The organism is Paenibacillus alginolyticus DSM 5050 = NBRC 15375 (assembly GCF_000422905.1).
Taxonomy (GTDB): domain Bacteria; phylum Bacillota; class Bacilli; order Paenibacillales; family NBRC-103111; genus Paenibacillus_E; species Paenibacillus_E alginolyticus.
On the sequence record NZ_AUGY01000041.1, the window covers coordinates 1 to 56,913 of the forward strand.

A 56,913-nucleotide genomic window follows, 5' to 3' on the forward strand; every position below is an offset into this window, starting at 1 on the left:
CAAGTACACGTTTCCAGCACGGGGTAGTGAAGCCCATGAGAAACTGTATGATCAACGAACAGCTGTTGAACGTGTATTTGCCTATCTCAAAGGACAGTTCCAACTTGATAATGTTCGTCATCGTGGAGGTAAAAAAGCCAAAATGCATATGGAGCTAGCCTGCTTACTTTATACATCCTGTAAACTTTCAGTTGATCGAATTAACCAAGCAATGAATACCCCTCAGCTTTCTGCTTAATTTTTTTGAAAAGTACCGATTCAAATTGGAGAAGCAGATTCTCAAATAAATTACATTGTGAAACGTACTCGCAAAGACTCTTATTTGGACTCATTTAGCCAGTTTTGCAGAAATAGAAGCTCATAGAGACTCTTATTCGATGCAAAGCCATGGAGCTTTATTTTGGAGGATGAGCAATCCAGCTGTTTATGCACCAATAGAAGTTTAGCTTAGGAAGGAGGTGCCCAGCATGTTAGCCAAAAGAATTATTCCTTGCCTAGACGTCAAGGATGGCAGGGTGGTCAAGGGCGTTAATTTCGTTAATTTGCGTGATGCAGGCGATCCGGTGGAGCTGGCAGCGATTTACGATAAAGAGGGCGCGGATGAGCTGGTGTTCCTCGATATTTCGGCTTCGGTGGAAGGAAGGGCGACGATGGTGGAGGTTGTCCGTCAAACGGCAGGAGAGATTACGATCCCTTTCACCGTTGGCGGCGGCATCTCTAGTGTGGACGACATGAAACGCCTGCTTCGCGCCGGAGCGGATAAGATCGGTATCAACACAGCCGCGGTTCGAAATCCTCAGCTTGTTTCTGATGGAGCACGGAAGTTCGGTTCCCAGTGTATTGTCGTTGCCATTGATGCGAAGTTCAATAGCGAGTGGGGCGAGTGGGAAGTGTTCACGCATGGCGGTCGCAACGCTACCGGTATCAAGACGTTGGAGTGGGCGAAGCGTATGGAAGAGCTTGGTGCAGGAGAAATTTTGCTTACCAGCATGGATGCAGACGGGACGAAGGACGGTTTCGATTTGAAGCTAACACGTGCCGTATCCGGGCTGCTCACGATTCCCGTGATTGCTTCCGGTGGAGCGGGCAAAGCGGAGCATTTCTATGATGTATTTACCGAAGGCAAAGCTGATGCGGGATTGGCGGCAACCATTTTCCACTATAAAGAGTTAACGATTCAAGGGGTCAAAGACGACCTTAAAGGTAAAGGGGTTGAAATCCGATGACATTTTCAATAGATCAGATTACTTATGATTCACAGGGTCTTGTACCTGCCATCGTGCAGGACGCAGTCAGCAAAGAAGTGCTCATGCTTGCTTATATGAATAGCGAGTCATTGCAGCGTACAATTCAAACGGGTGATACTTGGTTCTGGAGCCGTTCCCGCGGGGAGTTGTGGAATAAGGGGGCAACTTCCGGTCATACACAAAAGGTAAAATCACTGCGTTACGACTGCGATGCAGACACGCTTCTAGTTCTCGTGGAACAAGTGGGACCTGCTTGCCATAACGGCACGTATACTTGTTTCACAGAAAGTATCCCTGTGGATGGGGCCGCTCAAGAAGCCGCGCCTGCCGCAGAGGGCAATCGTTTCGCGATCCTTGGCGAGTTGGAAGCTGTTATTGCTTCGCGTGACGCTGAGCGTCCTGAGGGCGCTTATACAACGTATCTTTTCGAAAAAGGTGTCGATAAGATTCTCAAAAAAGTCGGCGAAGAAACAGCCGAAGTGATTATCGCAGCCAAAAACAAAGATAACGATGAGCTTCGCTATGAAGCGAGTGATCTTATTTTTCACTTAATGGTCCTTTTGCGTAATAACAAATTGCCTTTGGATGATATTATGAAAGAGCTGGCTAATCGGCACGTCAAAAAATAAATAAAACGACCTGGAGTGAATTCACGATGTTGATTGATTATCATACACATCATGTGCGCTGCGGTCACGCCTCTGGGGAACTGGAGGACTACGTCAAACGCGGCATCGAGATCGGGCTCACACAGTTGGGGCTTTCGGATCATATGCCGCTTTTGCATGTGGACCCTGCGACTTATTGGCCGGAAATGGCCATGCCGATGGAAGAACTGCCTCGCTATGTCGAGGAGTGCCTGCATCTTAAAGAAAAGTACAAAGATCAGATTGATATCCGTGTTGGGCTAGAGGGCGATTATATCGAAGGCTATGAGACACAGATTGCCGCAATCATCAAAGCGTATCCATGGGACTATGTCATCGGTTCTGTTCATTTCCTTGGCGAGTGGGATATTTCTGATTTTAGGCAGCTCGCAGGTTGGGATGGCAAGGATATTTATGAAGTTTATACCCAATACTACGAGGCAGTGAAGAAAGCAGTCCGAACCGGACTGTATGACTATATCGGTCATATCGATATGATTAAACGATTTGGTTACGTCCCGGATCGTGATACGTGGGAGCTGGAGAAAGCGGTACTGGACACTGTGAAAGAATGTGATCTTGCGATCGAGCTGAATGCTTCGGGCTTGCGCCATCCGTGTAAAGAGATGTTCCCGAACCGCCGAATGCTGGAATATTGTCATAAGGTGGGAATTCCATTGACGCTAGGTTCGGATGCGCACCAGCCGGATCGGTTGTCCCAGTATCTGGACGAAGCCAGGGAACTCTTGAAATCCGTTGGATTTAACGAAATAGCCACATTTTCTGCCCGAAAACGACATCTTGTGACTTTTTAAATTCGACATGTTTCATGTATAATGGAGAGGAACTGTATAATCTATTTAATGAACCTTCGGAGGTAACCATTAACCATGCATAGCGACAATGTTAAAATCTTTTCCGGATCTTCGAATCCGAAGCTTGCGGAACGTATTTGTAAAGAGCTCGGCCAGCCGCTTGGACAAATTAAGCTTTCCCGTTTTAAAAGCGGAGAAATTTACTGTCTTTACGAAGAAACGATTCGTAACTGTGACGTATTCCTGGTACAAACTTTTTCCCATCCGATTAATGAGCACATGATGGAACTTCTGGTCATGATGGATGCGGCGAAAAGAGCTTCTGCAAGAACGATCAACCTTGTCATCCCTTACTATGGTTACTCTCGTCAAGAACGTAAAGCTGCTCCGCGTGAGCCGATTTCTGCAAAATTAGTAGCTGACTTGTTCAGTGCAGCAGGTGCAACTCGTGTTGTAACGATTGACCTTCATGCACCTGCGATTCAAGGCTTCTTCAATATTCCGGTGGATCATCTGACAGCTCTTGATCTTATCAGTGATTGCATCAAGAAAAAGAATTTACCTAACCCGATCATCGTATCTCCAGATGCGGGACGTGCGACAACCGCTGAAAAAATGGCGAACATTCTCGATGCACCATTCGCGATGATGATTAAGAAACGCCCAGAACACAATGAGTCTGTGATTACCCACGTCATTGGTGATGTTGTAGGACGTACACCGATCATTATCGAGGATCTTATCGATACCGGTACGACAATTGTTAACGTTGTTGAGAGTTTGAAAGAAAGAGGAGCGCATGATGTATACATTTGTGCGACACATCCTGTGTTCTCCGGACCTGCCCTGCAACGTTTAGATCACCCTAGCATTAAGGAAGTCATCATTACGGACTCCATCGCGATTCCGGAAGGACATTCCGATAAATTCAATGTGCTTTCCGTAGCTCCGCTGTTGTCTGATGCGATTCGCATTATTAATGACGGTGGATCCCTATCCTCCCTCTTCAAATACGGCGGCGTATAAGGAAGCTTAAAAAATCGCCTTTGAAAACGAAGGTTACTCAGGAAGTAGATTCGGCGTCGAATCTTGAACAAAGTCTGGGAACTGCGGTACTCACGTAGGCTTACCTACGCTCCGTTCCTCGTTCCTCAGACTTTGTCCAACCTTCTCGGTTTTGAAAACCGATTTTTTAAGCCACTATTGAACAAGGGTCTAGAGCGAAGTTTAAGACCAGAACTATAGACCAGATCTTACCTTCGGATTATGTTTTTGGCTTCCAAGCGATCTATGGTATAATTTGAGTGTAATCAAATTGCCGGAGGTGTCTTGCTATGGAAAAGATTAAGCGTGTATCCGAAGCACCAAAGCCTAAAGTTATCTCAATTAACATGGATGCCGCATTCTTTTTCGAGAGAGCGGTTCAATCGTTGGATCGGTTTCATTATGATAAGGCATTGAAATATTTCCGGCGAGCTGCAGAGTATGAGCAGGATAACCCTGTGAATCACTGCAATCTCGCAGGAGTTCTCTCCGAAATGGGCAATTATGACGAGTCGAACCAAATTCTGCAGCATGTCCTTGATACGATCGATCCCGAGATGACGGAATGTCACTTTTATATGGCAAACAACTATGCCAACATGGAAAATTTCGAGCAAGCTGAACAAGCGTTGGTTCGATATTTGGAGACTGACCCCACAGGTCAATTCATGGATGAGTCTGAAGAAATGATGGAAATGCTGAGCTACGAACTCGAACGTCCCGCCCCTCTCACTAGCATCAAGAGTCGAGAAGGGCTCTTCGAGCATGATAAAGCCCGTGCGCTTCTCGAAGAGGGCAAGTTCGCTGAAGCTGTGAGGCAGCTAGAGAAATTGGTGAAGAATCAGCCTGATTTCACAGCTGCCCGCAACAATCTGGCCCTTGCTTATTACTATATGGGTCAGTTTGAGAAGGCGATGGAAACGATTCGTGCGGTGCTCGACATCGATGCCGGAAATTTGCATGCGCTATGTAACATGGCCATTTTCCATCAGCATTTCGGTAACAAGGAGGAGTTAGCTGAGCTAACCTCTCTATTGTGCAAGACGTTTCCTTTTCAACAGGATCATGTGTTCAAGCTTGCTACAACCATGGGTATCCTTTCTGAGCATGAGAAGGCATACCACTTGTTTAAGCGCCTGCTTAAAGCAGGAGACGGTACGGCAGACCCTTGTCTCTATCATTATGCAGCGGTAGCAGCCAGCCATATCGGTCGATTCGGCGAAGCTTACCGTTATTGGAAGCAAGCTGAGAAGCTTGATCCCGGTGCTGAAATCTCCAAGTTTTACTTGGAGCAGCTGCGCTCACGCGAGAAGGCTGAAGGGCCGCTTACCTGGAGCTATCACTACCATCTGCCCTTCGAAGAGCAGTTTAGGGTGTTGGAGAAGTCCACGCAAGGAATCCCGGACCAACTGAAGAAAGATCCGCTAGTTCGATCCTCCTTCTTTTGGGCTTTGCGCCATGGTGATATCGAGACGAAGCTGCAGGTGATCCAAGCGTTCGGATTAATTGCTGATAATGAAGTAAGAGATGCTTTGCAGGATTTCATCCTGGATCGTCAAGAAGATGACTATTTGAAGAGAGTCGCGATTTTCGTGCTTCGGAGCATGGGGATCCGAGAGTCACTACCTGCCTATCTGGAAAACCAAGAGATAACGGTAGAAGCCTCTCCTTACTCGCCGCATCTGCCGATTTGGGATGCCAAATGGCAAAGTGTAATGGAAACGGCGCTGTCGCATATGCACAAGCGCTATGATATGGTTCAGCAGTATGATTTGGAAATCCTATGGGTTGAATTTCTAACGAAGATCTACCCGGCTGTGCCTAAGATTCATAAATCCGAGGGCTGGGCAGCGGCGTTAGAGTATTTGATCGCCAAAATGCATCGCCGAGCTATTTCCTATCAGGAAGTATCCACACGCTACGGCGTTACAGTCTCAACCGTAAGCCGCAACGTCAAGCTGATAGATGACACGTGTGGTTTACGTGAGAAAATGGAAGCTATTTTCAACAAATTTACCAGTATTTGATAGCCAGTCTTTTGCCTTGTCGAAAGACCTGGCTTTCATACATAAATAAAGCGGCGGTTTCGACTGCCCGCATTGAAGCAAAATAAAGCGGAGCATACGAAGGCTGTCTTGCTGAAGCAAAACGCAGGCGATGCTTACGTAGATAGCTTTCCTGAGGAAAGCACCTAGGAGGGAAACCATATGTACAAATCAGTCGTTGTAGGAACAGGACCATCCGGTCTAACAGCAGCCATTTATTTAGCGCGTGCCAACCTTAGCCCACTCGTAATTGAGGGGCCAGAGCCAGGCGGACAGCTCACCACAACTACCGAAGTAGAGAACTTCCCCGGCTTCCCTGAAGGGATTATGGGTCCTGAACTAATGGAGAATATGCGTAAGCAAGCAGAACGTTTCGGTGCCGAATTCAAAACCGGTTGGGTGAACTCTGTTGAGCTGACGAATCGTCCATTTAAACTGCAAGTTGAAGGTCTTGGCGAGATCGAGACAGAAACACTGATTATTTCCACGGGTGCTTCTGCCAGATTGCTAGGAATTACGAATGAGAGAGAAAACATTGGACGTGGCGTAAGTACTTGTGCAACGTGTGACGGATTCTTTTTCCGCGGTAAAAAGATTGTTGTCGTTGGTGGCGGTGACTCCGCTATGGAAGAGGCAAATTTCCTTACTCGCTTTGCTTCGGAAGTCCGCTTAGTCCACCGTCGCGATGAGCTTCGCGCTTCGAAAATCATGCAGGATCGCGCTCGCGGAAACGAAAAAGTGAAATGGGCACTTAATAATACGCCACTTGAAGTTATAGCTGGTGAAAAAGGTGTTACAGGCCTGAAGGTCAAAAATAACGAAACCGGTGAAGATGAAATCATCGAAACGGACGGTATCTTTGTAGCTATCGGCCATACACCGAATACAAAGTTCTTAGGCGGACAAATCGATACGGATGAGCACGGCTATATTATTGTTAAGCCGGGCACGACCGAGACGAATATCCCTGGCGTATTTGCTTGTGGTGACGTGCAAGACACGAAATATCGCCAAGCGATTACAGCGGCAGGAAGTGGATGCGCAGCTGCTCTGGAAGCTGAAAAGTTCCTAGAAGGCAACATCGTACACGATTGGAGCCAGTCGCTGTAAGTGGTCTGGAGTCATTACAGCAAACGTGGAGGGCTAATCTCTCCACGTTTTCTCGTTTCATTGGGAACTGTTGAATCTTGACCAGTTTACAGGCTTGACTTATAGTTGGAACAGGAGCATACGTAAACCCCACAAAGTGACGCATAGCCTTCGAAGCTTATTCAAACTACTTTGCGGGGACCCCGGAAATATCCGAAAATTATTATGACTATTCATGAGGTGACCTTGCAATGTCAGATCAGATTTATATCGGTGTAGATTTAGGCGGTACGAATATCAAAGTGGGTATCTGCGACGAGCAGGGAAAACTGCTGCAAACGTTTGAAGGCCCTACAGGCGCGGAGAATGGTGCTGATTTTGTAATTGAGCGAATTGCCCAGTACGTACGCCAAATTGTCGAAGAGTCTCCGTTTGAATGGGAGCAAGTGGCTGGTATTGGCGCAGGTTTAGCCGGATTCATGGATATTCCGGAAGGCTTCGTTAAATTCTCTCCAAATTTGCAATGGCATAATGTCCCTGCGAAGAAAATGCTGGAAGGATTTCTTGGTAAAACGGTTAAGATTGACAATGATGCCAATGTAGCTGCTTTAGGCGAAGCTTGGGCAGGCAGCGGAGCGGGAATTCCGAATGTGGTTTGCTATACGCTTGGAACAGGTGTTGGCGGCGGGATTATTATTAACGGGAAAATTTATCAAGGTTCTGCGGGTATGGCTGGAGAGCTTGGTCATATGTCCGTTGTGCCAGACATTGAAGCAATTCAGTGTGGATGTGGACAAATGGGTTGTCTAGAAACAGTTTCGTCGGCGACAGGCATCGTTCGTATGGCCAATGAAGCGGTTGAGCGCGGCGAGAAAACGTCATTAGCTCTTCACGAGAAGATTGAAGCGAAGCATGTCTTCGATGCGGCCAAGAGCGGAGATGAAGTGTCCCTGCGCATCGTGAACCGGGCTGCCTATTATATTGGACGTTCCATGGCTGCGATGGCCGTTATTATTAACCCGAAACGATTCATTATCGGTGGCGGTGTTTCGAAAGCAGGGGAAATTTTATTCCAACCGATTCGTGAAACCTTTAAGAAATACACGCCAGAGACAGCTTCAGAAGGTGTTGAGATCGTTGCTGCAACGCTGGGTAACGATGCAGGCATCGTAGGTGCTGCTGGTTTGAATTTAAGATAGACGTAATACGCACTGTTCGTATGGTTAGCGGATCTGAGCTGGCCTGCGAGAAGCACTCCAAAGGAAGGTGTCATTCATGGAAGAAAACCACCCTTTAGCGAAACTGGTCATAATTACAGGAATGTCAGGTGCAGGTAAGACGATTGCCGTACAGAGTCTTGAGGATCTAGGATTCTTCTGCGTCGATAATTTACCTCCTGTGTTGATTCCTAAATTTGCTGAGTTGATCGAGCAGTCGATGGGGAAAATCGGCAAAGTGGCACTGGTGATTGATTTGCGAGGGCGTGAATTTTTCACTGCACTTCAGGAGTCGCTTCGTTATATCCAAGAGAATTACACGCTTAGTTATGAAATTCTATTCCTAGATGCTACCGATGCGACGCTAGTACAGCGTTATAAGGAAAGTCGCCGCCGTCACCCGCTAGCTCCCGATGGAGCGCCGCTTGAAGGTATTGGACTTGAGCGTAAACTGCTGGAAGAGCTGAAAGGCTTAGCCACACAGGTTATTGATACAAGTACGCTTAAGCCGGTGCAGCTCAAAGAAAGAATTATTTCCCGTTTCACCAATTTGGAAACAAACCGCATATCTATAAATGTAATCTCCTTCGGATTTAAGTATGGTGTCCCAATTGATGCTGATTTAATCTTCGATGTTCGCTTCTTACCGAATCCACATTATGTGGAACAGCTTCGTCCACAGACTGGTCAAGATCCCGATGTATATGACTACGTTATGAAGTGGACTGAGACGCAAGAGTTTCTGAATAAGCTGCTCGATATGCTCCATTTCTTAATGCCTCAGTATAAGAAAGAGGGCAAGAGTCAGGTTGTTGTAGGAATTGGCTGCACTGGAGGTAAACACCGATCCGTCGCCATCACGGAATATCTCGGTAAAGTGATGGGGAACAGCGAAACCGAAACCGTGCGTTTGAGTCATCGAGACGCCGAGCGGGACCGTGTATAAGCAGTCCTACGATTAAGAGGGTGAAAGAAGTATGGAACATGTTGAATTGCAACGCAAGCCCAGAATAGTCGTTATTGGCGGTGGAACAGGTCTTTCGGTTATGCTTAGAGGATTGAAGGAGAAACCGGTTGATATTACAGCCATTGTGACGGTAGCGGATGATGGAGGAAGCTCTGGTATTCTCCGGAATGAATTGCAGATGCCGCCTCCAGGTGACATTCGCAGCGTGTTAACGGCCCTTGCTGATGTCGAGCCCTTGCTGTCGCTTATTTTGCAATATAGATTTCAAGTGGGTACAGGTTTAGCTGGGCACAGTCTGGGAAATCTAATACTAGCAGCTCTTACGGATATTACAGGTGACTTTGTCACTGCGGTTCAAGAGATGAATCGGGTATTTGCTGTCCGAGGTCGGGTCCTTCCCGCATCGAATCAAGCCATCGTATTGAAAGCGATCATGGAAGATGGTACCTTAGTCGTAGGCGAGTCCAAGATTCCAAAAGCGGATGGACGCATCAAACGTGTATTCATCGAGCCGGCTAACGTGACACCTCTAGCTGAAGCTGTTCAAGCTATACGCGAAGCGGATGCCATTTTATGCGGCCCAGGCAGTTTATACACCAGCTTGCTGCCAAATCTACTTGTCCCTGGGATCGCGGAAGAGATTGTGAAATCGAATGCTGTAAAGTTGTTTATCTGCAATGTGATGACACAGCCAGGCGAAACCGACGACTACTCGGTCAGCGATCATCTGGATGCCATTTATGATCACCTGGGTCAACATTTGTTTGACTATGTGATTGTGAACAATGGGGAAATCCCTCCGCAAGTCCAGGCGAAATATGCGGAAAAGGGTTCGAAAGCGGTACATTTGGACCTAGAAGAAGTCACGAAGAGAGGGTATCGGATTATTGCTGATCGACTCGTGCTATTTCGTACCTACCTTCGTCATGATGCAGAGAAATTGAGTGACCATATTTATCAGCTCGTCGAAAGCTGGATGTTAAGGAAGAAGTGAGTCCCTTGTCCTTTGCGGCAACAACCAAAAAAGAATTAACATTAATTACAGATGCGGAAGCATGTTGTGAAAAAGCGGAACTGTCAGCATTGATTCGAATGAATGGATCTGTACAGTTAACCAGCCAACGCGTTGTACTTGATATTTCCACCGAAAATGCAGCTATTGCAAGGCGGATCTACACGCTCATCAAAAAAACGTACAAATTGCACACCGAGCTTCTCGTGCGTAAGAAAATGCGTTTGAAGAAGAATAACGTGTACATTGTTAGAGTTCCTGGTCAAGTTCAGGAGCTGCTCAGTGATCTGAAAATTGTTTCCGAAGGGTTCATTTTCACCACGGGAATTAACAAAGAGATCATTCGAGGCAATTGCTGCAAAAGGGCATATCTTCGTGGGGCATTCATGGCTGGAGGCTCGGTGAATAATCCCGAGGGTTCTTCTTATCATCTCGAGATTGCCTCGATTTACGAGGAGCATTGCAAGGCGTTGTCGCAGCTTGCGAATAAATTCGATTTGAATGCCCGCTGCATCGAACGCAAAAAAGGTTTCGTCTTGTATATCAAAGAAGGAGAGAAGATTATCGAGTTTCTAAGTATCATTGGGGCACATCAGGCGCTGCTGCGCTTTGAGGATGTCCGGATCATGAAGGATATGCGCAACTCGGTGAATCGCATTGTCAATTGTGAAACAGCGAACCTTAACAAGACGATTGGTGCAGCAGTTAGACAGATCGAAAATATCCGACTCCTGCAAAGAGAGGTCGGACTGGATAGCTTGCCTGAGAAGCTTAGAGAGGTTGCCGAAATTAGACTTCAGCATCCTGATCTAAATCTCAAGGAAGTTGGCGACATGCTTAAGGGAAGCGTGAGCAAATCCGGCGTCAATCATCGTCTGCGAAAAATCGACGAATTGGCTGAAAAACAGCGGAATTCGTAGATAAGAAGCCCCTGTACAGCGCATCTATAAGTTTTTCTCATTTTTTCTAGTGTACTTCAGGGAAAAATGCTATAATGTTAAAACATAGGGTATTAGCACTGTTATCAATAGTAATTCATATAAGCTCCATATTAGGGGGAATTAGTTCCATGTCCAGACGTCCAGTCGTTGTGAAGTTGAGAACAGGACTTCATGCCAGACCTGCGGCATTGTTTGTTCAAGAGGCGAATAAATTTTCATCTGAGATCTTTGTTGAGAAAGATGAAAAGAAAGTGAATGCGAAAAGCATCATGGGAATTATGAGTCTTGCGATCAGTACAGGGACCGAAGTCTTCATAAGTGCAGAAGGTTCGGATGCCGAGCAGGCTGTAAACGCTTTAGTCACATTAGTCAGCAAGGAAGAATTGGAAAACCAATAATCCTTCAAAAGCTTCCTTTCGAGGAGGCTTTTTTGCGAGTGAAGCGGTCATACAGATCAGGTTCAATAAGTGTCAAATTTGTTAACAACTAGGGGAATTAGCAACCTTTTTCTCTTGGCGACGTCTAATGAACGTGGTCAATGAAGGAAAGGGCTATTTGCCATTTCTGCCAAACTGCATTCAAATGTTAAAGGAGCCAGAGAAGAGAATGAAATTGAATTCGCTAAAAAAAGAGGTTACCCTCCTGCTTGCGTTCATCGTATTTCTTGCTAGTACGATAACAGCACCGGCAGCTTATGCGGTATCGGCAAGCTCGTCCTTCATTTTACTTTATATCGATAAGTCAGAAGCATTCGTTAATGATCAGCAAATCCATTTGGAGTCTCCATCTACCATTATAGACGGCAGCACGTTCGTCCCAGCCAAGTTTCTTGGGGATACAATGGGCTTCAAGGTGGAGTGGAATGATACATCGCGCACCATTCAGATGACCCCTCCGGGTTACAACATTGTTCTCGATTCTGATCATAAGACCGTGACGACCAATGGGGTAGATACGCCTTTTAACACAGTTGCTGCGATTGTAAATGGAAAGCTTCTAGTGAAGCTAACTTGGTTAGCAGATTATATGGGAGCGAAGTATAAATATAACAACGAACTTCGCCGAGTAGAAATCGTGCATTTTAAGTCGCCTGAGGGCATCTACATTGACCAGGATAGCAACTCTAGACCTGTAGCTAAGTTTACAACAGCAAAGCCTACATATCGTCTTGGAGAGCCTGTGAAGTATCTCGATCTTAGCTATGATCCCGATGCGGAAGGTATTGCGTCCTATGATTGGGCAGGCAATCAGGAAGCCTTTTTCAAGCCAGGTAAATATCCGGTTACTTTGACGGTTAAAGATGGCCACGGACATGTAAGTAAATTGTTCAAAAGCTTTGTAACGGTCGTAAATGAACCTTATTTGACTGAAGTGGAATACCCGATTTATATGAAGCCGGTTGGCGGTTTTATTAAGTCGGACTGGGGCACCATTTGGGCGCACTTCAATGAAATGGCTCCATTGCCTAAAAAAGTAACGGAAGTTCCAGGACGTACGCTGCTTGTGAGCGACAGTCCGGAGGAATTTACAGAGAGTGGTATTCTTTACCGCGATAACATCAATGGCAAGGCTCGTCTGTATGCCGATCATATCAACGGTACGAAGCAAAAGATGACCATGGCCATATTCGCAACGAATAACTCGGATAAACCGGTTAAGATCAAGACAACGAATAAAGGAGAGGTATATCCTTCCGTTTATGCGAATTTGATCGGTAGCGAAGCGTCCGTAGACTTCCTTCTAAACAATGTGTACACGGACGAACTAACGGTGCCTCCTCATGAGACTTACGTGTATGCGAAGCTTCCGGACTTCTATCCGGGGCAGGGTGTGAACTTATTTTACGATGTGGAAACAGACGGCGAGATGCAAATCTCATTCGGTGTGACAGATCGCATGCTGACGCCGACGATAGCGCAGGAGCTTCCGTTATTGGGCTTTACAGGACACGTACGTGGGACGTTCCCGGTATCGGAGATAAAATGGGATGTAGACGCCACAAGCTTCACGAAAACGTCGGTACTTACGATTGGGGATAACAAGACCGATACGTTCGTTAAAGGGTATGACGTGATGCGTAAGCAAAATGTGGAGAACGGTGGCAATTATGGCGTGGTCTATAAAATCCATGCGGATAAACCGCGCAAGATGGCTGTAATGATTATGGCCAAAGGCGGCGTTTTCAAAGGGCCGTTCAAAATAAACGGTGAGATCATTCCGGTTCCTTATTCCGGTGTCATTACGGCATTTGACGGAATGGAAGTACTGGCACGTACAACGGGTACGGAAGATGCGCTGGATATCGAGTTTACGCCTCCGGCGGGTTCGGCATTCCCGATTGACCTGATCTTCTATCCGTTGGATGAGAAGAAGTAAAAAAGGATAAGAGCCTTTGGAGACCCAAGTGATGCATTCAGCATAACACTGGGGTCTCAGGAGGCTCTTTTTTGTGTGAGCTTGCAGCTGCTGTGAAGAGGTGGGAAATAAGCTCGGAAATCGAGCTTATTCGCATGTGAGGTGAGCGGAGAGGATGTTTTTCATCGTTAAGTGGAGGGGGTAAAGGGGAATGGAGAACTTTAACGATGAAAAACATTCTTAAGTTAGCAAGATCAGGGCTATTTCATTCAGAAGTCGGACTTATTACTGGAGGTAGGCTGAGCTAGGCTGAGAAGTCGATTTTGGAGCTTACGGCGGCAGCGAGAAGCGATGTGTGGGGGATAAGTGCGAAAATCGAGAGCTTATTGCTGGGTGCAGACTAAGTTAGGCTCAAAAACCGAGCCTAAAGTAACCCCAACTCACGATGAAGCTGGGTTGTGTGGGCTCTGAAAGCTGAGAAGTGAGCTTACAGCAACGATAGGAAGTGAAGTGTGTGATAGCCAATAAAAAAACCAGCCGCACGGCTGCTCCTAGGAGCAGTCACTGCAGGCTGGTTCTTATGTTACAAATTAGACGCGCTCGATGACTTTATCGATGAGTCCGTATTCGGCCGCTTCCGCAGCGCTCATGAAATTGTCGCGGTCTGTATCCTTTTCGATGCGCTCGAAAGTTTGGCCTGTGCGCTCGGCTAGGATTTTGTTCAGGTTGTCTCTCATTTTCAAAATACGCTTAGCGCGGATTTCGATGTCTGAAGCTTGACCTTCAGCGCCACCCAGTGGTTGGTGAATCATGACTTCACTGTTAGGCAAAGCGTAACGTTTGCCTTTGGCGCCTGCTGTGAGCAGGAATGCGCCCATAGAAGCAGCCATACCAACGCAGATCGTGGATACGTCTGGCTTAATGAACTGCATCGTGTCAAAGATGGCCATACCGGCTGTAATGGAACCGCCAGGGCTGTTGATGTAAAGCGAGATATCTTTATCAGGATCTTGTGCGGCCAAGAAAAGTAGCTGAGCAATGATGGAGTTAGCCACAACATCGTTGACACCCGTGCCTAAGAAAATAATGCGGTCCTTCAGTAAGCGAGAGTAGATGTCATACCCTCTTTCACCGCGCGCGTCCTGTTCGACGACCATAGGAATAAAACTCATGAGAATGACCTCCTTGGGGTGGGTACATGGTTTAAAAGATTGATGCGTGGAGTCAATCTCATCTTGGAATAATGAAATTGATCTCTTGTGTACATACTGTTTACAGTATCTACAAGTATGATAACGAAAAAACCTTCGAAGGTCAAGAAAGGTCAAACTAAGATCAAAAAAAATCAGCAAGGATGCTGATTTTGGTCATTCTAGTATCGATCTGTTGTTGATCTAGTGTTGATTTGAAGCTGATTCTGCTGCAATTCTTAGGAACGCGCCCGAAAGGAATCGAACCTTTATCTCAGGCTTCGGAGGCCTACGTCATATCCATTGGACCACGGGCGCATAAAAAGTTAAAAAAGTGAAGCAAGGGTTATTATATGTCAGCCGCCCAGAAAAAGCAAGACAGTAAGCCCTTTCAGCCTTTTTGGTGAAAAATGTTTGAACAAATGTTGAATCTGGAAAGAGAATTGGTTATAATGAAAAAGTAAGCTATCAGAAAGTATTCACCTGAACAATCTTCAGCGAATTCATCTTTCTGATTTGGGAATTGAGTAAGGAACTTTTTTTTCGCCCGGGTGGGACGCAAAATGTATACCCGGGACATAAAACGTCCATCGACGGATCAGGAGCGTTATAAGTCGTCATATGAGAGAAATTCTTGACATTCAGAAACAGCTCTTGCCGGATCTCATGGACATCATGAAGAAGCGGTACTCGATTCTACATCATATCTTAGTCTCCGGTGTGGTCGGACGCAGAACGTTAGCTTCTTCGCTCGATATGACTGAACGCGTGCTGCGCGGGGAAGTTGATTTCCTTAAGGAGCTTGGACTTCTCGAATCGGATGCAACAGGGATGAAGATAAGTGAATCGGGGCGTCAATTGCTTGAAGACATGCAGCCCATCATTAAGATGGCTTTTGGATTAACAGACTTGGAGGAAAGCATTGCTAAGTCATACGGCATCTCGCAAGTGATTGTCGTCCCAGGGGACTCTGACACTTCGGTATTTACGAAGAAGGAGCTAGGACGTGCAGGTGCAGCAGCACTCCGCAAGTACGTGTCCAAGGATGATATCATCGCTGTAACCGGCGGATCTACGATGGCGCAGATTGCCAATAATCTGGCGATATCCTCATCGATGAAAGGCAGCTGGTTCGTACCTGCTCGCGGTGGACTTGGTGAAAGTGTGGATATGCAGGCGAACACCATTGCTTCTATTATGGCCAAGAAAACAGGCGGTAAATACCGATTGCTGCATGTACCGGATCATCTCGGGGAGGAAGCGTACCAATCGTTGATCCAAGATCCGCAAATTCAAGAAGTTGTTGACGCTGTTCGCAGTTGTCGCATCGTTGTACACGGTATCGGGGATGCTATGGTCATGGCGCGCAGACGTAAGGTCGACGCCGAGACGACACGCAGTTTGGAAGCCGAAGGTGCTCTCGCAGAGGCGTTAGGGTACTATTTTGACCGCCAAGGAAATGTGGTTCACAAGATGCCGACCGTAGGACTTCGTCTGGAGGATCTTCAGCGCATTGAAGTCGTCATTGGTGTAGCCGGCGGGAAGAGCAAAGGGGAAGCGATCGCTTCCGTGCTTCGTCATGGACAGGAAGATGTTCTTGTAACCGATGAGGCAGCAGCTTTGGAAATTATGAAGCATGTATAACGAAGACGAAAGACATCATAACGTATGCCTTCATCAGCTGCGTTTTGAAATATAATTATTTATCTAATCTTAGGAGGAATTGGCTATGACAACAAAAGTAGGTATTAACGGTTTCGGACGTATTGGTCGTAACGTGTTTCGCGCAGCTTTGAACAATTCAGAAGTACAGATCGTAGCAGTTAACGATCTGACAGACGTAAAAACATTGGCTCATTTGCTCAAATATGACACAACTCACGGTAAACTAGACGCTACAGTTGAAGCTGGTGAAGGCGAATTGATCGTTAACGGTCGTTCCATCAAAGTTTTTGCTGAGCGTGACCCTGGGAACCTGCCTTGGGCATCTGTAGGCGCAGAAATCGTTATCGAATCTACTGGTATTTTCACAGCTAAAGAAAAAGCAGCCCTTCACTTGAAAGGCGGAGCTAAGAAAGTTATCATTTCCGCTCCAGCTTCCGACGAAGATATCACAATCGTACTTGGTGTTAACGAAGATAAATACGATCCAGCAGCTCATACAATTATCTCCAACGCTTCTTGTACTACAAACTGTCTGGCTCCTTTCGCGAAAGTTATCAACGATAGCTTTGGTATCGTAAAAGGTATGATGACTACTGTTCACTCTTACACAAATGACCAATCCGTGCTTGACGTTCCGCATAAAGACCTTCGTCGTGCTCGCGCAGCAGCTGAGAACATCATTCCTTCCAGCACTGGTGCAGCAAAAGCAATCGGCCTAGTTCTTCCTGAGCTTAAAGGCAAATTGAACGGTATGGCTATGCGTGTTCCTACACCTAACGTTTCCGTAACTGACTTGGTTGTTGAGTTGAAAGTTAACGTAACTGTTGATGAAGTAAACGCAGCTTTGAAAGCAGCTTCCGAAGGCCCTCTTAAAGGCATTCTGAACTACACAGAAGATGCGCTTGTATCCAGCGACTTCAATGGTGACCCAGCTTCCTCCACAATCGATGCTCTTTCCACAATGGTAGTTGGCGACAACATGCTGAAAGTGGTTTCTTGGTACGATAACGAGTGGGGCTACTCCAACCGTGTTGTTGACTTGGTAGCTTTCATCGCTAAAAAAGGTCTGTAATTTCATAGATCATCAATGAAAAACCACATGAAGGGGAGAAGAGATTCTCCTCTTTATGTGCGATTTACCCCTGTTTCAGCTAGAATAGAAGTAAACCATACCCGTTCAGGAGGCCGTGACCTATGAATAAGAAAAGTGTTCGCGATGTTGAAGTAGCTGGTAAAAGAGTATTTGTTCGCGTTGATTTCAACGTACCTGTAGAGAATGGTCAAATTACCGACGATACACGGATCAGAGAAACGCTGCCTACGATTAAATTTTTAATCGAAAAAGGCGCTAAAGTTATTCTCGCTGCCCATTTTGGTCGTCCAAACGGACAAGTGGTTGAAGAACTTCGTTTGACACCAGTTGCTGCAAAATTGGCTGAATTGCTTGGTCAATCGGTGATTAAAGCGAATGAATCCGTTGGCGAAATCGTAAAAGCACAAGTCGATGCGCTTGAAAATGGCGACGTTCTCTTATTGGAAAACGTTCGTTTCAATGAAGGCGAAGAGAAGAATGATCCTGAGTTGGCAAAAGCTTTCGCTGAGCTGGCTGACCTGTTCGTGAATGATGCATTCGGCGCTGCTCACCGTGCACACGCTTCAACTGAAGGAATCGCACACTTCATTCCAGCGGTTTCCGGTCTATTGATGGAGAAGGAGCTTGATGTTCTAGGTAAAGCGCTGAACAACCCAGAGCGTCCTTTCACAGCCATCGTTGGCGGATCCAAAGTGAAAGACAAAATCGCTGTGATTAACAATCTCCTGAACATTGCAGATAACGTGCTTATTGGCGGTGGTCTGTCCTATACATTCCTGAAAGCACAAGGTTACGAAATCGGTAAATCCCTCGTGGATAACGAGAAACTTGACCTAGCGCTTAGCTTTATTGAAAAAGCGAAAGAAAAAGGCGTTAACTTCTTGATTCCCGTTGATATCGTTGTCGCTGATAAATTCGGCGCAGATGCGAACACGCAAATCGTTGGCGTTGACGGCATTCCTGCGGATTGGGAAGGCATTGACATCGGACCGAAAACACGTGAACTATACGCAGACGTTATCGCGAAATCCAAACTGGTTGTTTGGAACGGACCGATGGGCGTTTTCGAAATCGAGCCTTTCTCTCACGGTACTCGCGCTGTAGCTCAGGCTTGCGCAACAACTTCCGGTTACACGGTTATTGGTGGTGGCGATTCCGCTGCAGCAACAGAGAAATTCCATCTGGCTGATCAAATGAACCATATGTCCACAGGTGGCGGAGCTTCCTTGGAATTCATGGAAGGTAAAGCATTGCCAGGCGTAGTAGCATTGAACGATAAATAATTGAATGGTAAAGCGAATGCTTACGAAGCCAGTTTTTCTGGCAATAAACTTGAAGGAGAGCATATCCAATGAGTAGAAAACCGATTATCGCGGGTAACTGGAAAATGTTCAAAACCGTCTCCGAAGCTGTTAGCTTCGTGAATGAAGTAAAAGGCAGCACGGTAGAAGGCGTTGAGAGCGTAATTTGCTCCCCATTCACAAATCTGCCTGCTCTGGTTGAAGCTGTGAAAGGCACTGATGTTCATGTGGGTGCACAAAACCTGCATTTTGAAGACAATGGCGCTTTCACAGGCGAAATCAGCGGTGTTATGCTGAAAGATCTTGGTGTGGAGTATGTTATTATCGGTCACTCCGAGCGTAGAGCTTACTTCGCTGAGACAGATGAAATCGTGAACAAGAAAGTCGTTGCGGCTTTCAAACACGGTTTAACTCCGATCCTTTGCGTAGGTGAAAAGCTGGAAGAGCGCGAAGCGGGTCAAACGAAAGATGTTTGTAAAGTGCAAACAGAAGCAGCTTTTGCTGGTCTTAGCGCAGAGCAAGCAGCGCAAGTTGTTATCGCTTATGAGCCAATTTGGGCTATTGGTACAGGCAAATCATCCACTGCTGAAGATGCACAAGACGTTATCGGCTACATCCGTCAGCTTGTGAGCGGTCTATACGGCGCATCCGTAGCTGATGCGGTTCGCATTCAATACGGCGGCAGCGTGAAGCCGAACAACATTGCTGAGTACATGGCACAGCCAGACATTGATGGCGCACTTGTTGGCGGAGCGAGCTTAGAGCCAGCTTCCTACATCCAGCTCGTCCAGGGGGCGAAGTAACATGTCCAGACCGAAACCGGTAGCACTCATCATTCTCGATGGCTTCGGACTCCGCTCGGAAGAGCAGGGGAATGCGGTTGCTCATGCCAAAAAGCCTAACTACGACCGTTACTGGTCGAGTTATCCACATACAACCCTTACCGCTTGCGGTGAGGCCGTAGGTTTGCCGGAAGGCCAGATGGGGAATTCTGAAGTGGGACACCTGAACATCGGCGCTGGCCGTATCGTTTATCAGGATCTGACGCGAATTTCGAAATCGATTCGTGATGGTGAATTTTACGATAATGAAACGATCCTAGGCGCATTTCGACATGCAAAAGAAAACGGAAAGAAGCTGCACCTTTACGGGCTGCTTTCCGATGGCGGCGTACATAGCCACATTCAGCATTTGTTCGCTTTGCTGGACTTGGCTAAAAAAGAACAATTCAAAGATGTTTATATCCATGCCTTCCTTGATGGCCGCGACGTAGCTCCGGATTCTGCGAAGAGTTATATGGCGAGCTTGCAGCACAAAATCATGGAAGTGGGCGTAGGGCATATTGCGACCGTTCAAGGCCGCTATTATGCGATGGATCGCGATAAACGTTGGGAGCGGACGGAGAAATCCTACCGTGCCATGGTTTATGGCGAAGGCCCTACGTATACAGATCCAATGAAAGCCATTATTGAATCGTATGAGAAGTCGATCTTCGACGAGTTCGTTATGCCAACAGTTATCGTTGGCGATGACGGCAAGCCGGTAGGTCTTGTAGAATCAGGGGATGCGGTGATCTTCTTCAACTTCCGCCCTGACCGTGCGATTCAGCTTTCGCAAGTCTTCACGAATGAAGATTTCCGTGGTTTTGACCGTGGTCCTAAAGCAGCTAAGAACCTGTACTACGTATGTCTGACACTGTTCAGTGAGTCAGTAGACGGCTTCGTCGCTTACAAGCCGAAGGATCTGGACAATACACTCGGGGAAGTACTGGCTCAAAACGGTCTGAAGCAGCTTCGCGCTGCGGAGACAGAGAAATACCCACACGTAACGTTCTTCTTCAGCGGCGGGCGGGATGCAGAACTGCCAGGTGAAACGCGTCTTCTCATTCCTTCGCCGAAAGTAGCTACGTATGATTTGAAACCAGAAATGAGTGCCTATGAATTGGCAGCTGCTGTGGTTAAGGAAGTCGAAGCGGAGCGTCATGACGTAATCATTCTCAACTTCGCTAACCCTGACATGGTAGGTCACTCTGGTTTGCTGGAGCCTACGGTGAAAGCCATCGAAGCAACCGATGCTTGTCTAGGTCAAGTTGTAGAAGCGATCCTAGCCAAAGGCGGCGTGGTTTGCATTACAGCAGATCACGGGAATGCAGATGTGGTTACGAATGCAGACGGATCACGCAATACTGCACATACAACGAATCCTGTGCCTTTTATTGTTACGGACAAATCTGTTACACTAAGAGACGGCGGAATTTTGGCAGATATTGCCCCAACGATGCTAGACTTCTTAGAGGTTAAACAACCGGAACAGATGACCGGGACAACCATCATAAAGCGTTAATTCAAACATACTATTTTAAAGGAGTGTTTTCTAACAATGACGATTATTTCTGATGTTTATGCACGCGAAGTATTGGATTCCCGCGGTAACCCAACAGTAGAGGTAGAAGTATATCTAGAGTCCGGCGCTTTCGGTCGCGCTATCGTTCCTTCAGGCGCTTCTACAGGCGCATACGAGGCTGTTGAGCTTCGTGATGGTGATAAAGGTCGTTACCTTGGTAAAGGCGTTCTGAAAGCCGTTGAGAACGTGAACGAAATCATCGCTCCAGAAATCATTGGTCTAGACGCTCTTGATCAAGTTGGCATCGATAACAAAATGATCGAGCTTGACGGTACACCTAACAAAGCAAAATTAGGCGCTAACGCGATCCTAGCTGTTTCCATGGCAGTAGCTCGTGCAGCTGCTGATGCATTGGATGTTCCACTTTACGTATACCTTGGCGGATTCAACGCTAAGACGCTTCCAGTTCCAATGATGAACATCATCAACGGCGGGGCACATGCCGACAACAACGTTGACGTTCAAGAGTTCATGGTTCTGCCAGTAGGCGCGCCTACATTCAAAGAAGCTCTTCGCATTGGCGCTGAGATTTTCCATAGCTTGAAATCCGTATTGAAAGAAAAAGGCCTTAACACAGCTGTTGGCGACGAAGGCGGATTCGCTCCTAACTTCACTTCCAACGAAGAAGCAATCACAACGATCCTTACAGCAATTGAAAAAGCTGGCTACAAACCAGGTGTTGATGTATTCTTGGGTATGGACGTTGCTTCCACTGAGTTCTTCAAAGATGGTAAATACCACCTTGAAGGCGAAGGCAAATCCTTCACATCTGCTGAGTGGGTTGACTTCCTTGCTGCATGGGTTGATAAATATCCAATCATCACAGTGGAAGACGGCTGTTCCGAAGACGATTGGGAAGGTTGGAAATTGCTTACTGAGAAATTGGGCAGCAAAGTACAACTGGTTGGTGACGATCTGTTCGTTACGAACACTGAGCGTCTATCCAAAGGTATCGAGCAAAACATCGGTAACTCCATCTTGGTTAAAGTTAACCAAATCGGTACACTTACTGAAACTTTTGATGCGATTGAAATGGCAAAACGCGCTGGTTACACAGCGGTTATCTCCCACCGTTCCGGTGAGAGCGAAGACAGCACAATCGCTGACATCGCTGTTGCTACAAACGCTGGTCAAATCAAAACAGGTGCTCCGTCCCGTACGGACCGCGTTGCGAAATACAACCAACTTCTTCGTATCGAAGACGAGTTGTTCACTGTTGCTCAATACGCTGGTAAAAAAGCATTCTACAACTTGAGAAACTTTAAATAATTAAATAATTCCGTTGGGGGTCTGCTGCATGAGCAATTGGGTGAAAACTATTTTATTTCTGATAGGTTCCGCGTTGCTCACGCACTGGATCCCTTCTTCTTTTTTTCGCAACTTAGACACGATGGTTCATGAGTTTGGGCATGCTGTAGTCACATTGGCCTTATCGGGAAAGGTGATGTACATTGAGCTCTATCAGGATCATAGCGGAGTAACCTATTCTTCCATTACGAAGCAATGGGCGATCATTCCGGTGGCCTTAGCTGGTTATATAACAGCATCACTCTTTGCTTGGTTCCTGTTCTCAGCTTATTCGAGGGGCAAGCAGCGTTTAGGTTTACAGGTTATGATTCTCTTATCCGGTCTTTCGTTACTATTGTTCGTGCGAAATGGTTTTGGAATCACGTTCTTAGTTGGCTTCATTGCTCTGACGATCATTATTCTGGCGCTTACACCAAAGTGGTTAAGTGATTTCTATTACTTACTGCTCGCTTTCTTATGCTTAGAAGAGTCCGTGTTTGGCCCATTTTCTTTGATCATCTATGCTTGGGGCAATGCACGGCAAGCGGGTGACGCCACCAATTTGGCACTGCATACCGGTATTCCGGCAATCGTATGGGCTATCGGATTTACACTCTTTGCTTTGTGGTGTGCGAAGCAGGCTGTGCAAGCTTTTCTTGGACGAAACAAGCGTGCAAGGAGCTCCAGCCGACAATCACCAACACCTTCCTACCGTGACTAGAAGAGGAACCGCCAGGTGGCTCTTTGTTGTATTCTAGGACGAACTGTGTTAAAATACTCATGCTAGTTGTATAAGGCAAAGAACAGGCAATTGGGGTGCTAATAACATGGTAATCTTTATGAAAATTTTGTTAATCATAGCTTCGGTTGGATTAATTGCGATTGTACTTTTACAAAAAGGTAAAAGCGCAGGTTTGTCCGGTGCCATTTCCGGTGGTGCAGAACACTTATTTGGTAAGCAAAAAGCACGCGGTTTGGAACTATTTTTGTCCCGTTTCACGATGGGGCTTGCTGCTGCATTTTTCATTCTTTCCATTGTCGTAGCATACGTAGTGAAGGCCTAACACACATAAAACGATAACAGCAGGGGAAATCTACTCCTGCTGTTTTTTCATTTTAAACGGGTGTTAGGAGCTGGTTACCATCGAGAGCAGAATTTACAAGTCGACAGAACCATTCTTTTGGGCAGGAAGTGGAGATAATCAAGAGACAGGCATACTGATGATCCATGGGTTTACCGGGTCACCCTCGGAATTTAGACGGATTGGATATATACTCAGAGATGAAGGATATACGATCCATGCCGTCAAACTTCCAGGACACGGTACCTCACCCGAAGAAATGATACGAACCGGATGGACGGATTGGTATGGGCATGTGCTGGAGAGTTATGACGAACTTGCAGCTATATGCAAAAGCGTTGTTGTTATGGGACATTCCATGGGTGGACTGCTCGCTTTGAAACTGGCTGTGGAACGTCGTGCGACTGGGGTTGTTTCGCTGGCTACGCCAATTTTTCTGACTTCAAGAAAGTTAGCGCTGGCTTTACTGCTGCAATATTTTATCAAATTTGTAGCCAAGAAGCCCAAACAAGTCTCCACGTTATTAGATGAGTCATGTGCATATACCAAAACGCCGATTCGTTGCGTAGTAAGCCTACTGAAGCTGTTAAAACAAGTGAAAAGATTGCTGCCTGAGGTTGAAGCCCCGATATGGATCGGTCAAGGGAGCAAGGACGTCGTGGTCCATCAGGAAAGCGCAGCGTTTTTACATAAGCGCACAAGTTCACAAGTGAAAGAACTTCGTTATTACCCAGAGTCATCCCATGGACTGCTGCTGGATCAAGAGAGAGAGCTTATCTATGCCGATATTACTGCGTTTATCCTTTCCCTGAAAGTGGCATACTATGGAGTAAAGGAAACAAGTACGGCGCATTAGAAAGCTAGGCTCAACAACAACAAGAAGGTGAAGAGAGTATGTTGACAGATAAAGATATCATAAGTTTGATGCAAGAAGAGGCTTATAAGCCTATGTCCTATAAAGAACTTGAGAAGCATTTTGGCATTGAGAGTGCGAATGAGTTCAAGGATTTTATTAAATTGTTAAATCAATTAGAGGAAAGTGGTCACATTGTCAGAGGCGGAAATGACCGCTATGGCGTTCCTGAACGAATGAATTTGGTGAGAGGTAAGCTGCAAGCTCATGCCAAAGGCTTCGGTTTTTTAATTCCAGATGATCGGGATCACCCGGATGTATATATTAATGCTCATGATCTAAATACTGCGATGAATGGCGACATTGTCTTCGTAAAGATAACCGCGAGGAGTCAGGGCGGAGGTCGGTTGGAAGGCGAAGTCGTTCGAGTTATTACGCGTGCGAATACGCAAATTGTTGGCGTTTTTCAGAGTCAGGAGACGTTTGGTTTCGTTATTGCGGATGATAAGCGTGTGTCTCGGGATATTTTCATTCCTCAGCATGCCTTCATGGGCGCTGTTACGGGGCAAAAAGTCGTCGTCAAGATTGTTAACTATCCAGAGGGCCGTTCTGCGGCTGAAGGGGAAGTTATTGAGATCCTTGGCCACAAAGATGATCCAGGTGTTGATATTTTGGCTATCGTACGCAAACACCAACTACCAGAGGCTTTCCAAGAGAACGTACTGGCGGAGGCAGATGCCGCTCCAGATTCCATTACGGAAGAAGAAATTATTGGTCAAGGTCGCCGCGATCTTCGTTCGAAGCGCATTGTAACAATTGATGGTGAAGATGCGAAGGATTTGGATGACGCGGTAAATGTGGAGCTTTTGGAAAATGGCAACTTCCGTTTGGGCGTGCATATTGCCGATGTGAGCTATTATGTGCGGGAAAGCACTGCACTGGATATTGAAGCCTATAATCGCGGTTGCTCCGTATATTTAACCGATCGTGTTATTCCAATGCTGCCTCATAGATTATCTAATGGGATATGCTCGCTCAATCCTCGTGTAGATCGTTTAACCATGTCTTGCGAGATGGAGTTCGATGAGAATTTAAAAGTAGTAAACCACGAGATTTTCACGAGTGTTATTAAAACTAGTGAACGCATGACGTATACGAATGTACGTAAGCTTCTGACAGGTGAAGCAGAGCCGGAGATTGTCGAGAAATATGCCTACTTAATGGAAGATTTCAAACGAATGGAAGAGCTGGCTGCAAGGCTGCGTTCCAGACGGATGAAGCGCGGAGCGATTGATTTTGACTTCGAGGAGTCTAAAATTATCGTTGATTCCGAAGGTAAACCTACGGATATTGTGAAAAGAGAACGTTCCGTCGCTGAAATGATGATCGAAGAGTTCATGCTGGCAGCGAATGAAACAGTTGCAGAGCATTTTTCATGGATGAAAGTTCCTTTCTTATACCGTGTTCATGAAGACCCTGATTCTGAGAAGCTGATGAATTTCATGGAGTTTGTGACGAACTTTGGGTACTCGGTTAAAGGTAAAGGGAATTCCGTACATCCACGTGCTTTGCAGGCGCTTTTGGAAGAGATTAAAGGGACTCCCGAAGAGACGGTTCTTAGTAAAATTATGCTTCGCTCCATGAAACAAGCTCGCTATGATGCGCAGAGTTTGGGGCATTTTGGTTTAGCGGCGGAATTCTATTCCCACTTTACATCGCCAATTCGTCGATACCCAGATTTAATTATTCATCGGGTGATTCGTGAAGTGCTGGAAAGCGGCGGTACGCTGTCTGATAAGCGTCATGAATACTTATCGTCGCGGATGAGTGATATAGCTCAGCAATCTTCGGAACGTGAGCGTGTGGCCGTAGATGCGGAACGTGAGACGGAAGCGTTGAAGAAAGCTCAGTACATGCTGGATAAAGTCGGCGAGGAATTCGAAGGTATTATTTCCAGTGTTACCGGTTTCGGTATGTTCGTTGAGCTCGACAATACAGTTGAAGGTTTGATTCGCCTTAGCGATTTGACCGACGATTATTACAATTTCCATGAAAGACAGTTTGCTCTCATCGGTGAACGTACGTCTAAGATCTATCGAATCGGCGATGAGATCAAGATTCGCGTTGCTCGTGTCAATATGGATGAGCATACAATTGATTTTGAACTGCTCGATATGAAGCCTCGCAAAGAGGGCGGGTTTAGTCGCGGAGGCGGAAGTTCAAACCGCGGTGGAAAACCATTTAAGGGTGCGGCTGGGTTTAAAGGCTTCCGTGGGGGATCCGATAAAGGCAAACCTGAAAAAGGCAAGGGCGGATTTGCCGCTAAGGGCAAGGGCGGTGCGAAGGCTCAGGGCGCTGGTGGTGGCGGTGAGCGCAAGGAAAGAGCTGGGAAAAGCGATAAGGAAAGAACTGAAAGAGTAGGGCAAAGCGGTGAGGCTGGAGCGGGACGTGCTGAAGGTGGTGCAGCCCGTAGGATTGAGGCCGCAGCACGCGCAGCGCGCGGTGAAGGCGGAGCAGGGCAAGGGCGCGGTGAAGGTTCTGAACGCGCAGAAGGTGGAGTATGGCGTGCAGAGGGCGGTGCAGGCCAGGGCAAGTCACGGCGCGGTAAGGCTAGCACGCCGTGGAGCGAGAAACGCGGCAAGGGTGGAGCTGGCCGCGGCAAAGCGGGCGGTCCTAAGCTGGGCGAAGGCGGCAGCTTGAGCGCAAGGCTTGAATCTGTCGGCGCAGGGCGGACAGAGAGCGGTGCTGCCCGCGGCGAAAACAAGCGCGGCCGCGGTGGGATTGCGCTTGGGGGCGAAGCCCAAGCGCGTGGCAGTTCGCCTGCTGCTGAGCGCAGCACAGGCGGTAGTGATTGGGCGAGCGGCGTGAACGCGCTCGCCAAGGGTGGACGTCGTCGGAGTGACGACGGCGACGATAAGAAGCGGCGGAGATAACGCCGCTTCTTGCTTTTCGGCCATGAACTTGCTACAATAGGATGCACATTGTAGTAGTATTTACCTGCATTGAACGTGCGGGAGGAGGATCTCACGTGGCAACGAAAAAGGCAGATGGCAAGTTGCTCGCCCAGAACAAAAAGGCTTCACACGACTACTTTATTGAAGAAACGTATGAATGCGGTCTTGTCCTGACCGGCACGGAGATCAAATCCTTACGGGCAGGTAAAGCAAACATAGGCGATAGCTTTTCAACTATTCGCAATGGCGAAGCATTTGTACACAACATGCATATTAGTCCTTTTGATCAAGGCAACCGAAGCAATCCGGATGATCCAACACGGACGCGGAAGCTTCTCTTAAAAAAGGCGCAGATTGCCAAGATGCTAGGGCAGGCAAAACAAGAAGGTTATACTCTCGTTCCACTGAAGGTGTATATCCGAAATGGTTATGCCAAGCTTTTGGTCGGCATAGGCAAAGGGAAAAAGCAGTTCGACAAGCGTGAATCTGCAGCGAAAAAGGATGCACAGCGAGATATTCAACGTGCGCTGCGTGAGAAGCAGAAGATTGCTAGATAGGTGGCCAGCCCATACTGGAAGGCAACTCCTCGACTTCCATGAACCTAGTCGTTCATTTTTCATCAGCATGTGTTATACTAATATAGTAGCAAAGATTTGAAAGCAATTTGGCTCAACTGCACGTCTTTTACCTTCACCGTCTATGATGACGGCAACGAAGGCAATCCGGGGGTGTTCTTGGATTCGACGGGGATAGTTTGGGCACGGGTTGCGGGTAGTGGGGCCGCGTCCACTATAAAACGCTAAAGCCTATTAAATGGCAAAACACAAAACAACTACGCTTTAGCAGCTTAATAACCTGTTAGCGTGCTCCTCCTCAGCATCGCCCATGTGACTGGGATAGGGGCTCAACTATAGTGGGATACGACGTTCGGTCTCCGCCTGGGGTCGACGTAAGAAGATAATCAGGCTGACCCAACGCATAGCCGGTTACGGGGCGCTGCTCGGGTGACATCAAAACTGTGACTACACCCGTAGATGCCTGTGTTGCGATATTTTCGGACAGGGGTTCGACTCCCCTCACCTCCATCAATCAAATCCACAACAGCGACCTTAAAGATAACTTCTACAAAGGTTTTGTAGACAATTACCTTTTCCACATAGCTGGCGATGAACTTCTTGATCTCAGGAATGTCTCGCCTTTCGACGTGGTCCCTGAACTGAGAAAGCAGTTGTCGCAGAGAATGCTCTGTGATGGCTGCTTTTTCTGTTATGTCCTTAGCTTGAAGCAGCTTCTGTTCGAGTTGTATCTTTTGCCCCTCCAACTCATCCAGTTTGCCTAGCAGCGTGGCGTTGGAAGTACCGCTCGCGATGGCGTTGATGATGTTTGTAATCTGACGCTCGATGCCCTCAAGGCTCTTAGCCAGTCGCTCCTTCTCGCCTTTCACGCTCGTTTCCTTGGACTTTTGGTAGTCGTTAAGCTGCTTCGCCAGCATTGGAATGGCTTCCTCGTTGAAAATTTTCTCCTGAAGCTCGGAAATGACGTAACTTTCGATGTACTCTCGGCGCAGCTCTGGGTTCTTACATTCCTTTGTTCGATCACGATTACCGCAGCGATAAGTGACGTATTTGAGTTTGTTCCGACCGCTGCACTTAGTATTACCCATCATGGCATATTGGGTGCCGACGTTTTTTAAGCATTCCCCGCAAACGACTAGGCCGCTCAGGAGGTACATTTCCTTAGCTTTGTACGCTCCGGGCTGGCGCTTGTTGCCGTCCATCTTCTCCTGCGCTTGCTGGAACACTTCCTTCGAGATGAGCGCAGGCATTCCACCTTCCACGCGAATCACGTCCTTGTCGGCTTTTTTTCGATTGCCGTTCCGCTTTCCCTCCACGTCTTTTCCGTCAGTTAGGTTAAAAATGTATGTTCCGGTGTACTTTTCGTTGCGGAGAATGGTGCCTAAGGTGCCTTTGCTGATTGGCTTACCGTACCTCGACTTGTATCCTCGATCAGCTAGTTCTCTGATAATCTGGTTGTAGCCGTAGCCTGCGAGAAACATGGAGAAAACTGCCTCGACGATGCCGCGCTCATCTTCGTTCACGACGTATTTCTTCGTTATAGGATCGACGGAGTAGCCGATAGGCGGCAGGCCACCAGTATGCTTACACTGGTAGGCTGTTTCTTTCATGCCCTTCATTACTTCTCGGGCGAGGTTCTTCGAATAGTAAGCGGCAAAGCCTTCGAGAACTGATTCCAAAACAATGCTTTCAGGGGAATCGTCGAGATTCTCAAGGACACTGACAACCCGAATGCCATTCTTGAGAAGAATCTTTTTGTAGGTTGCGTTGTCACTTTTATCGCGACTAAAGCGGTCAAGCTTATGGACTATGACGATGTCCCAAATGTCGCTTGCGCTATCCGCTATCATCTGAAGAAAGCCTGGACGTTTGTCGGTAGTGGCAGATTTGGCTCGATCCTCATAGGTTTTTACAAGCTGATAGCCTTGCTGTTTACAGAAGATTTCTATAGCTCGATTTTGGGCATCTATGGATTCGTCGCGCTGGTTGTCGCTGGAATAGCGGACGTATGAGGCTGCACGTCTGATGGTCATGATTAATGTTCTCCTCTCAATTGTTGATGCGGTAATTCACTGAATATGTTCTGCATGTAACGTTTCATTGCCGCTAGGCGTACTTGTTCATCTCTTCTAATCGACTGATCAAAGGACGATGAGAGCTTGGAGAATAGATTCTCTGATAAGCTCTTCTGGAGATTCTTTCATCGTATGTTCAGCTATCACAAGATCTACACCGTTGTTCATTAGACGTTTCTTATAAATGGCTACATCCAGCATGTCGCCGATGCGGTCTGCACGTTGGACGATTATTAAATCGAAAAGCGCATTTTTGCTCTCCGAGAGGAGTTTTTGAAACATGGGCCTTTGATTCAAAGTGGTGGAATGAGAGACGTCGCTATAGATTTTCACGACTTTAAGCTGGGCGGATTCCGCGTACTGCTCGCAGGCGATTTTTTGCCGTTCAATGGCTTCTTCAACTCGAGATTGCTTTTCAACAAGGATGTAAATAGCTGCTCTTTTTTGGGACATGGTAAGGTGTTCCTCCTTTAAAATGTTGGGCCCCTCCGCAGAGGGGCGGATAATTGACGAAGATTAGTTCGAATGATGTTTTTTCATTACGGCATCCAGCATCTCCACGGTGGGGAGATAATATTGCTCCTGCGTTTCACGTATCTGTTCGATCTCTTGCCAGTTTACCGTGTCCGGGTCATGTCGATATTTTACGAGCTTATCTCTTGTGATTCGTGTCCTATATTTTGCTAGTTGCATTCTGTTTCCCCCTGCTGTTAGCGTTTTTTCTCATAATGGTCGATAATTTCAAATGTCAGATTGGCGGCGGCAATGATGAGCGCAATGATGGCTTTTTTCATACTGGGTTTCAATATTCATTTGGTAGTAGCATCGTGCAGTATGTTCCGCTATCAATGATCCAGACGGTGACGCCGGAAACTGGTTCTGCGATGCCGGTGAGATCATACTTTTGCTTGCGCTCGGGCTCCTCTTGCCTCTGCCGGATGCGTTGAATAATTTGGTTGTCAGTGTGGACGATCGTAAGCGAGAAAACTTGTAGGTAGTCCATCGCTTTGCCTTCGCCCAAGTTTCGGTCGATGATCGCCCAAAGGGCGTCTTGTATGTCGAGACTGATAGTCTCTCTTACACCCCGGGTCATGTACCTTGCGTGCTTCGGGAACATTACATCAACCCTCGTTCCTTCATGCTGCAAAAAGTGCCATCGCCTAAGATAAGATGGTCTAGAAGTTCGATGCCAAGAAGGTAGCCGCTGTCGCGCAGACGTTCCGTCAGTTCTACGTCCTCCGGGCTTGGGTCTGGCTGACCGGATGGATGGTTGTGACAAGCAATAATAGAAGCAGAGTTGGCATGAATCGCCAATTTAAAGGTTTCCCTCGGATGGACGATTGAGGCATTCAATGACCCACTAGATACTTGATGAATGGCGGTAGGCTCGTTCTTCGTGTTAAGGCAAAGAATGCAGGAGGATTCCCGGTCGCAATCTCCGATGAATTGACGGAATATGTCAGCGGCATCCTTAGGCGAGCGGATCAGGCGATTCGGGTATAGCAGTGACGTTTTCTCTCTTACCATACGGAGGGAGACGATTTCGATGCGTTTGGCAGCGTCCTTTTTGCTCACCGTTCACCATCTCCCGTAGCAGCGCAGTATTCCTTCATCCACTGCTCAGTTTCAGCGTCCATATTATCAGCTGCAATGACGTACTGGGCAAAGCTGTCGTTGTCGAGTAGAATACCGACCCGATAAGCCGCTACGCCGTTCATGTCAATTTTCTCTACATACTCGTGTCCAAACGGGCTTGCAACGATTATGGCCGAAAGATAGTCGCCTCGTTCGCACAAGATGATCGGATTACGATGAAGATGCTCTTCCCTGTCATCTAAATCGACCTCGGCCTCAAGGTCTTGGAGCAGCCCGCTTAAGAAGCGGCGGAGTGGCTCCGGACATACGGGCGGTTCAAGTGCCCAAAGATCGTCAGAAGTTTGAATCGTTAACATGGGTCTTGCCCCTTTCTAGAGTTGGTAGGGTTCAAGATCATGATATATATTCCAAATGGTGGTAAAAACGATTTAATGGATGTTAGATGTGTGCGTTAAATTTCCACTCCCGTGCAGATTACGCACGAGAGAGGACCGGGTTTTTACTCTTCCAGTTCGATCACTTGCTGGGTAATTCTGATCTTGGACGGGTGAACTCTTAGGATATACGCGCAGGTGATTTTGATTTCTCGTATTTCGTCGGCCAGATCTTCGATCGTCTCAATGCTGGGATAGCCGGAACGGTCTACCTCGAAAATGAGGTTATCTCCTTCGGCATAGATTGAGCAGTGACCATAGTAGCGCTTCAAGAGCGCTTCTTTGATTCGCTGGACATCCTTCACAAGATTTACGGGTAATTCGAGGAAGAAGACGGCGGCCATATGCACACTACCATCATTGAGTTCGTCTTCGTATGCATAGATATCTTCTTCTGTGGTAATAAATGAGCTCATGTCATCACCTTTTCTTCGGATATTTGGTAGGATCAGCCTTTCTTAACCATTAAAGCGTCAAAAGTAATAGCAGCGAAATGGGCTTGATCTGACTCTTCGGTTACTTCTGACGCAACACTTGGGATATGGGCAAAGGAGCGGTTGGGAGTCTGTTGCCTCTTTCAGGCTTTCGAGAGCGAAGGTTGCGCCAGGAGCGAAATTTAAAACATCTGATCGACACAGAATACGACTTTTGCCTGCGGGATGCCGATTTTCAGCAACCTCTCCTCGATTCCACTTATAAATTCAGAGATGACAGAGGCGACGTCGGACAGCGTAAAGGCATATTGCCCCTCCCCGTGGTCACAGAGGTAACATATCTTATCCAGATCATGGTCCTCATCGAGAACATCGAAGGTATCAAGTATTTTTTGGCTGAAATCATTGTCATCACCCGATGTATTATCAATGACGATCTTGAAAGAGGGCATAAAGAGAATGGTCATCATCGATCCTGATGTATCGATATTGAATTCAACATCGTAATTCAAGTTGGTGTTTGCCGATGTATCAAAGATTTGCCGAACCTCGTCTTTAGCCGCATTCACGCCTTGATGCTTAATGAAATAGTAGATATTGTCTTCGATATCATGCTCGCTGTACTCCCATTCATAAATTAGATGATAATGCGGAGTGAAGACGATATGTTTGTACTTGTTTCTTGTTTTGAAGATCTCGGGAGATTCACCGATTAAGTCAGCGTGAAGAGTAATCAGGAAGGAACCATCGGAATGGACGTCTTCGATCATGCTGATTTGCTCAGACAAATCATCTTTTGAACGAATCTCAAAGGGAAACGGGTAGAGCCATGTTATATGCTTAAATTCGCCGTTCTCAGTCTTTTTGAAAAAGTCGTAGCCGATAATTCCGATTTTTCTGTCCGAAAGAAGTTGGTCGATGACTTCCTCTTTGCAATGCTCAATGCCATAAGATCCTTCAGTTTGCAAGTAAGTGCGGAATTTCTTCATTTTTTACCCACCTCGGTATTATTATAAGTTAGCGATCTGCGCTCATTACATGTACTGCTTTCGACCTAATCTTAGGTCGGATGTTGATATATTGGCTGAAAGAATTTCGTCCAAGAATCCACTAATCAGCTCTTCCTTGTGAAACGTCAAGAGTTGAAAGCAGCGACAATCGGTTTGGTCTGATGATATTTTTGCTTCTGACTCAACGTTTGGGAGAAGGCTACTCCGACTTGGAAAATGGAGTGCCGCCGTGCATTTGACTCGCGACACTAATTCTGCGAAAACAGATAATCTTTGCCCTCTTTTAAGTCATGGAAAACCATGGAGACATTCCAGTCACAATTCCTGAACTCTGTGGCTAGTTCTTGGACGAGAGCTAAATTTCGCTGATATTCTTTCACTATCTCGTAGGAGGTGCGGATGGGATGAAGGTAGAATTTATCGAGATCACACCGAATACGAAAACCCTCTTGGGTGTCACGAAAATCAGCTATGTGGAAGCCTTGTTTTTCGATATTTTGAAAAATCCGAAAAACTTCATACAAACTCATGTATGAACGGGAATGAACGTCAAGCACAATACCGCAATTGAATGCCAACAAGCTTTCGTTGCAATTTGAGTGGTTATGAACGTTAATCTTAGAAACAGTCACGCTCGAAGTTTCGGCAATTAATTGCATTTGTATGTCTCCTTAACTTTTTTTGAGTGTTCCAGGGGAACTCTGTTCCCCTGTTCTACCTTCGGAAGCGAAAGTTGCGTTAATTGCGAAAATTCTTATCAGAAGCATTCATTTACGCAAAAGATGACCTTTGCACGAGGGATACGAAGCTGCATCAATTTGTCCTCAATACCGTTTTTATAATCGGAGATGATGGACGACACTTGCTTCAGAGTCAAGGCATATTGCCCTTCCTCGTGGTAGCAGTGGTAGCACAGCTTGCTTGGGTCGTTATCTTCTCTCCCTGCATTGAATTTATTGATTATGTCTAAGTTCCGGTTGTCGTCCCCTATAGTTTTGGCATCGACGATGAGTTTGAAATAGGGCATAAAGAGCAAGGTCATGGCTTTTCCCGACATATCAAAATTGTATTCGATATCGTAATTCAGGCTGGTATTCACTCGCTGGCGAATTCGTTGCGTGGCTGCATTTTCTCCTTGTTGTTGAATGACATAGTGAATGTTGTCATTGATTTCGTCTTCGCTATATTCGATTTCAAACGTCTGCAAATCATGCTGAGAGATAATGATGTGCAAATACTCATCTCTCGTCTTGAAAATTTCCGGGGATTCGTTGATTAAGTCGGCGTACAGAGTAATTCGAAAGAAGCCGTCGGCATGGATATCTTCAATTAAACTAATATGATCGCTCAGCTCTTTTTCAGATTTGACCTGCAAGGGAGATGAATAGAGGAATGTCTCATGCTCAAATTCGCCGGTCTCAAGTTTCAAAAATAATCCGTATCCGATGATTCCGATATTCCCGTTTAGTAGAAGATGATTGATGACTTCCTCATTGCAGTACTCAGTAATTCTTTTAGTTTGCAGACAGCAGTTAAATTTGTTCATATCTCACACACCCTCGGTCATGTATTTTGTAGCGGAAGTGACGGATTTTTATCATTAGCGACGTAACGAATGGAAAACATATACCCTTTTAGCCCTTCGGGAGCGAAAGTTGCGTCAGAAGCGTCAGTCAGAAACGCTACTGACGCTTCTGACGCTTTTTTAGGCAGTTTAGGGGGAACTTGGGCACGAGTGGCTTACAGTCTCCCTGTCTCAAAAGTGACGATCTTCGCATTACCGTTGTTGCGGATGTCGAATCGGATACCTACTTTCTCCAAGTTTGACTTGATTTCGCTCAGCCTCATGCTTAAAGCGTGTGAAGCCTTGGGCCACGTTTTAACGCGAGTGTTGATCTTTTCCCTGATGGCCACAAATTCTAACGTTTCGAGTAACTCAGCCACGCTTCCCGTCCAAGTTGGCTTTTTGTCGAGGAGAGCGATAACGGCTGCTGCAACGGGATGAGATTCCAAGGCTTGTATGTTCGTCCGCTCTAGGTTACCTTTGTACGCTTCCAAAAACTTATCCCCGCCGATCCCTGCGGCTTCGGCGATTGCGTACCCCCAGCGGGTGAAATCCGCCATGCGGTACAATTTAGGAAGCTGGACTTCGGGATAAATGGACATTGCTTCCGCCAATAGTCGCAGCGCTCCGCCAAGAATGAGCGGCTTATCTCGTTCAAATTCCTCCCAAACGGTTCGTTCTTCTTTCCGTTCATTCTCTTCGACGCGTCGAAGCTCCGCGATGATCGAACGGTCCAGCAAATCGGCACGCTGGGCCACGATATTAATTCCATTTAGGGTCACGCATCTTAACAGTTCGAGAATGGATTCCTCGCTGTCGGTATAGAGAGCCCTCTTGCTGAAAGCACCTCCTGTCGATGCCATACAGAGCAAATCGCTTTTCTCTCGTGTGACGATATCCAGATTGTCGAAGCAGGGCATATAGTTATTTGCAATACTTAGCGCCGTATCCTGCAATCCGGTTGGCAAAGTGAGCAGCGTACGGGCGGCAGGATCGACGATCGAACGTGTCATGCGGATCATGGTGGACTTTGCGGCTCCTTGCTCACCAGCTACCACCAAAATCGGATGAGGGATGTTCGGGATCAGGCATGTTACCAGATAAACTAGGTACAAAATCTTGTCGTGATTATTTTTCAGCCGGATATGATTCAGGATCAGGCTTACTTTTCCGTCGAAATCGGGAATGGCCTGCTCCTTTGTGTTCCCGGTTCTGTAAAACAGGATGGGAGGCTTACTCAAAAGTTCTACTTTTCCCGAAGATATTTCGATGGCTCTCCAGCTCGGATCTGCCAAATCGTAATAGAAATTTCCGTCGCTTTCGGCAATCCTGAGTTGAAGCTTCCTAGTCTCTCCCTTGAAGAAAGCCGTCATTTCCATGACGCCTAGGGCTTGTTGGATTGCATCTGATGACGGAGCCTTTCCCGTCTCTTCGAAGAACAATTTTGTCAGCCAGAGCCGAAACATCCTTCCTTGGACCTTATGCACCTCGCGATGACCCTCGATTTCAATGGCGGCGAAAGCTACGTCAAGATCGTTGGAAAAAAAGTCCGCATTGGATGCAAGCCGGATTAGAATGTCTGATTGGGATTCTTTTGTCTCGACAGCTTGTGCGCTAGTTTGATTGACCTTCTGAATGTTTTCAACGTTTTGTGTCTCCATGGGTGACCTCCATTGGTAATATGCGCCCTATCGGATTTCTCCGTTAGGGCATGAAAATTAAAAGTTTAACGGCGAGTCGTCATCTTCGTCTGTATTGTAATTTTTATTGCGAGATTGGTTGGGATTCTGGGGATTCAAAACTCTCTTCTTGATAGGGAACCCACTTCTCGGACCCGTAAGAGGAGGCTTGCTGCTAGATGCCTCATCTTGTTGGTCAGAATCTTCCGCGTTCTCGTCAAACGGAGACTCGTGACCTGCCAAAGCCTTCGGGGAGTTTTCACCAACGATTTTCTCTTCAACTTCGCCATCGTCAAAGATTGACTCAGCTTTGCTTCTCAGTTCCTTTTGTTCGGATAGCCAATTTTTCAGAAGTGGATTTGGTCGGATATTCTCTAGCTCTTGCATTTCGATTACATTGCTGTAAAGTTTGCTGTTGTACTCTTTTTCCTCGAAATCGATCATGATCGGTTCGTAGAAGAGTTCTTCGATTCGGAATTCTTCGCCGATCTCCGGGTAGACGCCAAGGTTCTTTGCGAGTTTGGCGAGAAGATCCCGATCACCCCACATCATGGGCATGGACTGAGTGACGTTTAACAGAAAGTTCTGGAACTCAACCACCATGCTGAATGTGATGGCTTTATAAGGCCTTCCCTTGAGGGATGTTTTAATTTCTTCAGTAACATCGATGATAGCACCTGGACACTTCCCAACAGGACGTTCGGGTTGGCGAATAATTTTAGCCATAGTATTCTCTCCTCATTAGTAAGTAGATTTAGTTATCAATAATTGAAGGAGTTTAGAAAAACGACGATCTTTAGGGGCCGCGAATGATAACCATATATTCCTCCAAACAAAACATATTAAACACATAAAAATACTTGGATAATAACGTGCAAGGCGTATTGAAATCGACTTGACTCACCGGAGTCCTTAAATCGTTCCTTAGAGGTGATTTATACCCCGTCGAATCGTTTTTCAGTTTTCAAGGAACAGTGTTTTGGTGGCCTTAATTTATCAATTATCTTTTGCCGAGGTGTACTTGGAGATCTTGTTGTTTCTCGACTACGATCATAATAGCAATTTCAAAAAACAATAAAAACTTGTGTAAAAATAAAAACTGATTTTTACAGCCTAAATTGCAAAAAAATTCGAAGTCCAGGAATTAGGACTTCGAAAGGGATTCATTTTTCCTGCTTTTTTGAAAGGCTTGCCTTAAAAACGAACCGATCAAGTTATCCAAAAGATGAACCTCAGGGTCTTTTCCACTCACGATCACCTTGGTTTTTTCTTCTGCTTGCTGCTTTATTTGCTGTTGGAGTTGTTCATTTGTTGGAGTGATATTTTGATGCTCGAAAAATTCAAGTGCCATTGCCTTCTCATATTCGGACAATGCCTTCCAATATTGCTCAATGAAGTCGCTGATTTTGTCTTCAATGATGTGAAGCATTTCTACTCCTACTTTGGCCGGGGACATGTAGAAAAGAAATTCGAGTTTGTCTACTAAGGCATGTAAGCGCTGTACGCTGCCTTGGATCTCATCTGCGTGATGATAACGCTCGTCCTGCTTTATTTTGGACTGTAGCGATTTGGGCAAATACTCAATTGCGTCAAGGAGCGAACGGTGGTAATCAACGATCTCATTTACTCTAACGTTGGCTACCTGTTTGTTTCCGTGCCAAAGAGGTCTGTTTTTGGAAACGCTCAGTAAAACGGATAACAAGTCTCGCTCTTCTTCGGTGAAAGAATACACTATTGTTTGATGCTCGGATATAACTGTTCGGGATGCATAATCGATGCCAAAATCTTTTCCAATCCTAAGGATTGCTTCATTTGCCCTTCCCTTGAACGTCGATCGAGGGAGTGTCTTTGCTTTATTTTCGATGTCCTTCATAGTGTAGTAAGGTTTGGACAACAACGTCATCTCCTATCTGTCGCAATGTTCCCAATCAAGCATAACAAATTTTATCGTAAGATGCCCGCTCGGACAAATAAATCGGACATTGAAAGCGAAAGTTGCGTAAAATCGACGCAACTTTCGCTTCTAAAATTGGATTGATTTCATAGAAAATTGAAAAAAAATTAGGTTTCAACCAGTGACCATCAAAAGTAAAGACGATAGTCCACGAGCATGTAAAAGTCAATGCGAGCGGTTTATGTAAGCCAGCGATTATTCGAGATTATGACTCTTGGATGAACGTATCCCGGGCCGCATTACCGATAATATTGCAGGAAATGCCGTCGATCGTCCCGCTTACCATTCCGCCGACGAGCGGAATCACTTTGGACAGGTTTACAAGACCTGCCTGTGAAAACTTGGTCACGAGCCGGAAGCCTACGGCGGCGTTAATCTTCTTGATGACTTCGTACGAAAGGTTTTTCAGCGCCTGTTCGGCCAACTTCTTGCCGACCTGGATGCCCACGTCTTTCAGAACGTCGACCATGGAGTTGCCGCAGAGGCAGGCGAACACGAGCGTTTTGACCTTATCGTCCTTGATGTCGTGCCCGCCCATGATGGCAATGGCAGCGATCATCCTAAGCTGAATGTAAATGACCGAACTCACATTTGCAGGAACCGTTACGGGCAATGTGATCAGTCCTCCGAGCCCCGTTATGAAGCCGGAAGTGGCGCATTTGGCGTTTTGCCAGCGGATCAGGGAATTCACCCTGTCCGTCAGCGTACCTTCCTGCTTCATGTACTCGTCCGCCATTTCGTAGGCGGAATCCGTCCCCGGTATCCCTCCGGTTACGGCCTTCTCGTACGCCCACTCCAGCACCTTCGAAATGCTCTCCAAACCGTTCTCCATGCTCATTGCCCTCAGCCCCCATGCGAAATTTGGTCTTATTTGTAACGTTGATACAAGCTCTTGCGCCTCTCGTCGATTGCGGCATTGATGTTGTTAATCACTTCATCGTCCATGTTCGGCTCCCTTTGTCGGCTCGTTACGCCACGATGCTCTAGCTTGTTTCCTACCCAGTTAGAGGTGCGTTGTACATGGTTCGAAAGCGATCCCCCAGAAAGAAGGTCTATTACATAGAAGAAAAGTAATCCAATTGCAAGGATGATCTTGACCATGCAGAGTTACTCCAGTCTAGTTCAGTTAGTTACCGGCAGTATTGAGCCTTGATTTTGAATCATCGGGCGGATCATTCTTAATGAATGGAGTAGGGTCTGCTGTATTGAGTCTTGGTGTGTTGCTGATGGCTACAGAGTCAAAGCTGTAAGTGAAGTCCCCGTACATGGTCGAGACGGTGACATTATGGCTCGTCTGCCAGAATTTCTTGTCGACCGCAGAAAGCGGATTGCCGCCGGAATCCTTCAAGTCGCTCAGTTGGATCGAAACGTTGCCGGTTGAACGGGAGACAAGCAGAGGCTTACTGGGTTCAGACTTGTATCCTCCGTCAACGACCACTTTGCTGATGATAAAGTCCCGGTCCGTATCGAAATGGAGCATCAGCGATCCCTGCTGTACGCTCGCGACTTCGAGCAGCCGGTTTAAATGGCGACCGAACTCTTCATCCAACTTCGTTACCCCGTTCTTGTCGTACTGCACAAATTTTGTGATTTCGCTGGATTGTGTCACAACTTTGACGAAATACAATTGCTTGTCCTTAGGGGGAAATACGTTTCCGTTCTTGTCAGTAAAGGATGAGAAAGGAAACTGTATTCCGTTATTGTCTCTTGTTCCGTAACGTACAGGTGCTGTGACTGCGAGTGAGTAACTTTCGATCTGAATGGACTTGATTTGAATGTCGCTGGTTGGTGGGGTAGGGCTCACCAGCTCTAACTTATCCCCTTTAAGGTTTATGGATATTTGCTGAAGATCCTTTTTCGCCCAAAAGTCCCCTACGGAGGAGTCAGTGTCTGCTCCCTGCTGTGTTGCGGAAGTCCCGCTGTCGGCGGTAACTTTTCGCTTGGAATACTCGGTGAGTATGAGGGCAGGGACGGTGTTTCTATACTCCGATTTCGTTATATAGGTATACGGGTCGGAGCAGATGCCGTAGACGTTCACGAAATCGCCTTCCTGCACGTCGTTCATGCTCGTGGCGGACATGACAGCAACGAGCTGCTGGGTTCCCCCGAAGTTGACGTCCAGTAGCAGCAGTGTCGCACCGTCGCTATCTTCGATCGCCTGAAAGACTTGGCCAAAGAAATAGGCGGGCTTGTCCTTGTACTTAGTCGGGCTTTTCTCCAGTTCCTTGTATAAAGGCCCGTTCATCGCCGTTTTTTCGAACTGGTATGTTTTGATGAGGGGACTCACCGTCGCCTCAAGACTGGCTGTTGTATCATCGGACTGTGGTGGTACGACAAGCTTTGCTTTCTTGCCCTGGTAGTCGAACGTAATCTCCTTCGTGTCGCCGTTCCATGACAACTTCGCACCGAGCGATTCGGAAAAGAACCGCAGCGGGATCAGCGTACTGCCGTTCCAAATGATCGGCGGTACTTCCAGCTCTTTGCTGGCACCTTTGACGCTCGCTTTCATTTTGCCGATCGAGAGGATGAGCGGGTAGGTGAAGCTGTCGGAATTGGCGCCTGTGTTCTGGTACAGCTGCATGTCGCCAACCTTGACGGCCTGAGTGTTGGGTTCGAACTTGACGGGGAAGCCCATCCACTCGGCGAGAGCGCGAACTGGGACAAGCGTGTTTCCGTTGACGATTACCGGATCGACATCCGGTTTCAGCGTCTGGACGCTGTCTACCGCGTAGGCCGGGATGGCGAACGCGAGCAGCATTAGGGTAATGAGTATTGCAGTGAGTCTTTTTTTCATTTGTTTTTAGCCTCCTTGGTTTGTTGTCACAAGACGGAAAAGGTCATCGTCAAAAATCCTACTTGCTTTTTAGTGCTTTGATCTCCTTGTTCGCTTTCAGCAGCCCTAGCCCGGCCAAGAGGGAAGTGAGGGAGCCGATGAAAGTGGTTATGCCGATGTCGCCGAACATCAGCGATGCCATGATTCCGCCTGCAACAGCCAGTATAATGAGAATGATGCCTAAAACTTTCATGCTCGTCACCTCGTGGTTTAGTTTAGGGTATTTCGAATGTCCGCGTTAAGGCTTGCGTATGTCGCTGAACTGGAACCTACCCTCATCATTCTTTTTGACGGTGTAAACCCAGGTGTACTCGTTGGTCGACTCGCCGTCTTTTTTCTTGACTTTGATGACCTCCCGAACGGTTATGTACATCGTTTTACTCTCTGTATCGTTCTCAGTATTTTTGATTTCGTATTGAACGAGTTCTTCCTTGATTCCCCTTTGGCTCAGATCCTCGACCAGCTTCTTTTGGTCCCTGTAAAGACTGCTTCCCTTGAGCAGCATCGGTTCCACCAACGAAAAATCCTCTTGATTAATCGCGCTTATAAGCATATTTTCATAGCTGTTAACCAATTCGTCGTACAAGAAGCCATCTGCCTTGGTACTTGCCTCCGCAGGAACAGGTGTCTCTTTGCTCGTAACCTCTATTTTTTTTGAGTTTTCGTCGAATTTCACGAAGCTTAAGGGCTCGTCTCTGGAATCAACTAAAGCGACGCTGTCTATTTTCTCCGGCTGAACGTTGAAAGCGACTTTGAAAATGTCGATATGCCCCCGTGGGGCAAGCTTTATTTCACCTGATGTAAAAGAGTCCTCCAAAGTAGTATCAAGGATTTGCCCATCCGCAGTCTTCAATTGAAAGTGGTTGCGGTGCAAAGTTATTACTCGGTCTGTCATATTTTTGATTCGCATGTCCAAGTAAATGTTTCTCTTGGGTGTAACTCCTGTCTTATTGAGAATGACACTTATGCCCTTTGCTTCTCCATTTTCGTCGCGTACCCATTCAAAAGGTGATGATGGCTCTTGAACTAGGGTATCGTCTTTGTTTTCTTGGCTGGAATTTTTCTGGAGTTTTTCCGTGGGCGTTTCTGCAGTTTTTTCAGTTTGGACATTGGACGCCGTTGGTTTTGATTGCTGCTGGTTTGAATCTGTTGATGCTGACATTTGCTTTTGTCCGCAACCGCTGAGCAGCAGGGCGGTAGATAGGCATATTGCTAAAACTTTTCGCATTGATTTCACCCCGCAAGAATAGATAAATAGATAGATCCTGAGTCCTATATTCCAACAAACAGAAAATGGCAATAAACGACAATATCATTATATGAACTTATAAGTGCAAATACAATACAAAATGATAGTTTAGTATTCTTCTAGTCAGGAATGCACTTCTCTACCATCGGAGTAGAAGGGATGGTGGTTTTGTGTCGGACTTGAAACTTTTGGTGGGAAAGCGCATCCGAGCGTTGCGGAAAGCGAAGGGATTATCCCAAGCTACGCTTGCGGAACGGGCGGGAAGTGTTTCCGATTCCTACCTAGCTGGCATAGAGCGCGGCGAAAGAAATATCTCATTAGAGAGTTTAGAGAAAATCGTCACGGCGCTGGATGCCGAGCCGATCGACGCTTTCCGGTTCGGTGAACTTGAGCTGGGGAAGGGGCTTGAAGAGAAGCGCTTATCCCTCCGAGTACTCTCATCATTTTTGGAGGAACGAAGCATTGAGGAGATTGAACTGATCCGTAAAATGGCGAAAGACGTCATGGCTACGATCGACGCCGAGAAGCGGAAATCGAACTGAACGTGCCCGATCCCCTTGGAGGAATCGGGCAATTCTTTTTTACTTTATTGGATAATGGCGGTCGAGGTATTCCCTGACTGCGGCGTTCAGCAGGCTCGCGATCTTGTTGACTGCGCCGAGCTTGTGCAGGTCGTGAACGCGGCGGAACAGCGGCTTTTCGAGGTACGTCGTGATCCGCTCGTACCGTTCACCGTAAGGCATGGCTTTCGGCTCGACCGGCTTGCCGGATGGCTTCGGCTTGGCGTCGGCGGTTGGTTGACGCGGCGCGGGCTTTTCCGTTCCCGGTTCGGTCGGTATCGGGGCGGGTTTCATCGCAATTTTGGGCCGCACAGCGGGGTCCGGTGGCGCGACTTCGTTGGGTTTGTTGACCGGAATGGCTTTTCGTGGCCTTGTCGTTTCGGTGTCGACGTTCAGTTTCATTCCGTGTAATTGTGCAACTGTACTCGTGGATTCTTCCTCGCTGCCGAAGTTTTGCGTTATGTTCGGCACGTCGAGGCTCTCCTCCTCTGTGAAGAGGAAAAGTTCCTCCTCTAAGTTACGTTGCTGGTTCTCCCTTGCCTGCGCCGCTATGGCGCTAAAGCTAAACGATCTCTTTCTCATGACAATTCACTCCCTTTGGCATGTAGTGGTTTCGACATCAACGTAAACAAAATCGTAGATGTCGGCATCGATGTAGACGTAGACGTCTACTCTAATGCCTTGTTCGCGCCGGGAGTGCCGCCAGCGGGCGGTTTGGCAAATTGCAGGAGTTCAAGCCTGACGTCGAGCATTTCGTCGTCGATGCTACGTTCGACAGTTCGGAGGGCCATCATCAGTCGCCGGAGGGCAGGAAGGTGGATCGGCTCGTCCGTTTCGCGGAGAAATCGCCACGTCGCCGCGAGGATCTGCTGGCAGGCGTCTATCTGTTCGAGAAGATCGTCTTCCCGCTCGATCAGGTTAGTATTTACGGCTCGGTCTTTGTCCATATTCTCACCCTTTCGTGCTCACGTACTTGGGATTGACGGAAATTTTCTCCGCTGTGTACTTGAGGTAGAAGCGCATGTCCCGCGTCGAATTGTTGGCCTGCTCGGTGAAGGCGTGCTTGATCTCAGGATTCTCGAATATCCAGAAATCGCGCTGTTTTTGCCCGCTAAAAAGCGACACTAGCGCGTAGTTGAAGCTGGCCGGGTTGCAGAGCCCTCCGGTACCGAGAGGAAGGCGGTCGATGACGTCGCCGATGGTCAGGTCTTCAAGCGTATGGTTTTCGGCTTCGAGCGTAAGCAGAAAGCAGGCGAACAGGACATCCGCGTTGGAATGGTTTGCGATCTGCCCGAACCTGAACCGTTTCGAGGCTACGGTCTCCCAAGAAAACGACTTTATTGCCGCTTCCTTCGCCTTGAAATCCTGGGTGACGTGCTTGTACGCATGGCGGTTGCCGTACATTTTAAGGAATCGGTCGAGCTTGACTCGGGATTCGCTACCGTAAGGAAGCTTGGGGAAAACGGCACGGAAGAACGCGGTGTAGTCCTGAAGGTCGGTCAGCGACAGGTTGTTTGCGCGGTCTCTGTCGGAGTGGTCGATGGCCTTGAGCAGTTCGAACATGGCGTCAAGCCGGTGCCGGTCCGCGATCTCGAAAGCGTCCGGTCGGTGGAGGTGCAGCAGGAATGCTGTCGCGCTGAACCCGTGATGCCAAGCGGGGAGTTTTCTCTCCCAGAAGGCAAACGCCTGTTCTGGGTCGTGTGCGGCGGTCTCCGCGAACTCGGGCCACGCCTTGACGATCTCCAAGATGGCTTTGCGGTGGGCGAGGGCGAGGTCCTTGCGTTGCCAGCCTCCAAAGTGCCAGCCGAGTGCCTGCTTGAGTGTCTCAGTCGGCACGTTCTTCGGATCGCAGAAAATTCGCCGCCACTCTTCCAGCGGTTCGGTGGGTATCTGGCGTAGGGGAATCGGGACAAGTGCTCGTCGATCCGTTCGGTGATGACTGTGGCGAGTGAGCGTTTTTCTTTTTCGTTGAGTAAAAGGGTCATTTGGGATCACTCCAATTCAATAAATAGGATTAGTTCCGTCAATTTCGTGTTTATTATTCTCTCGAAGATAGTTGTGACATCGTGAAGTAATAATCGAAAAACTAAAGGGGGTAATTTTTTTGGGCTATAGGCAGGATGTAGATTTGATGTTTTTGGAGAATGCCAGTAACGAAGATTTGGATATTCTTATCAAATATTTGGTGTACGATTATGATGGCAATAAGCGCTTTGCAGAAGGACTGAGTTCGAACAGCCGCTACATACAATATCAACCCCACCACAAGCTTTATTGGGATTTAATAGCCGAGGAGGTTCAACGCTTCGGGGCAAACTCGGTTGTGACATTTTTACGTGGTGGAGAAGGGGTTCTATACAGGGAAGTGCTTACCGATGTTTGCGATAAATTTGAGGTCAAATATGATAAGAAAAGTTCGACAGAAGCAATTGAAAGTGATTTGTTGCAGAAGGTGCTTTCCGACTCTTTGGAATTAATGTCCCCTGAAGAATTAGAAGGGTTTTGCCGGTTTATGGATTTTGATTTAACGGAATTTACTCTACCTGCCATTCTGTTAGCCGTACAATTAGCGATAAGGAAAGAGGGGTTTAAAAGTTACAAAATTATCCTTAGTGTCGCTAATGGTGTCGCAAAAAGTATATTTGGAAAAGGGTTATCATTTGGAGTAAACGCTAAAATAATGAAGGGAGTCTCAAGATTCGCTGGGCCAATTGGCTTGACAGTAACGGGAATGTTAGCACTATTATCTATCGCGGGTCCTGAGTATAGGGTAACTATGCCGTCTGTCATCCATATTGCTTATATGAGGTCGAAGATCAAGGGCAACACCCCTATCAAAGGAGCCAGGGAAAAGAAATGATTTACATGTTTTTGTACCGTCAGTTGCTTCACGGTGACGCTTTTGACGGTACTTTCGCTTTTAAGGGAATGTTGCTGGGCTAGATCCCCCAATTGTCGAAGTCGTCGGGATTGATCACTTTTGGGGAGGGCGATTCTTTCTGTTCTTCCGGCAGCACGTAGTCCTCGTCGTGTCCGTTCAGTGCGATCCGCTGCTCCGTCGTCAGGAACGGGTCTTTGAGCTGGAGGTAGAACGGCTCGGCAAGCTCCCGCACCCAGGCGAGCACGGCGGGAATGCTGCCGCCATGAAAAATGGGAGGACCATCCATCCAGAGGTCCTCCCATGCCAATTCTACTGGTTGGACATGAAAAAATAGTTTGTGATGTAGGAGAATGCACTTGACTGTAGTACTATTTTACATAGGAAGATGTAGCGAGGTATCACATGATAATGGTCTAGATAGGAGGTTACGTGCATATGTGGCATGAGTATACACTTAAGAGTTGGGCTGAGTATGAAGAATGTATTTTTCGATTCTCAAGGGGGAAATGGATTTTTAGAGGACAGGCGAACAGCGGCTGGCAGTTGGAATCTTCTCTGTACAGGGAATTTAGCAAGGTGAAGCAACTTTATAAAGACATTGGGATGGACGCCAAAATTGGCTACAACAGATATGAAATGAAATTGCTCAGGGAGTTTACATCTTCATATAACCTATACTCCAATCACAAACTTTACGAACCCGAATCCAGTGAATACAAAGAAATTGCGAGGTACCGGCTAGAAGCATGGTCTCTTATGCAACATCATGGAGCACCTACGAGGTTAATAGATTGGACATTCTCCCCGTATGTTGCTGCTTTTTTTGCATTGGATGGCGCGACAGATGATTACTGTATTTACGCATTGAATCCCCAAGCTTTAAAACAAGTTGATGATCAACGAATAGAATCAGCACAATACGATCGATCATTAGCTTTTTCGTCGGATAAGACAACTCCTTCATTTGTAAGAGTGTTTGAACCATTCTCTAAAAGCGAGAGGATTAGAAGACAACAAGGTTTGTTTTTAGTCCCCAATCGAAACAATGAAACTTTAAGCACCATACTGGAGAGCTACAATTTATCAGATGGAAAGATTGGTGGCGAAGGCATGTACGTTGCCCATAAGTTTGTCTTCCCAAAACGCTTGATTCTGGATTCATGGGATAAACTACAACAAATGAATATTAATCATGAAACTATATACGCGGGATTAGATGGTTTTAGTAGATCCCTCAAGTTAAAGTTGTTGGATCATGATTTTTTGACTTTCTCTACCTCTGAGTCAAGTACATGATGGTTTCTTGAGACTTATGAAGCTTCTCAATTCTCGAAGTAGTATGGAACGGCGAATTATGGTTTTGCATAGCCACGAGTTGGAAAAATGAATGATGACAGGGGTTCGATACGATCTCATTCCAACCAAGTTTTCTGAAAGTACCGTCAGTTGTGTCTAGGTGGCGCTTTTGACGGTACTTTTACATTTGATGGAGTGTTGCAGGGTTAGTTCCAGTTGTCGATGTCTTCGGGGTTGAAAGAGTTAGGCGGATTTGTAGGTTCATGTTCTTTTGGCAGCACGTAATCCTCGTCGTGTCCATTCAGGGCGAACCGCTGCTCTGAGTCCAGGAACGGGTCTTTGAGCTGGAGGTAGAACGGTTCGGCAAGCTCCCGCACCCAGGCGAGCGCAGCGGGGACGGTGCCGCCATGAAAAATGGGAGGACCGTCTATCCAGAGGTCCTCCCTTGCAAATTCAACTTTTTCGCTTATTACGTCTACGCAAACGTAGGCGTCCGTTCCATCGACGTATGGATTGGTTCCGCTCCTGTCGGTGGTCCTTAATACTAGCCTTACAGTAATTATCCCTCCTCCGTTATACCATCGGGTAACGCTACCATCGCGATGGCCATCACCCAGACGTTGGTTCCCTCTTGTTCGATCAGAATGTTTCCGTTGTGTTCAAAAGTTTCTTTGATCTTGTCTAGAATGAGTTTGGCTACCTTCATATCAACTATCCTTCCAAATGAGAATAGCCCAAGGAGGATATCCTTGGGCTTCAATGTTATAGTACATGTTTATGATCTGAGCTTTTACGATTTTGGTGATATACACAGTACTGTGTGGTTGTGAAGCTTTTGACGGTACAGACTCTTCTTTTTGTTGCTAGTCGGATTCGTTCTGCGATGTCAAATGCTTTCTTTAAGCTTGGCAAGGATTTAATTGTTATAGTTAAAGGGAAATCTTCAGTGGTCTGATTTGATGTTGTTACTGAGGGACGGGCAGGTTAGCATGGTGGTAGATTCTGAAATATATTTATGTTAAGAATCGAATCTACATCTATAAACCGTCGCTCCTGCTCTGTCACGCGCACGATAACTTGAAAATCCCGTTTTCGGTTTTCCATGTGTTCCCCCCTTTTACTACAAGCCGATTTTGCCAAAGTTTTGAGTGAAAAACTTCAAATATATTTTTCATCGCTGATTATAGAGTGCTTTTGGAAAGCAAAAGAAAAACACATCGCGGATTGATATACTTCCGCAAATGTTCTATAATTCTTCCATATGAAACTGTGCCGAGCGAGGGGCGATTTTATGGATATTATGACGACAGAACAGGCGGGTAAGCTGTGGGGCGTTACCCCACGGCGCATATCGGAGCTATGCCGGGACGGAAGAATTAAAAGCTCATATAAAATTGGCGCATCGTGGGTCATGCCCGCCGACACGCAGAAACCGCAGGATGCAAGGATAAAAAGCGGTAAATATAGGGGATATAAACGCCCGAAAAAACAGGACGGAGGAAACAAATAGTGACTGAAAAAATTGACGGCATGAGCATGGATATAGAGCAGGCACAGCGGGACAAGCTGCAAACAATTTTCCCGGAGTGTTTTACCGAGGCTAGATTAGATATTGACAAACTGCTGTCCCTCTGTGGCGAGTATATCACCGACGATTTTGAAAAATATGAGTTCAAATGGAAAGGCAAAAGCGATTGTCTGCGCCTTGCACAAAAGCGCAGCACGGCAACGCTGCGCCCTTGCACGGAAGAAAGCGTAAACTTTGATACAACGCAAAACCTCTATATTGAGGGCGATAATTTAGAGGTTTTGAAGCTGCTACAAAGGTCCTATTTTCGCAAAGTCAAGATGATTTACATAGACCCGCCCTACAACACGGGCAACGATTTTGTGTATGAAGACGACTTTGCCGACCCGCTGGCGCGGTATAAAGAGGTGACACAGCAGACCACCAAGAGCAATCCCGAAACAATGGGGAGGTATCATACCAACTGGCTGAATATGATGTACCCGCGTTTGCGGCTTGCCGCTAACCTTTTGCGTGATGATGGGGTTATTTTCATTTCTATTGATGATGTTGAGGTTACCAATCTTCGTAAACTTTGCGATGAAGTGTTTGGAGAAGAAAACTTTATTGACACAGTTGTTTGGGAAAAAAGATACAGCCCCCAAAATGCCGTACAATGGTTTTCTGAAAGCCATGATTTTATTCTTGTTTATGCTAAAAGAAAAGATTTATGGTTTCCCAATTTGTTAGAGCGCACCGAAGAAATGAACGCCAGATATAAAAATTTGGATGACGATCCAAGAGGCCCTTGGAAAGCCGAGAATGCAACAGCCCAAGGCGGGCATGGAACTGCAAGCCAATTCTATGTATTGCGGGCACCAAATGGGAAAGAGCATCATCCAACAGCGGGTAGATGTTGGGTATATACCGAAAAAGTAATGAATGAAATGATTGCAGATAATCGCGTATGGTTTGGATCGGATGGTAACAATGTACCCGCATTGAAGCGCTTTTTGACCGAAGTTAAGCAAGGAACGGCATGTCAAACAATATGGAGATATAATGAAGTCGGACACAATCAAGAAGGTAAGAAAGAAATAAAGGATTTGTTTGAAAGTGTACCATTTGACACTCCAAAGCCGACACGTTTGTTAAAACGTATTGTGAAACTGGCGACAAATCAAGACGACATAATTCTTGACTTTTTCAGCGGTAGTGCAACAACTGCCCACTCGGTTATGCAGCTTAACGCCGATGACGGCGGTAACCGCCGGTTTATCTGCGTGCAGCTTCCCGAAGTGTGCGACGAGAAGAGCGATGCATTCAATGCCGGGTATCAAAACATCTGTGAAATCGGCAAAGAGCGTATCCGCCGCGCCGGAAAGAAAATCCTTGAAGCAGACGGCGGTCAGATTGCCTTTGATGGTGACAAGGCACCTCTTGATATTGGCTTTAAGGTGTTCAAGCTGGATAGTTCCAACATGAAGCTTTGGGACGACACACCAATTGAGGGCGACGATGTTGATACGCTTCTAAACCGCATGAACGGGAATATCGACGGGCTGAAAGCTGACCGCAGCGATACGGATCTGGTCTATGAAATCCTGCTGAAAATGGGCTACCCGCTGACTGAAAACGTAACCGCCCTTGATATTGACGGCTTGACCGTTTGCGCCGTGGCAGATAACAGGTTGCTTATCTGCTTGCAGCCGGGGGTTACTGCCGGGCATATCGAAAAAATGGCGGCATATCAGCCGCAAAAAATTGCTATCGCGGAAGATGCCCTTGCGGATAACTCTGCTATGTCCAACGCCCATTATCTACTGGAAAACAAGGGCATTGAGCTGAAGATCGTGTAAAGGGGGGAACGTTTTGAAACTAAAATTCAAGCAGCAAGACTTTCAAACCGACGCAGTAAACGCCGTTTGCACCCTCTTTCACGGTCAACAGCGGGGAACGTCCACGTTCAGCATGGAACAAAGCGGCGGGCAGATGGAGTTGTTCGCAAGCGTTGGCGTTTCCAACGCCCTATATATCAGCGACGCGGACATTATCGAAAATATGCGTGCTGTGCAAAAGCAAAACGCCTTACCTTTGACGGCGGATTTACAGGGGCGGCAATTCTCCATCGAAATGGAAACCGGCACGGGTAAGACCTATGTTTACACAAAAACTATCTTTGAACTGCATAAGGAATTTGGCTTTACCAAGTTTATCATCGTTGTACCGAGCGTGGCCATCCGAGAGGGAGTGTATAAATCCTTTGAAATCACAGGCGAGCATTTCGCGACCCTGTATGATAACGTCCCCTGCCGCAATTTTATATACAACAGCACAAATCTGTCCGATGTGCGGCAGTTTGCCACCAGCGCGAATATTGAAATCATGATTATCAATATCGACGCTTTCCGAAAAGCGGAGAATATTATCCATCAGCAGCAGGATAGATTGAACGGCGACGCGGCTATCCGCTTTATACAGGACACAAACCCCATCGTCATCATTGACGAGCCACAGAGTGTGGACAACACCCAAAAGGCAAAGGACGCTATCGCGTCCCTTAATCCACTGTGCGTATTCCGCTATTCCGCAACTCATCGGGAAAAGGTCAATTTGCTCTATCGCCTAACTCCTGTTGACGCTTACCAAATGGGGCTTGTCAAGCAAATTTGTGTATCCTCTAACCAAGTGGTGGGTGGCTTTAATCGTCCCTATATCCGGCTGCTCTCCGTTTCCAATGACAATGGCTTCCGGGCGCGGATAGAGCTGGATATTGAGGGCAAGGACGGCAAGATGAGCCGCAAGGCAGTTACCGTAAAACCGGGTGCGGATTTGTTCGCCCTGTCCGGCAACCGCGAATTATACGAGGGTTATATTCCATCTCTGGCATTGACTGTACCCCCGAAATGGAGCAGATTGAATTCTCCAATACCGAAGTTGTGCGGATTCATCAAGCTATAGGTGATATTGACGAAACCTTGATAAAGCAGGCACAGATACGCCGGACAATAGAGGCGCATCTAGATAAAGAACTGCGCTATACGGAAAAGGGCATTAAAGTGCTGTCCCTGTTCTTTATCGACGAGGTAAAGAAGTACCGCGCCGAGGACGGCGGCAAAGGCGTTTACGCGCAGATGTTTGAGGAAATCTATACCGAGCTGATGGGATTACCGAAGTACGCTGCTTTAAAAAGCCACTTTTCTGCCCACGCGCAGCTCGTTCACGACGGCTATTTTTCGCAGGACAAAAAGGGGATTTACAAAAATACCAAAGGCGACACGTTGGATGACTACAATACTTACAACACAATTATGAAAGACAAAGAATGGCTGTTGTCTTTCGATTGCCCCCTACGCTTTATCTTCTCACATTCCGCACTAAAAGAGGGGTGGGACAACCCGAATGTGTTTCAAGTCTGTACGCTCATTGAGCAGAAAAGCACGCTAACCGCCCGGCAGAAAGTAGGGCGCGGCTTACGCCTTTGCGTCAATCAAGATGGAGAGCGTATCGAGGATAGGAATATTAACCTGTTGCACGTTATGGCGAACGAGAGCTTTGCGGAATTTGCCGACACGCTACAAAAGGAAATTGAGGACGAAACAGGCATTAAGTTTGGTGTTTTGCAGCTTGACCTGTTCAGGGGTATGGTGTTTGAAGAAACCGCAACCGAGGAAAAGCCACTGACGGAGGAGCAAGCCGAAACGCTGCTTTCTCACCTTGCGGTTGAGGGCTTTATTAAGAACGATGCGCCCACAGTGGCAGCCGTCGAATTGCCGCAGGAGCTTGAAAAAGCGAAAACAAAAGCGATAGAAATCATCGCCCGCGAGGGAAGCATCACGCCTGGATCGATTACAGAGCTTTACGCGACAAAAACAGTCGTTGTGCAGAACACGATTTCCTATGACGACGCGCAGGGGCTTTTGAGTCACTTTGAAGAAAAGGGTTATATCGCAAAGTCCGGCAAGATAAAGGACGGGATGAAAACCGCCCTGCAAAACGGTACGCTCGATTTGCCGCCGCTTTTTGAAAGCGCGAGGGCACAGGTTGAAGCAATTCTGCGCCGCACCGATACAAAGCCGCCAATCCGCGACGCTTCACGGGACGTTACAGTACGCTTGAAAAAGGAAGTGACCGTGTCGCCGGAGTTTTTGGAGTTGTGGGGTAAGATAAAGCAAAAGACGGTTTACCGGGTAAAGATTGACGAAAACGAGCTTGTGCGCCGCAGCGTCGATGGTTTTAAAAAAATGGAGCCAATACCAAAAGCAAGGGTTATCACGCAGACGGCGGACATACATATTGAGCAGCCGGGTGTGACCTATACCGAGCGCGGTATTAAAACCGCCGACCTTGCGGACAGTTATTCATCCTTACCGAATATTCTTGCCATCATAGGCGAACAAACCTTGACGAAACGCGCCACGGTATGCGAGATATTGAAGCAAAGCGGGCGGCTTGGTGAATTTCTAAACAATCCTCAGATGTTTATTGAGAATGCGGCGCAAATCATTCTTAACGTACGCCGTACTCTCGCAATCGACGGTATCAGCTACAAGAAGCTGTATGGCGAAGAATACTTTGTGCAGGAGATTTTTGATACCACGGAACTTATCGCCAACCTTGACCGTAATGCCGTAGCCGTCGAAAATAGCGTGTATGACTACATTATTTACGACAGCACGACGATTGAAAAGCCTTTTGCTCTTGACTTGGACGACGACCCGGATGTGAAGATGTTTTTGAAATTGCCGAGCCGCTTCAAGGTTGATACGCCCATAGGCACATACAACCCGGATTGGGCGGTTTACGTCGAGATAGACGGCATGAAAAAGCTGTACTTCATCCTGGAAACGAAGGGTAGCACAAACGAGCTGAATTTGCGCGGGCGTGAGGATTTGAAAATCCGTTGTGGCAAGGCGCATTTCAAAGCGGTCGACAGCGGCGCGGAGCTTCACGTTGCGTCCGATTGGAAAGCGTTCAAGGTACGGAATATTTAGACCGCGAGTAGCAAAAGGATAAGCCGCAGTTAAGGCTTATCCTTTTGCTTTAGGGCAGACAAGAGGACGAAAGCAGAAACGCTTTCGTCCTCTAACATTATGGATAGAGCGTCATTCTTTAGAGGTGAAATAACCTTGATTTAAGCGGCTTTGCGAGCGCAGAAAAGGTAGAGGAGGTACGGTCTAGCCTCCCACTGAAAGCTAAACTTAACATTGTGGGGGATTATGGCTTGGCATAGTTACTATGTGATTGACTGTTCTCATTTCTGAAATCTTGTTCAGGCAACCTTGGGTTTTAAGTAAACGAAAAGGAAAAATCCAGCAGCGAAACCAACCGTCTTAACATTAAAGCGTCAGTACTGTCAGATGCGTCATGATGACGTTTTTGATGGTATTGACGCTTTTTTAAGTGTCTTAATTCAACCTGTATGATATAATTTAAATTAAGAATTATAATTGTGTTGACAATCAACTCAACATTCTGTAATATTCTAAATATAGAAGGGCAGTGTGTTCTATGAGTGATTTCGGCGAAATGCTAAAATCCCTTCGGAAAGAAAGAAAGGTTAGTCAGCGAAAACTTGCTGAACTCGTGGGTATTGATTTTACTTATATTAGTAAGATCGAAAGTGGCACCATGGATCCCCCAGCGGAGGATAAAATACTCAAGATAGCTGAAGTACTGGATGTTGATCCTGACACGATGATACTTGCTGCGAAAAAGATACCGAGTGATTTTCAGAAGGTTATTTCTGAAAATGAGGAAATCCCAGCCTTTTTGAGAAAAGTACAAAATATTTCTCCCGAGCAATGGAAAGCAATCCATCGTATTGTTGATGGCAATGTTAAGGGGGAATAGCAGATAGTGGCTAAGGTACCTTTCATTTCTCTCGAACAGATGGAAGCAATAACCGAGAAAATTTTAATGCAATATGGATTTCCAATTGGTTCGCCGGATAGTTCCTCAATAGAAGTACCAGTTGATGCGATTATTGAGTTTCATTTTGGTTTAGACATTGAATGGGATGTAATCGATCATTTTGACCCATCAGGGTTGGTAATGGCAGCAATTTTCCCCCAGAAGCGTAAAATTGTTATGAATGAATCTTGTAGGGATTTATTCGAGGAAAAGATTGGTACAATGCATTTTACAATGGCTCATGAACTCGGGCATTGGGTCTTGCACGTAGATGATAAATTTCATGGTCAGTTGGCAATTTCAATTGAAGACGAGGAAATTTATTATTGCCGGAGCTTTTCTAAGAAGCCCCCTGAAGAAGTACAGGCTGACATGTTCGCTGGGTGTCTCTTAATGCCTAGGCCAATTATTATACAAACCATTAATGAATTAAAGGAAACTACCAATAAAATAACATTCCGCCATTTATATAACATTGCGGATATGTTCAAGGTAACAATTTCTGCATTGAAAGTGCGCTTGCACTCGCTAAATTTATTATATATTGATGATATGGGCAAAATACATAATTCAAAAGAAGATTTTGGTGGGCAGATTTCTTTTTAACTGCCCCATTTTTTCAAGATAGATGTTGAGTTGATATTCAACACAAATATATCTTGTGCAAACAAGCTTAATATATATAATTTTACCAAATCATGAAACCAGGGAGGCTGTTTCTATGGCAGCAAGACATCAAATTCTTTGTATAAACAAAAGTGATCGTTACAACTCGCACGAGAGAATAACACATATCGGTGGGCAAAATGCTGATGGTTCTTCATGGCGCATTACACAGCAACAGGCAATCGAGGGAATTGAAAGTGGTAAATGGACCTTTATTGTAAGTAGAGGAGGGCGTACGGTAGACGTTATTGTTGCTTCAAGTCGATATGGCAATAAGTATATTAAAACTGTTGCTGATAGAGAAAATCCTGATAATTTACTTAGTCTATTTGAATGTAAATATTAGTAGGGGGTGATATTATGGCGAAATCTAGTTCTAAGAAAATCAGTAGTTCTTCACTAGCTGCGAAAGCATCCAATGAATTAAGGAGTGCCGCTTCGAGTGCTAAAACAAAGTCATTGGCTGGTTCAGTATTAGCACAGGCTAGAAGCAAACAATAAAAGGTTTGGAGGATGAACATTTGTATAGCATTTTTCAGTCAATATGGGGCTCACTTGAGGTTTTTTATAGCAAGATTGCATACCTTATACTTGTTGTAATAGCAATATTAGTCTCATACATTTCTTTAAAAGGTATATTAACTTTACCGGAACCTAGTACCATTCCTAATACTTACATCGATTATCTTGTGTTTTATCTGCACAATACAAAGGAATATCTAATTGTTATGCTAGAAAGTTGTGTGGCTGTTGGTTCGTTGGTCATGTTAAGTTTGTCGACAATTTATAATGCACTAGAACTTAGTGGAGAGTACGATATGCGTCCATGGATTTCAGTATTAATTATTTCCTTCGGTGTCGTCATTGGAATAGTTAGTTTGTACTTTTTAATGTACTCTTTTATTTTAATTGCTGTTCTTTCCATTACAGGGCTAGCAATAATGTATGGTTCTTCTTCAACTGGCGGGAAGAGGCGGAGAGGGTACAGATAACTCCCGTCTCTACGCCACTTCTATGTACAATGCCAGCAGAACATGGCGGCGGATTGTGGATTTGCACAGCCACTGCTCGCATTTATGAACCCTTGTCCTTACAAAACCACAATGGTTAAAGCGGACAGGGGTCCTTCATGTGAATTTATTAATCTCTTGGTATAATATTCTGATAGTTTGATACTTTTACTAACTTCTGTGCGTATGAAATGTTTAATGTATCTCAAACGTATGTTCGAAAAAAGTATTTACAATTTTCTGATAATAGCGTATGATTACATTAGCACTCATTAGGCTACTTTGCTAACAACTGAAATGAACTACATAAATCAATTCAAGGAGGTAAGAAGTTTATGGTAGAAGACAAAAAGATAATTACAATCATCGTAGAGGCGACGCCTCACGAATGGCCAAAAAGTGAAATTACATATGCTGAGGTAGTCACGCTAGAGGTTCCGAATTACTCACAACATCCAGAGCTCACTTAC

61 protein-coding genes, 1 tRNA gene, 1 other RNA gene and 1 pseudogene (1 of these 64 only partly in view) are annotated in these 56,913 nt (G+C 46.4%); 40 read left to right on the forward strand and 24 right to left on the reverse strand.

Annotation, left to right across the window (positions count from 1 at the left end; translation table 11 throughout):
- The 13 genes from G519_RS43595 to G519_RS0118610 form a co-directional block, all read left to right on the forward strand.
- On the forward strand, positions 1-238 hold a 238-nt coding region (locus G519_RS43595; protein WP_036633387.1), incomplete at its 5' end, for a transposase.
- A 229-nt stretch (positions 239-467) separates the two neighbouring features.
- On the forward strand, positions 468-1,226 hold the full coding sequence (gene hisF / locus G519_RS0118555; RefSeq protein WP_029195985.1) for an imidazole glycerol phosphate synthase subunit HisF: 759 nt from the start codon (positions 468-470) through the stop codon (positions 1,224-1,226).
- Positions 1,223-1,876 carry a bifunctional phosphoribosyl-AMP cyclohydrolase/phosphoribosyl-ATP diphosphatase HisIE gene (hisIE, locus tag G519_RS0118560; RefSeq protein WP_029195986.1) on the forward strand — a complete coding sequence of 218 codons (654 nt, stop codon included), beginning with the start codon at positions 1,223-1,225 and terminating at the stop codon, positions 1,874-1,876. The genes hisF and hisIE overlap by 4 nt, the downstream gene beginning before the upstream one ends.
- Positions 1,877-1,902: 26 nt before the next feature.
- The gene (hisJ, locus tag G519_RS0118565) at positions 1,903-2,709 is read left to right on the forward strand and encodes a histidinol-phosphatase HisJ (protein ID WP_029195987.1); all 807 of its coding nucleotides are present in this window, start codon (positions 1,903-1,905) and stop codon (positions 2,707-2,709) included.
- Positions 2,710-2,784: 75 nt separating this feature from the next.
- Positions 2,785-3,735, forward strand: a complete 951-nt coding sequence (locus tag G519_RS0118570; RefSeq protein ID WP_029195988.1) for a ribose-phosphate diphosphokinase — start codon at positions 2,785-2,787, stop codon at positions 3,733-3,735.
- A 308-nt stretch (positions 3,736-4,043) separates the two neighbouring features.
- Positions 4,044-5,780, forward strand: a complete 1,737-nt coding sequence (locus tag G519_RS0118575) for a tetratricopeptide repeat protein (RefSeq protein WP_029195989.1) — start codon at positions 4,044-4,046, stop codon at positions 5,778-5,780.
- 180 nt (positions 5,781-5,960) lie between these two features.
- Positions 5,961-6,908, forward strand: coding sequence for a thioredoxin-disulfide reductase (gene trxB / locus G519_RS0118580; RefSeq protein ID WP_029195990.1), 948 nt, complete (start codon positions 5,961-5,963; stop codon positions 6,906-6,908).
- A gap of 230 nt (positions 6,909-7,138) precedes the next feature.
- Positions 7,139-8,086 carry an ROK family glucokinase gene (locus tag G519_RS0118585; RefSeq protein WP_029195991.1) on the forward strand — a complete coding sequence of 316 codons (948 nt, stop codon included), beginning with the start codon at positions 7,139-7,141 and terminating at the stop codon, positions 8,084-8,086.
- Positions 8,087-8,162: 76 nt separating this feature from the next.
- On the forward strand, positions 8,163-9,050 hold the full coding sequence (gene rapZ / locus G519_RS0118590; RefSeq protein WP_029195992.1) for an RNase adapter RapZ: 888 nt from the start codon (positions 8,163-8,165) through the stop codon (positions 9,048-9,050).
- A 31-nt stretch (positions 9,051-9,081) separates the two neighbouring features.
- Positions 9,082-10,065, forward strand: a complete 984-nt coding sequence (locus tag G519_RS0118595) for a gluconeogenesis factor YvcK family protein (RefSeq protein WP_029195993.1) — start codon at positions 9,082-9,084, stop codon at positions 10,063-10,065.
- Between the two features lie 5 nt (positions 10,066-10,070).
- The gene (gene whiA / locus G519_RS0118600) at positions 10,071-11,003 is read left to right on the forward strand and encodes a DNA-binding protein WhiA (RefSeq protein ID WP_029195994.1); all 933 of its coding nucleotides are present in this window, start codon (positions 10,071-10,073) and stop codon (positions 11,001-11,003) included.
- Positions 11,004-11,152: 149 nt separating this feature from the next.
- A complete protein-coding gene (locus tag G519_RS0118605) occupies positions 11,153-11,422 on the forward strand; it encodes an HPr family phosphocarrier protein (RefSeq protein ID WP_028555561.1) in 270 nt (89 codons plus the stop codon).
- Between the two features lie 208 nt (positions 11,423-11,630).
- The gene (locus G519_RS0118610; protein ID WP_029195995.1) at positions 11,631-13,400 is read left to right on the forward strand and encodes a stalk domain-containing protein; all 1,770 of its coding nucleotides are present in this window, start codon (positions 11,631-11,633) and stop codon (positions 13,398-13,400) included.
- 569 nt (positions 13,401-13,969) lie between these two features.
- Here G519_RS0118610 and clpP read toward each other — a convergent pair.
- The gene (gene clpP / locus G519_RS0118615) at positions 13,970-14,551 is read right to left on the reverse strand and encodes an ATP-dependent Clp endopeptidase proteolytic subunit ClpP (protein ID WP_029195996.1); all 582 of its coding nucleotides are present in this window, start codon (positions 14,549-14,551) and stop codon (positions 13,970-13,972) included.
- Positions 14,552-14,815: 264 nt separating this feature from the next.
- Positions 14,816-14,887 (reverse strand) — tRNA-Arg (locus G519_RS0118620).
- Between the two features lie 303 nt (positions 14,888-15,190).
- Between G519_RS0118620 and G519_RS0118625 the strand changes: the two genes are divergently transcribed.
- The 12 genes from G519_RS0118625 to ssrA all read left to right on the forward strand — a co-directional run bounded on the left by G519_RS0118625 (position 15,191) and on the right by ssrA (position 28,295).
- A complete protein-coding gene (locus tag G519_RS0118625; RefSeq protein ID WP_029195997.1) occupies positions 15,191-16,213 on the forward strand; it encodes a sugar-binding transcriptional regulator in 1,023 nt (340 codons plus the stop codon).
- A gap of 85 nt (positions 16,214-16,298) precedes the next feature.
- Entirely contained in the window at positions 16,299-17,306 is a 1,008-nt protein-coding gene (gene gap / locus G519_RS0118630) for a type I glyceraldehyde-3-phosphate dehydrogenase (protein ID WP_029195998.1), read from the forward strand.
- A 122-nt stretch (positions 17,307-17,428) separates the two neighbouring features.
- A complete protein-coding gene (locus tag G519_RS0118635) occupies positions 17,429-18,610 on the forward strand; it encodes a phosphoglycerate kinase (protein ID WP_029195999.1) in 1,182 nt (393 codons plus the stop codon).
- A 68-nt stretch (positions 18,611-18,678) separates the two neighbouring features.
- Positions 18,679-19,431, forward strand: coding sequence for a triose-phosphate isomerase (gene tpiA, locus G519_RS0118640; protein WP_029196000.1), 753 nt, complete (start codon positions 18,679-18,681; stop codon positions 19,429-19,431).
- A 1-nt stretch (position 19,432) separates the two neighbouring features.
- Complete coding sequence (gene gpmI, locus G519_RS0118645; protein WP_029196001.1) at positions 19,433-20,971, forward strand: 2,3-bisphosphoglycerate-independent phosphoglycerate mutase; 1,539 nt, start codon at positions 19,433-19,435, stop codon at positions 20,969-20,971.
- 36 nt (positions 20,972-21,007) lie between these two features.
- Positions 21,008-22,300: a phosphopyruvate hydratase gene (gene eno, locus G519_RS0118650; RefSeq protein WP_029196002.1), complete on the forward strand. Its 1,293-nt coding sequence runs from the start codon at positions 21,008-21,010 to the stop codon at positions 22,298-22,300.
- A 28-nt stretch (positions 22,301-22,328) separates the two neighbouring features.
- On the forward strand, positions 22,329-23,039 hold the full coding sequence (locus tag G519_RS0118655; RefSeq protein ID WP_029196003.1) for a M50 family metallopeptidase: 711 nt from the start codon (positions 22,329-22,331) through the stop codon (positions 23,037-23,039).
- Positions 23,040-23,145: 106 nt separating this feature from the next.
- On the forward strand, positions 23,146-23,382 hold the full coding sequence (secG, locus tag G519_RS0118660; protein WP_029196004.1) for a preprotein translocase subunit SecG: 237 nt from the start codon (positions 23,146-23,148) through the stop codon (positions 23,380-23,382).
- A 157-nt stretch (positions 23,383-23,539) separates the two neighbouring features.
- Positions 23,540-24,256, forward strand: coding sequence for an alpha/beta hydrolase (locus tag G519_RS0118665; RefSeq protein WP_084160223.1), 717 nt, complete (start codon positions 23,540-23,542; stop codon positions 24,254-24,256).
- Between the two features lie 38 nt (positions 24,257-24,294).
- Entirely contained in the window at positions 24,295-27,186 is a 2,892-nt protein-coding gene (gene rnr, locus G519_RS43600; protein WP_084160224.1) for a ribonuclease R, read from the forward strand.
- 95 nt (positions 27,187-27,281) lie between these two features.
- Positions 27,282-27,764: an SsrA-binding protein SmpB gene (smpB, locus tag G519_RS0118675; protein WP_029196006.1), complete on the forward strand. Its 483-nt coding sequence runs from the start codon at positions 27,282-27,284 to the stop codon at positions 27,762-27,764.
- Between the two features lie 167 nt (positions 27,765-27,931).
- Positions 27,932-28,295: a transfer-messenger RNA gene (ssrA, locus tag G519_RS48470) on the forward strand.
- Positions 28,296-28,744: 449 nt separating this feature from the next.
- On the opposite strand, the pseudogene G519_RS49065 reads toward ssrA, so the two are convergent.
- From G519_RS49065 to G519_RS0118715, 8 genes and pseudogenes are all read right to left on the reverse strand, one after another.
- A pseudogene (locus G519_RS49065) lies at positions 28,745-29,815 on the reverse strand (recombinase family protein); the annotation flags it as partial.
- Positions 29,816-29,923: 108 nt separating this feature from the next.
- Positions 29,924-30,310, reverse strand: a complete 387-nt coding sequence (locus G519_RS0118685) for a recombinase family protein (RefSeq protein WP_029196007.1) — start codon at positions 30,308-30,310, stop codon at positions 29,924-29,926.
- 63 nt (positions 30,311-30,373) lie between these two features.
- The gene (locus tag G519_RS50280; RefSeq protein ID WP_154669587.1) at positions 30,374-30,550 is read right to left on the reverse strand and encodes a hypothetical protein; all 177 of its coding nucleotides are present in this window, start codon (positions 30,548-30,550) and stop codon (positions 30,374-30,376) included.
- 109 nt (positions 30,551-30,659) lie between these two features.
- Positions 30,660-30,974: a DUF960 family protein gene (locus G519_RS0118695; RefSeq protein ID WP_029196008.1), complete on the reverse strand. Its 315-nt coding sequence runs from the start codon at positions 30,972-30,974 to the stop codon at positions 30,660-30,662.
- Positions 30,974-31,384, reverse strand: coding sequence for a JAB domain-containing protein (locus G519_RS0118700; protein WP_051253505.1), 411 nt, complete (start codon positions 31,382-31,384; stop codon positions 30,974-30,976). The genes G519_RS0118695 and G519_RS0118700 overlap by 1 nt, the downstream gene beginning before the upstream one ends.
- Before the next feature lie 44 nt (positions 31,385-31,428).
- Positions 31,429-31,809, reverse strand: a complete 381-nt coding sequence (locus G519_RS0118705) for a hypothetical protein (RefSeq protein WP_029196010.1) — start codon at positions 31,807-31,809, stop codon at positions 31,429-31,431.
- 143 nt (positions 31,810-31,952) lie between these two features.
- Entirely contained in the window at positions 31,953-32,303 is a 351-nt protein-coding gene (locus G519_RS0118710) for a hypothetical protein (protein WP_029196011.1), read from the reverse strand.
- 200 nt (positions 32,304-32,503) lie between these two features.
- Positions 32,504-33,310, reverse strand: coding sequence for a hypothetical protein (locus tag G519_RS0118715; protein WP_029196012.1), 807 nt, complete (start codon positions 33,308-33,310; stop codon positions 32,504-32,506).
- Between the two features lie 425 nt (positions 33,311-33,735).
- On the opposite strand from G519_RS0118715, the gene G519_RS53015 reads away from it, so the two are divergent.
- On the forward strand, positions 33,736-33,867 hold the full coding sequence (locus tag G519_RS53015) for a hypothetical protein (protein ID WP_268633525.1): 132 nt from the start codon (positions 33,736-33,738) through the stop codon (positions 33,865-33,867).
- A 221-nt stretch (positions 33,868-34,088) separates the two neighbouring features.
- Here G519_RS53015 and G519_RS0118725 read toward each other — a convergent pair whose 3' ends face one another.
- The 9 genes from G519_RS0118725 to G519_RS0118765 all read right to left on the reverse strand — a co-directional run bounded on the left by G519_RS0118725 (position 34,089) and on the right by G519_RS0118765 (position 42,589).
- On the reverse strand, positions 34,089-34,877 hold the full coding sequence (locus tag G519_RS0118725) for a hypothetical protein (RefSeq protein ID WP_029196014.1): 789 nt from the start codon (positions 34,875-34,877) through the stop codon (positions 34,089-34,091).
- Positions 34,878-35,071: 194 nt separating this feature from the next.
- The gene (locus G519_RS43610) at positions 35,072-36,556 is read right to left on the reverse strand and encodes a hypothetical protein (protein WP_051253503.1); all 1,485 of its coding nucleotides are present in this window, start codon (positions 36,554-36,556) and stop codon (positions 35,072-35,074) included.
- 57 nt (positions 36,557-36,613) lie between these two features.
- Positions 36,614-37,300, reverse strand: coding sequence for a hypothetical protein (locus tag G519_RS0118735; protein ID WP_029196015.1), 687 nt, complete (start codon positions 37,298-37,300; stop codon positions 36,614-36,616).
- A gap of 418 nt (positions 37,301-37,718) precedes the next feature.
- Positions 37,719-38,468, reverse strand: coding sequence for a hypothetical protein (locus G519_RS0118740; RefSeq protein ID WP_029196016.1), 750 nt, complete (start codon positions 38,466-38,468; stop codon positions 37,719-37,721).
- A 265-nt stretch (positions 38,469-38,733) separates the two neighbouring features.
- Positions 38,734-39,366: an EcsC family protein gene (locus G519_RS0118745; protein ID WP_029196017.1), complete on the reverse strand. Its 633-nt coding sequence runs from the start codon at positions 39,364-39,366 to the stop codon at positions 38,734-38,736.
- Between the two features lie 29 nt (positions 39,367-39,395).
- Positions 39,396-39,629, reverse strand: a complete 234-nt coding sequence (locus G519_RS0118750) for a hypothetical protein (RefSeq protein ID WP_029196018.1) — start codon at positions 39,627-39,629, stop codon at positions 39,396-39,398.
- 25 nt (positions 39,630-39,654) lie between these two features.
- Positions 39,655-41,322 (reverse strand): stalk domain-containing protein, encoded by a 1,668-nt coding sequence (locus G519_RS0118755; RefSeq protein ID WP_029196019.1) that lies wholly within the window; start codon positions 41,320-41,322, stop codon positions 39,655-39,657.
- A gap of 58 nt (positions 41,323-41,380) precedes the next feature.
- Complete coding sequence (locus G519_RS50285) at positions 41,381-41,554, reverse strand: hypothetical protein (protein ID WP_154669588.1); 174 nt, start codon at positions 41,552-41,554, stop codon at positions 41,381-41,383.
- 45 nt (positions 41,555-41,599) lie between these two features.
- Positions 41,600-42,589 (reverse strand): TcaA NTF2-like domain-containing protein, encoded by a 990-nt coding sequence (locus G519_RS0118765; protein WP_029196020.1) that lies wholly within the window; start codon positions 42,587-42,589, stop codon positions 41,600-41,602.
- Between the two features lie 191 nt (positions 42,590-42,780).
- Between G519_RS0118765 and G519_RS0118770 the strand changes: the two genes are divergently transcribed.
- Positions 42,781-43,152, forward strand: a complete 372-nt coding sequence (locus G519_RS0118770; protein ID WP_029196021.1) for a helix-turn-helix domain-containing protein — start codon at positions 42,781-42,783, stop codon at positions 43,150-43,152.
- Between the two features lie 39 nt (positions 43,153-43,191).
- On the opposite strand, the gene G519_RS0118775 is transcribed toward G519_RS0118770, so the two are convergent.
- From G519_RS0118775 to G519_RS43615, 3 genes are all read right to left on the reverse strand, one after another.
- Entirely contained in the window at positions 43,192-43,752 is a 561-nt protein-coding gene (locus tag G519_RS0118775; protein ID WP_029196022.1) for a hypothetical protein, read from the reverse strand.
- An 86-nt stretch (positions 43,753-43,838) separates the two neighbouring features.
- Positions 43,839-44,117 carry a hypothetical protein gene (locus G519_RS0118780; RefSeq protein ID WP_029196023.1) on the reverse strand — a complete coding sequence of 93 codons (279 nt, stop codon included), beginning with the start codon at positions 44,115-44,117 and terminating at the stop codon, positions 43,839-43,841.
- A 4-nt stretch (positions 44,118-44,121) separates the two neighbouring features.
- The gene (locus G519_RS43615) at positions 44,122-45,006 is read right to left on the reverse strand and encodes a hypothetical protein (protein ID WP_244280154.1); all 885 of its coding nucleotides are present in this window, start codon (positions 45,004-45,006) and stop codon (positions 44,122-44,124) included.
- A 268-nt stretch (positions 45,007-45,274) separates the two neighbouring features.
- On the opposite strand from G519_RS43615, the gene G519_RS0118790 reads away from it, so the two are divergent.
- Positions 45,275-46,030 (forward strand): DUF3944 domain-containing protein, encoded by a 756-nt coding sequence (locus tag G519_RS0118790; protein ID WP_029196024.1) that lies wholly within the window; start codon positions 45,275-45,277, stop codon positions 46,028-46,030.
- A 79-nt stretch (positions 46,031-46,109) separates the two neighbouring features.
- Here G519_RS0118790 and G519_RS0118800 read toward each other — a convergent pair whose 3' ends face one another.
- On the reverse strand, positions 46,110-46,337 hold the full coding sequence (locus G519_RS0118800; RefSeq protein WP_029196025.1) for a hypothetical protein: 228 nt from the start codon (positions 46,335-46,337) through the stop codon (positions 46,110-46,112).
- 149 nt (positions 46,338-46,486) lie between these two features.
- Here G519_RS0118800 and G519_RS0118805 point away from each other — a divergent pair, with 149 nt between their 5' ends.
- Entirely contained in the window at positions 46,487-47,347 is an 861-nt protein-coding gene (locus tag G519_RS0118805) for an FRG domain-containing protein (protein ID WP_029196026.1), read from the forward strand.
- A 407-nt stretch (positions 47,348-47,754) separates the two neighbouring features.
- Positions 47,755-47,889 carry a hypothetical protein gene (locus G519_RS53020; RefSeq protein WP_268633524.1) on the forward strand — a complete coding sequence of 45 codons (135 nt, stop codon included), beginning with the start codon at positions 47,755-47,757 and terminating at the stop codon, positions 47,887-47,889.
- A gap of 17 nt (positions 47,890-47,906) precedes the next feature.
- On the opposite strand, the gene G519_RS50290 is transcribed toward G519_RS53020, so the two are convergent.
- Complete coding sequence (locus G519_RS50290; protein WP_154669589.1) at positions 47,907-48,053, reverse strand: hypothetical protein; 147 nt, start codon at positions 48,051-48,053, stop codon at positions 47,907-47,909.
- Positions 48,054-48,638: 585 nt separating this feature from the next.
- Here G519_RS50290 and G519_RS0118820 point away from each other — a divergent pair.
- From G519_RS0118820 to G519_RS0118860, 10 genes are all read left to right on the forward strand, one after another.
- Positions 48,639-48,857, forward strand: coding sequence for a MerR family transcriptional regulator (locus G519_RS0118820; RefSeq protein ID WP_029196027.1), 219 nt, complete (start codon positions 48,639-48,641; stop codon positions 48,855-48,857).
- Positions 48,857-50,713, forward strand: coding sequence for a site-specific DNA-methyltransferase (locus G519_RS0118825; protein ID WP_029196028.1), 1,857 nt, complete (start codon positions 48,857-48,859; stop codon positions 50,711-50,713). Before G519_RS0118820 ends, G519_RS0118825 begins: the two co-directional genes overlap by 1 nt.
- 13 nt (positions 50,714-50,726) lie before the next feature.
- The gene (locus G519_RS51625) at positions 50,727-51,815 is read left to right on the forward strand and encodes a DEAD/DEAH box helicase family protein (protein ID WP_208860894.1); all 1,089 of its coding nucleotides are present in this window, start codon (positions 50,727-50,729) and stop codon (positions 51,813-51,815) included.
- Entirely contained in the window at positions 51,761-53,848 is a 2,088-nt protein-coding gene (locus G519_RS43620; protein WP_208860895.1) for a restriction endonuclease, read from the forward strand. Before G519_RS51625 ends, G519_RS43620 begins: the two co-directional genes overlap by 55 nt.
- 517 nt (positions 53,849-54,365) lie before the next feature.
- A complete protein-coding gene (locus tag G519_RS0118835) occupies positions 54,366-54,707 on the forward strand; it encodes a helix-turn-helix domain-containing protein (RefSeq protein WP_029196029.1) in 342 nt (113 codons plus the stop codon).
- Between the two features lie 6 nt (positions 54,708-54,713).
- A complete protein-coding gene (locus tag G519_RS0118840; RefSeq protein ID WP_029196030.1) occupies positions 54,714-55,373 on the forward strand; it encodes an ImmA/IrrE family metallo-endopeptidase in 660 nt (219 codons plus the stop codon).
- A 115-nt stretch (positions 55,374-55,488) separates the two neighbouring features.
- Positions 55,489-55,779 (forward strand): DUF3892 domain-containing protein, encoded by a 291-nt coding sequence (locus G519_RS0118845; protein ID WP_029196031.1) that lies wholly within the window; start codon positions 55,489-55,491, stop codon positions 55,777-55,779.
- 14 nt (positions 55,780-55,793) lie between these two features.
- On the forward strand, positions 55,794-55,934 hold the full coding sequence (locus G519_RS51310; RefSeq protein ID WP_164826753.1) for a hypothetical protein: 141 nt from the start codon (positions 55,794-55,796) through the stop codon (positions 55,932-55,934).
- Between the two features lie 20 nt (positions 55,935-55,954).
- A complete protein-coding gene (locus G519_RS0118855) occupies positions 55,955-56,425 on the forward strand; it encodes a hypothetical protein (protein WP_029196032.1) in 471 nt (156 codons plus the stop codon).
- Positions 56,426-56,778: 353 nt separating this feature from the next.
- Positions 56,779-56,913 carry the 5' portion of a multiubiquitin domain-containing protein gene (locus G519_RS0118860; RefSeq protein WP_029196033.1) on the forward strand. The gene runs 117 nt beyond the window's last position, so 135 of the gene's 252 nt are visible here — the first part of the coding sequence; it begins with the start codon at positions 56,779-56,781; its stop codon lies off the right edge, out of view.

What these genes read in the sequence shown, in the direction of transcription:
- hisF (WP_029195985.1), top strand. Translation starts at nt 468, where the DNA reads ATGTTAGCCAAAAGAATTATTCCTTGCCTAGACGTCAAGGATGGCAGG.
- hisIE (WP_029195986.1), top strand. Translation starts at nt 1,223, where the DNA reads ATGACATTTTCAATAGATCAGATTACTTATGATTCACAGGGTCTTGTA.
- hisJ (WP_029195987.1), top strand. Translation starts at nt 1,903, where the DNA reads ATGTTGATTGATTATCATACACATCATGTGCGCTGCGGTCACGCCTCT.
- G519_RS0118570 (WP_029195988.1), top strand. Translation starts at nt 2,785, where the DNA reads ATGCATAGCGACAATGTTAAAATCTTTTCCGGATCTTCGAATCCGAAG.
- G519_RS0118575 (WP_029195989.1), top strand. Translation starts at nt 4,044, where the DNA reads ATGGAAAAGATTAAGCGTGTATCCGAAGCACCAAAGCCTAAAGTTATC.
- trxB (WP_029195990.1), top strand. Translation starts at nt 5,961, where the DNA reads ATGTACAAATCAGTCGTTGTAGGAACAGGACCATCCGGTCTAACAGCA.
- G519_RS0118585 (WP_029195991.1), top strand. Translation starts at nt 7,139, where the DNA reads ATGTCAGATCAGATTTATATCGGTGTAGATTTAGGCGGTACGAATATC.
- rapZ (WP_029195992.1), top strand. Translation starts at nt 8,163, where the DNA reads ATGGAAGAAAACCACCCTTTAGCGAAACTGGTCATAATTACAGGAATG.
- G519_RS0118595 (WP_029195993.1), top strand. Translation starts at nt 9,082, where the DNA reads ATGGAACATGTTGAATTGCAACGCAAGCCCAGAATAGTCGTTATTGGC.
- G519_RS0118605 (WP_028555561.1), top strand. Translation starts at nt 11,153, where the DNA reads ATGTCCAGACGTCCAGTCGTTGTGAAGTTGAGAACAGGACTTCATGCC.
- G519_RS0118610 (WP_029195995.1), top strand. Translation starts at nt 11,631, where the DNA reads ATGAAATTGAATTCGCTAAAAAAAGAGGTTACCCTCCTGCTTGCGTTC.
- clpP (WP_029195996.1), bottom strand. Translation starts at nt 14,551, where the DNA reads ATGAGTTTTATTCCTATGGTCGTCGAACAGGACGCGCGCGGTGAAAGA.
- G519_RS0118625 (WP_029195997.1), top strand. Translation starts at nt 15,191, where the DNA reads ATGAGAGAAATTCTTGACATTCAGAAACAGCTCTTGCCGGATCTCATG.
- gap (WP_029195998.1), top strand. Translation starts at nt 16,299, where the DNA reads ATGACAACAAAAGTAGGTATTAACGGTTTCGGACGTATTGGTCGTAAC.
- G519_RS0118635 (WP_029195999.1), top strand. Translation starts at nt 17,429, where the DNA reads ATGAATAAGAAAAGTGTTCGCGATGTTGAAGTAGCTGGTAAAAGAGTA.
- tpiA (WP_029196000.1), top strand. Translation starts at nt 18,679, where the DNA reads ATGAGTAGAAAACCGATTATCGCGGGTAACTGGAAAATGTTCAAAACC.
- gpmI (WP_029196001.1), top strand. Translation starts at nt 19,433, where the DNA reads ATGTCCAGACCGAAACCGGTAGCACTCATCATTCTCGATGGCTTCGGA.
- eno (WP_029196002.1), top strand. Translation starts at nt 21,008, where the DNA reads ATGACGATTATTTCTGATGTTTATGCACGCGAAGTATTGGATTCCCGC.
- G519_RS0118655 (WP_029196003.1), top strand. Translation starts at nt 22,329, where the DNA reads ATGAGCAATTGGGTGAAAACTATTTTATTTCTGATAGGTTCCGCGTTG.
- secG (WP_029196004.1), top strand. Translation starts at nt 23,146, where the DNA reads ATGGTAATCTTTATGAAAATTTTGTTAATCATAGCTTCGGTTGGATTA.
- G519_RS0118665 (WP_084160223.1), top strand. Translation starts at nt 23,540, where the DNA reads ATGATCCATGGGTTTACCGGGTCACCCTCGGAATTTAGACGGATTGGA.
- rnr (WP_084160224.1), top strand. Translation starts at nt 24,295, where the DNA reads ATGTTGACAGATAAAGATATCATAAGTTTGATGCAAGAAGAGGCTTAT.
- G519_RS0118685 (WP_029196007.1), bottom strand. Translation starts at nt 30,310, where the DNA reads ATGTCCCAAAAAAGAGCAGCTATTTACATCCTTGTTGAAAAGCAATCT.
- G519_RS50280 (WP_154669587.1), bottom strand. Translation starts at nt 30,550, where the DNA reads ATGCAACTAGCAAAATATAGGACACGAATCACAAGAGATAAGCTCGTA.
- G519_RS0118695 (WP_029196008.1), bottom strand. Translation starts at nt 30,974, where the DNA reads ATGTTCCCGAAGCACGCAAGGTACATGACCCGGGGTGTAAGAGAGACT.
- G519_RS0118700 (WP_051253505.1), bottom strand. Translation starts at nt 31,384, where the DNA reads ATGGTAAGAGAGAAAACGTCACTGCTATACCCGAATCGCCTGATCCGC.
- G519_RS0118705 (WP_029196010.1), bottom strand. Translation starts at nt 31,809, where the DNA reads ATGTTAACGATTCAAACTTCTGACGATCTTTGGGCACTTGAACCGCCC.
- G519_RS0118710 (WP_029196011.1), bottom strand. Translation starts at nt 32,303, where the DNA reads ATGAGCTCATTTATTACCACAGAAGAAGATATCTATGCATACGAAGAC.
- G519_RS0118715 (WP_029196012.1), bottom strand. Translation starts at nt 33,310, where the DNA reads ATGAAGAAATTCCGCACTTACTTGCAAACTGAAGGATCTTATGGCATT.
- G519_RS53015 (WP_268633525.1), top strand. Translation starts at nt 33,736, where the DNA reads ATGAAGGTAGAATTTATCGAGATCACACCGAATACGAAAACCCTCTTG.
- G519_RS0118725 (WP_029196014.1), bottom strand. Translation starts at nt 34,877, where the DNA reads ATGAACAAATTTAACTGCTGTCTGCAAACTAAAAGAATTACTGAGTAC.
- G519_RS43610 (WP_051253503.1), bottom strand. Translation starts at nt 36,556, where the DNA reads ATGGAGACACAAAACGTTGAAAACATTCAGAAGGTCAATCAAACTAGC.
- G519_RS0118735 (WP_029196015.1), bottom strand. Translation starts at nt 37,300, where the DNA reads ATGGCTAAAATTATTCGCCAACCCGAACGTCCTGTTGGGAAGTGTCCA.
- G519_RS0118745 (WP_029196017.1), bottom strand. Translation starts at nt 39,366, where the DNA reads ATGAGCATGGAGAACGGTTTGGAGAGCATTTCGAAGGTGCTGGAGTGG.
- G519_RS0118750 (WP_029196018.1), bottom strand. Translation starts at nt 39,629, where the DNA reads ATGGTCAAGATCATCCTTGCAATTGGATTACTTTTCTTCTATGTAATA.
- G519_RS0118755 (WP_029196019.1), bottom strand. Translation starts at nt 41,322, where the DNA reads ATGAAAAAAAGACTCACTGCAATACTCATTACCCTAATGCTGCTCGCG.
- G519_RS50285 (WP_154669588.1), bottom strand. Translation starts at nt 41,554, where the DNA reads ATGAAAGTTTTAGGCATCATTCTCATTATACTGGCTGTTGCAGGCGGA.
- G519_RS0118765 (WP_029196020.1), bottom strand. Translation starts at nt 42,589, where the DNA reads ATGCGAAAAGTTTTAGCAATATGCCTATCTACCGCCCTGCTGCTCAGC.
- G519_RS0118775 (WP_029196022.1), bottom strand. Translation starts at nt 43,752, where the DNA reads ATGAGAAAGAGATCGTTTAGCTTTAGCGCCATAGCGGCGCAGGCAAGG.
- G519_RS0118780 (WP_029196023.1), bottom strand. Translation starts at nt 44,117, where the DNA reads ATGGACAAAGACCGAGCCGTAAATACTAACCTGATCGAGCGGGAAGAC.
- G519_RS0118800 (WP_029196025.1), bottom strand. Translation starts at nt 46,337, where the DNA reads ATGGATGGTCCTCCCATTTTTCATGGCGGCAGCATTCCCGCCGTGCTC.
- G519_RS0118805 (WP_029196026.1), top strand. Translation starts at nt 46,487, where the DNA reads ATGTGGCATGAGTATACACTTAAGAGTTGGGCTGAGTATGAAGAATGT.
- G519_RS53020 (WP_268633524.1), top strand. Translation starts at nt 47,755, where the DNA reads ATGAAAAATGGGAGGACCGTCTATCCAGAGGTCCTCCCTTGCAAATTC.
- G519_RS50290 (WP_154669589.1), bottom strand. Translation starts at nt 48,053, where the DNA reads ATGAAGGTAGCCAAACTCATTCTAGACAAGATCAAAGAAACTTTTGAA.
- G519_RS0118820 (WP_029196027.1), top strand. Translation starts at nt 48,639, where the DNA reads ATGGATATTATGACGACAGAACAGGCGGGTAAGCTGTGGGGCGTTACC.
- G519_RS43620 (WP_208860895.1), top strand. Translation starts at nt 51,761, where the DNA reads ATGGAGCAGATTGAATTCTCCAATACCGAAGTTGTGCGGATTCATCAA.
- G519_RS0118835 (WP_029196029.1), top strand. Translation starts at nt 54,366, where the DNA reads ATGAGTGATTTCGGCGAAATGCTAAAATCCCTTCGGAAAGAAAGAAAG.
- G519_RS0118845 (WP_029196031.1), top strand. Translation starts at nt 55,489, where the DNA reads ATGGCAGCAAGACATCAAATTCTTTGTATAAACAAAAGTGATCGTTAC.
- G519_RS51310 (WP_164826753.1), top strand. Translation starts at nt 55,794, where the DNA reads ATGGCGAAATCTAGTTCTAAGAAAATCAGTAGTTCTTCACTAGCTGCG.